Source organism: Rhodococcus ruitaii, from assembly GCF_055230935.1.
Map to the genome: position 1 here is coordinate 1 of NZ_JBUYWC010000014.1, position 57671 is coordinate 57671.

Annotated in this window: 19 protein-coding genes (1 of these 19 running past the window's edge); all 19 read right to left on the reverse strand. The window is 66.3% G+C overall.

Going from position 1 to position 57671, the window contains the following annotated elements:
* Positions 1–17752, reverse strand: a 17752-nt coding sequence (locus ACZI8W_RS18355; protein WP_463369947.1) for a non-ribosomal peptide synthase/polyketide synthase, incomplete at its 3' end; no start/stop codon positions are given.
* A gap of 155 nt (positions 17753–17907) precedes the next feature.
* Positions 17908–38862 (reverse strand): non-ribosomal peptide synthase/polyketide synthase, encoded by a 20955-nt coding sequence (locus tag ACZI8W_RS18360; RefSeq protein ID WP_463369948.1) that lies wholly within the window; start codon positions 38860–38862, stop codon positions 17908–17910.
* Between the two features lie 310 nt (positions 38863–39172).
* Positions 39173–39520, reverse strand: a complete 348-nt coding sequence (locus ACZI8W_RS18365) for a hypothetical protein (RefSeq protein WP_463369949.1) — start codon at positions 39518–39520, stop codon at positions 39173–39175.
* Between the two features lie 64 nt (positions 39521–39584).
* Positions 39585–41531: an acetoacetate--CoA ligase gene (locus ACZI8W_RS18370; RefSeq protein WP_463369950.1), complete on the reverse strand. Its 1947-nt coding sequence runs from the start codon at positions 41529–41531 to the stop codon at positions 39585–39587.
* 4 nt (positions 41532–41535) lie between these two features.
* Positions 41536–42396, reverse strand: a complete 861-nt coding sequence (locus ACZI8W_RS18375; RefSeq protein ID WP_463369951.1) for an HpcH/HpaI aldolase/citrate lyase family protein — start codon at positions 42394–42396, stop codon at positions 41536–41538.
* A 150-nt stretch (positions 42397–42546) separates the two neighbouring features.
* The gene (locus ACZI8W_RS18380) at positions 42547–42819 is read right to left on the reverse strand and encodes a GlsB/YeaQ/YmgE family stress response membrane protein (RefSeq protein WP_463369952.1); all 273 of its coding nucleotides are present in this window, start codon (positions 42817–42819) and stop codon (positions 42547–42549) included.
* 121 nt (positions 42820–42940) lie between these two features.
* Positions 42941–44053 (reverse strand): NDMA-dependent alcohol dehydrogenase, encoded by a 1113-nt coding sequence (locus ACZI8W_RS18385; protein ID WP_463369953.1) that lies wholly within the window; start codon positions 44051–44053, stop codon positions 42941–42943.
* 172 nt (positions 44054–44225) lie between these two features.
* Positions 44226–45884, reverse strand: a complete 1659-nt coding sequence (locus ACZI8W_RS18390; protein ID WP_463369954.1) for an AMP-binding protein — start codon at positions 45882–45884, stop codon at positions 44226–44228.
* A gap of 128 nt (positions 45885–46012) precedes the next feature.
* On the reverse strand, positions 46013–47398 hold the full coding sequence (locus tag ACZI8W_RS18395) for an MFS transporter (protein WP_463369955.1): 1386 nt from the start codon (positions 47396–47398) through the stop codon (positions 46013–46015).
* Between the two features lie 152 nt (positions 47399–47550).
* On the reverse strand, positions 47551–48099 hold the full coding sequence (locus ACZI8W_RS18400; protein ID WP_463369956.1) for a hypothetical protein: 549 nt from the start codon (positions 48097–48099) through the stop codon (positions 47551–47553).
* 91 nt (positions 48100–48190) lie between these two features.
* A complete protein-coding gene (eutC, locus tag ACZI8W_RS18405) occupies positions 48191–48964 on the reverse strand; it encodes an ethanolamine ammonia-lyase subunit EutC (RefSeq protein ID WP_463369957.1) in 774 nt (257 codons plus the stop codon).
* Positions 48961–50376, reverse strand: coding sequence for an ethanolamine ammonia-lyase subunit EutB (locus tag ACZI8W_RS18410; protein WP_463369958.1), 1416 nt, complete (start codon positions 50374–50376; stop codon positions 48961–48963). Before ACZI8W_RS18410 ends, eutC begins: the two co-directional genes overlap by 4 nt.
* Before the next feature lie 34 nt (positions 50377–50410).
* Positions 50411–50740: a nucleotidyltransferase family protein gene (locus tag ACZI8W_RS18415; protein ID WP_463369959.1), complete on the reverse strand. Its 330-nt coding sequence runs from the start codon at positions 50738–50740 to the stop codon at positions 50411–50413.
* 156 nt (positions 50741–50896) lie between these two features.
* Positions 50897–51085 carry a hypothetical protein gene (locus tag ACZI8W_RS18420; RefSeq protein WP_463369960.1) on the reverse strand — a complete coding sequence of 63 codons (189 nt, stop codon included), beginning with the start codon at positions 51083–51085 and terminating at the stop codon, positions 50897–50899.
* A 533-nt stretch (positions 51086–51618) separates the two neighbouring features.
* Positions 51619–52152: a DUF779 domain-containing protein gene (locus ACZI8W_RS18425; RefSeq protein WP_463369961.1), complete on the reverse strand. Its 534-nt coding sequence runs from the start codon at positions 52150–52152 to the stop codon at positions 51619–51621.
* Positions 52153–52256: 104 nt separating this feature from the next.
* Positions 52257–53780 (reverse strand): aldehyde dehydrogenase, encoded by a 1524-nt coding sequence (gene adh / locus ACZI8W_RS18430; protein WP_463369962.1) that lies wholly within the window; start codon positions 53778–53780, stop codon positions 52257–52259.
* An 84-nt stretch (positions 53781–53864) separates the two neighbouring features.
* Positions 53865–55163 carry a transcriptional regulator gene (locus tag ACZI8W_RS18435; protein WP_463369963.1) on the reverse strand — a complete coding sequence of 433 codons (1299 nt, stop codon included), beginning with the start codon at positions 55161–55163 and terminating at the stop codon, positions 53865–53867.
* A gap of 99 nt (positions 55164–55262) precedes the next feature.
* Positions 55263–56741: a mycofactocin dehydrogenase MftG gene (mftG, locus tag ACZI8W_RS18440; RefSeq protein ID WP_463369964.1), complete on the reverse strand. Its 1479-nt coding sequence runs from the start codon at positions 56739–56741 to the stop codon at positions 55263–55265.
* Position 56742: 1 nt separating this feature from the next.
* Positions 56743–57671, reverse strand: the 3' portion of a protein-coding gene (gene mftF, locus ACZI8W_RS18445) for a mycofactocin biosynthesis glycosyltransferase MftF (RefSeq protein ID WP_463369965.1). It continues 490 nt past the right edge of the window; only the last 929 of its 1419 coding nucleotides appear in the window; its start codon lies beyond the right edge, outside the window; its stop codon occupies positions 56743–56745.

A 57671-nucleotide genomic window follows, 5' to 3' on the forward strand; every position in this document is an offset into this window, starting at 1 on the left:
ACAACGGCACCTCATCGAGCACCACGATCGCCGACGGCACCATATGCGGCGGCAACGACCGAGCCACGAACTCCGTCAACCCCGCCACATCCACAGTCCGGCCCGCCGCAGGCAACACATACGACACCAACACCGTCGCACCCGACGCCGTGGAACGACCGAGAGTGGTGGCCCAATTGACGGTCTCGTGTGCGGAGAGCACGGCGTCGATCTCGCCGAGTTCGATACGGAAGCCGCGCACCTTCACCTGGAAGTCGCTGCGCCCCACGAACTCGAGTTCGAGCCGATCTTCGACCGCACGCCACCGCACCACATCACCTGTGCGGTACATGCGATCGCCGGCTTCGCCGTACGGATTCGGAACGAACCGCTCGGCTGTGAGGGTGTTGCGTCGGTGGTACCCGCGCGCAAGTGCTCGACCGGCCACGTAGAGTTCACCGGCCATACCGGCCGCTACCGGCCGCAAGCGTGAATCGAGCACCAGAGTGGTCATGCCGACGATGGGCTCACCGATCGTGATCGGACGCTCCGGCACCATCTGCCCGAAGGTGGAGACGATCGTGGCTTCGGTGGGCCCGTACGCGTTGACGTAGGTCGTGCGCTTCGACCACTCCGACAACAGTTCCGGCGTCGTGACGTCGCCACCGACCGACAGCACTTCGAAGCTGTCGACCCCGTCGGACTCCATCGTCCCGAGCACCGCCGGAGTGATGATTGTGTGGGTCACCCGTTCGGTGCGCAGCAACTCCGCGAGATCGGGGCCACCGATGATCGTCGACGGCACGACGACCAACGTGGCACCGAACGAGAAAGCAGCCATCCACTCGAGCACCGACGGGTCGAAGCTCGGCGAACAGATCTGCAGGAAGCGCGATTCGGAGGTCACGCCGTACAGGTCGGTGACCATGTCCTTCAGGCCGGCGAGACCCGAGTGGGTGACGACGACACCCTTCGGCTGCCCTGTCGAACCCGAGGTGTAGATCAGGTAGGCGGGCTGGTGCACGTGAGTGGGCCGCACGCGGTCCGCATCGCTGATCGGTGTGGACGCACGAACGTCGACCTTCGCAATGAAGTCGGGGTCGTCGAGGAGGAGCCATTCCGCATCGCCGGGCAGACCGGTGGCGTGCTGCGACGAGGTGATACCCAGTGCTGCACCGGAATCGGACAGCATGTACCGCACGCGCTCGGCGGGGTAGGTCGGGTCCACCGGCACGTGTGCGGCGCCGGTCTTCGCGACGGCCATGACGGTGACCGCCATCTCGTACGAACGCGGGAAGGAGACGGCGACGAAGTCCTCGGCCCCGATTCCCCGTTCGATGAGCACCCGGGCGAGCTTCGACGACGTCTCGTCGATCTCGCGGTAGGTGATCGACCGCCCCTCGTAACGGACCGCGGTGGCGTCGGGATCCATCGTCACACCGATGGTGAGGAAGTCCGCGAGGGTCCTCGGCTCGGTCAGGATGTCGTGCCCACGCATGCGGGTGAGCTGCGCGAACTCCTCGTCGCCGAGCAGCGGTAGATCACCGACCGGCGTCGCGGATCCCGCGACGATACCGTTCACGAGTCGCGTGAACCTCTCGGCGAACAGCTCGACCGTGTTGTGGTCGAACAGCGCGCTCGCGTACGAGAACTCCGCGGACAGTCCGCCCGGATCACCGGCGGTGTCGACGTGTTCGCGCACGGTCAGCCCGAGGTCGAACTTCGCGATGTCGAGCTCGAACGGCACCCCGGACACACTCAGTCCGGGCAGTTCGAGGGTGGTCTCCGGCATGTTCTCGAACGACAGCACCACCTGGAACAGCGGGTGCCGTGCGGTGGACCGCTCGGGGTTGAGCACCTCCACGAGGCGCTCGAACGGAATGTCGGCGTGCGCGAACGCCTCGAGGTCCGCAGTGCGCACCTGCGCGAGCAGGTCCTCGAAACCGTCACCCGCATCGACGCGGCTGCGCAAGACCAGGGTGTTGACGAACATGCCGATCAGGTCGTCGAGCTCCGATTCGCCACGACCCGCGATCGGCGTACCGATCGTGATGTCGTCGGAGTCGGACATCCGCGCGAGGAACACGGCCAACGCCGTGTGCAGCACCATGAACATCGTCGTGCCGGTCCGGCGTGCCAGCGCGGCAAGCGCACCGTGTGTGGACGCGTCGAGTGTGAACTCGACCTTGCCACCGGTGAACGACTGCACCGACGGCCGCGGACGATCCATCGGCAAGTTGAGCTCGTCCGGGACACCCGCGAGGGTGCGTTTCCAATAGTCCGCCTGCGCCGAGAGCACACTCTGCGGATCGTCCTCGGATCCGAGCACTGCGCGCTGCCACAGCGCGAAGTCCGCGTACTGCACGGGCAGTGGAGCCCAGCTCGGAGCGGAACCGGCGGCACGGGACACGTAGGCGGTCATGACGTCACGCGTGAGCGGCGCCATAGACCAGCCGTCGGCGCTGATGTGATGGGCCACGAACACCAGTACATGGTCCGCAGCACGTCCCCCGTCGGTGGGCTCGCCCCTGCCGTCCGACAGCGCGAACAGTGCGACACGCAACGGAATCTCGGAGGTGACGTCGAACCCGGCCGAGACGATCTCACCGACCCGCGCGAGGAGGGTGTCCTCGCTCACGGACTCAGCGATGACCTCGGGTGCGGCGTCGGCCACGGGCGCGATCTGCTGGAAGGGATGCCCGTCGACCTCGGGGTAGATCGTGCGCAACACCTCGTGCCGCGCCAGCACATCCCGAACCGCTGCCTGCAACGCATCCACATCGAGCTCACCCGTCAAACGCACAGCAACCGGAATGTTGTTGGCCGACGAATCGGTGTCGAAGCGGTTGAGGAACCACATGCGCTGCTGTGCCAGCGACAGCGGCACCCGATTCGGGCGCGGCTGCGGCACCAGTGGCGCCCTCGACTCGGTGTCTGCGTGCTGCTCGGCGGCGACAGCGAGCGCACCGACATTCGGGGCGTCGAACACGACCCGGACGGGTACGCGGGTACCCAGCGCGGCACCGATGCGTGAGACCACCTGCGTTGCGAGCAGCGAGTTGCCACCGAGTTCGAAGAAGTCGTCATCGACTCCGACCCGAGAGACGCCGAGCACATCCGCGAACACACCCGCGACGATCTCTTCGACCGGCGTACGCGGCGCCCGGAACTCGCGGATCTCGAACACCGGCTCCGGCAACGCCTTCCGGTCCAACTTACCGTTCACATTCAACGGCAACCCGTCGAGCACCATGAACGCGGAGGGCACCATGTACGACGGGAGCCGGGAGCCCAGCATGGTCTTCAGCTCGGCCGTATCGAGTTCCACGCCCGACTTCGGCACCACGTACGCCACCAACTGCGAACCGGTGCGCTCGTCCGCACGCGCGATCACCGCAACCTCGCGGAGGTCGTCCTGCTCCCGCAACGCCGACTCGATCTCACCGAGCTCGATCCGGAAACCGCGAACCTTCACCTGGAAGTCGGTCCGCGACAGGTAGTCCAATTCGCCCTGCGCCGTCCATCTCACGAGGTCGCCGGTGCGGTACAGCCGCTCCCCCGACCCGAAGGGCGACGCCACGAAACGCTCCGCGGTCAGATCCACCCGACCGTGATAGCCCCGTGCCAACTGTGCGCCCGCCAGATACAGCTCACCCGGTACACCCACCGGCACCGGATGCAGCCGCTCATCGAGCACATACGTCCGCGTGTTCCACTCGGGCACACCGATCGACACCGACGCACCCGCCAGCTCGGCCACCTCACCTGCGGTCACCGAGACCGCAGCCTCGGTCGGACCGTACAGATTCACGAGCCGAGCTGTGTTGTGCTCCACGAAGCGCTCCGCCGTCGCCACCGGCAGCGCCTCACCGATGGCGAGGATGCGGCGCAGCGACCCGGCCAGCCGGCCGTCGCCGTCGATCATCAACGCTTCGAGCATCGACGGCACCACATGCAACGTCGTCACAGCGTGCTCGCCGATCAGCGCATTCAGATATGCCGGGTCACGATGACCGTCCGGCGAGGCGATCACCACGCGGCCACCGGAGACCAGCGCCGACCAGAACTCCCACACCGACAGGTCGAACGTCGCGACCGTCTTGAGCAGCACCGCATCGTCGGCGCCGAGACCGAAGTACTCGCGCTTCCACAGCATCTGGTTCACGATCGCCGAATGCGGTACCGCCACGCCCTTCGGCCGGCCGGTCGAACCCGACGTGAAGATCACGTACGCGGTGTTCGACGACCGCAGCGGTGCACGCCTATCGGCGTCTGTCACCGGCGCTGCCGAGAACCCCGACAGGTCCGCAGCATCCACCAGAACGGTGGAGGCAGGCCTCTCCCCGGGTACGACGAACTCGTCGCGCTCGGTCGTCAGGACCACCGCGGGCGCGGCAGCCTCCATGATGAACGCGTTGCGCTCGTCCGGCTGATCCGGATCCACCGGCACATAGACGCCACCGGCCTTCGCCACGGCATACATGCCCACCAACAGCTCGACCGAGCGACGTACGGCCAGCACCACCGTCGTCTCGGGCTCGACTCCCATCGAGATCAGCTTCCGCGCAAGCCGGTTGACGCGAGCATCGAACTCGCCGTAGGTCACCGAGTCGAACTCGCCGTCGGCCACCGAGTCGAACTCGCCGTCGGCCACAGCGCCGCCGCCGAACACCAGTGCTGCGGCGTTCGGGTCGCGCCGCACCTGCTCGTCGAACAGATCTACGAGTGTGGCCGCGCCGTCGACGCTGCGCACGGTGTCGTTCCACTCTCCGAGCACCCGCGTCTTCTCCACCGAGTCGAGCAGCGGTAGGTCGCCGACCGGCATCGCCGCATCGGTGACCACGGCGCCGAGAACCCGTGTGAGCCGCTCGGTGAAAGCTCTCACCGTCGACTCGTCGAACAGGTCTGTCGCATAGGTGAAGAAGCCGGTGATGCCGACGGCTCGTCCTTCGGCGTCGTACCGGTCGGTGACGATCAGGTGCAGATCGAACTGCGAAATCGCCATGTCGGCGTCGATTCCCGAGATCGTGAGCCCGGGCAGTTCGAGCGACGACTGGGCGAGATTCTGGAACGACAGGCCCACCTGGAACAGCGGGTGTCGGGCCGTCGAACGAGTCGGGTTGAGGACCTCGACGAGGCGCTCGAACGGCACGTCGGCATTCGCGAACGCGCCCAGATCCGTCTCGCGGGTCTGCTCGAGCAATTCGGTGAAGCTCGCCTGGCCATCCACATGGGTGCGGAACACCAGGGTATTGGCGAACATGCCGATCAGGTCGTCGAGTTCACGCTCGGCGCGACCCGCGATCGGAGTACCGATCGCGATGTCGTCGCTCGCCGACATCCGTGCGAGGAAGACCGCGAATGCGGTGTGCAGCACCATGAACAGCGTCGTGTTCGTCTGCCGGCCGAGATCGGTCAGACGCTGGTGCAGGTCGGCATCGACAGTGAAGTCGACCCGTGCACCGTGGAACGACTGCGCTGCGGGGCGCGGGCGATCGGTCGGAAGATCCAGCTGATCCGGGAGTCCTGCGAGGGCCTGCTTCCAATAGCCGACCTGCTTGGATGCGATCGAGTCGGGATCGTCCTCCGAACCGAGCACCGCTCGCTGCCACACGGCGTAGTCCGCGTACTGCACTGGAAGTGCCTCCCACGTGGGAACACCCCCGTCGGAGCGCGCAACGTACGCCTGCATCAGGTCGCGCGTCAACGGTCCCATCGACGAGCCGTCCGCGGAGATGTGGTGGACGACGAACGCGAGCACGTAGTCGGTATCTCCGACCTGGAAGAGTTTCGCAGTGAGCGGTACCTCATCGGTGACGTCGAACGTGGTGGCTCCCACTGCGGTCACCGCGTCGATGATCTCGTGCTCGGACACACTCACCGGGTGCAGATCCGGGGTGACATCAGTGGCCGGGACGATCACCTGGATCGGGCCGTCGGCGGTCTCCGGGTAGTAGGTGCGCAGAGACTCATGGCGCGTGACGACGTCGGCTACAGCTGCCTGCAGCGCATCCACGTCGAGATCGCCACTCAGCCGAATGGCCATCGGCACGTTGTAGGCGGCCGTGTCGGTGTCGAAGCGGTTGAGGAACCACATGCGTTGCTGAGCGGGCGAGAGCGGGATCCGGTCGGGCCGGTGACCGGCTTCGAGCGGCACGCGGATCTCTGTGTCCTGCGACTCGACCACCGCGGCAAGCGCCTCGACCGTCGGTGTTTCGAACAGGGCGCGCACCGGGACCTTCGTGCCGAGCGCGAAGCTCAACCGCGACGCCACCTGGGTTGCGAGCAGCGAGTTGCCACCGAGCGCGAAGAAGTCGTCGTCCAGACCCACCCGCTCGATCCCGAGCACCTCGGCGAACACCGCCGCCACCGACTCCTCCACCGGCGACACCGGCACACGGAACTCACGAACCTCGAACACCGGATCCGGCAGAGCCTTCCGATCCAACTTACCGTTCACATTCAACGGCAACGCCCCGAGCACCACGAACGCCGACGGCACCATGTACGACGGCACACGCCCACCGAGCGCAACCTTCAACTCCGCCACATCGAGTTCCACACCCGACCCCGGCACCACATACGCCACCAACTGCGCACCCGCGCGCTCATCCACACGAGCAACCACCGCCACGTCACGGACACCGCCCACACCACGCAACGCCGACTCGATCTCACCGAGCTCGATCCGGAAACCACGCACCTTCACCTGGAAGTCCGTACGCCCCACATAATCCAACGCACCATCAGCAGTGAACCTCACGAGATCACCCGTGCGATACAACCGCTCCCCCACCGCAAACGGCGACGCCACGAAACGATCCGCAGTCAGATCCACCCGACCGTGATAACCCCGCGCCAACTGCACACCCGCCAGATACAACTCACCCGCAACCCCCACCGGCACCGGATGCAACCGCTCATCGAGCACATACACACGGGTATTCCACTCCGGCACACCGATCGACACCGACGCACCCGACACCTCGGCCACCTCACCGGCCGTCACCGACACCGCAGCCTCGGTCGGACCGTACAAGTTCACCAACCGCGCATCGTTCGACGCCACGAACCGCCGCGCCGTCGACGCCGGCAACGCCTCACCGATCGCCAGCACCCGACGCAACGACCGAGGCAACACCCCCGACGACTCCACCAGCAACGCCTCGAGCATCGACGGCACCACATGCAACGTCGTCACAGCCTGCTCGGCGATCAACGCATTCAGATACGCCGGATCACGATGCCCATCCGGCGAGGCGATCACCACACGACCACCGGAGACCAGCGCCGACCAGAACTCCCACACCGACAAATCGAACGTCGCAGCCGTCTTGAGCAACACCGCATCGTCCACGCCGAGACCGAAATGATCACGCTTCCACAGCATCTGGTTCACGACCGCCGCGTGCGGCACCGCCACACCCTTCGGCCTGCCCGTCGAACCCGACGTGAAGATCACATACGCGGTATGCGCCGACCACAGCGGCGCACGCCTATCGGCGTCTGTCACCGGCGCATCCGAGACAGTGGACAGATCGACCACATCGATACTCACGGTGGGAACAGTCTCTTCCCGCACGGACGTGAACTCGTCGCGTTCGGTCGTCAACACCACCGTTGGATGCGCCGAATCGACGATGTACGTGTTGCGATCGACCGGCTGATCCGGGTCCACCGGCACGTACGCACCGCCGGCCTTCGACACCGCATACATTCCCACGAGCAGCTCGACCGACCTGCGCATTGCGAGCACGACCGTCGAATCCGGCGTCACACCGAGGCCGATGAGATGCCGGGCCAAGCGATTGACGCGGGCGTCGAACTCGCCGTAGGTCAGCAGCTCGCCCTCGGACACCACCGCGGTCTCGTCCGGGTTGCGGCGGACCTGCTCGTCGAACAGATCCACCAGCGTCGCAGAATCATTGACCGCGTGTGCGGTGTCGTTCCAGGCGTCGAGCGTCCGGGTCTTCTCGGACGAATCCAGCAGTTCGATGTCGCCCACCGGGATCGTCGGATCCTCGACGACCGCTTCGAGGACTCGCACGAAACGATGTGCGAAGCCGTCGACCGTGGATTCGTCGAACAAGTCCGTCGCATAGGTGAAGGTGGCGTCGATCCGTCCTGGGGCGCCGTCGTCGTCGTAGTGATCGAAGACGGTGAGCTGCAGATCGGTCTTGGCGAGCTGCAGTTCGAAGTCGGTCGAGCGGACCGTCAGTCCGGGCAGTTCGAGCTCTGTACGCGCCAGGTTCTGGAACGACAGGCCCACCTGGAACAGTGGGTTGCGGGCGGTGGAACGGACCGGGTTGAGTACCTCGACGAGACGCTCGAACGGAACATCTGCGTTCGCGAATGCACCGAGATCCGTCTCGCGGGTCTGCTCGAGCAGCTCGGCGAAACTCGTACTGCCGTCGACCCGAGTGCGGAACACCAGTGTGTTGACGAACATGCCGATCAGGTCGTCGAGCTCACGCTCGCCGCGGCCTGCAATGGGGGTACCGATCGCGATGTCATCGGTCCCCGACAACCGCGCCAGCAACGTCGCGAATGCGGCGTTGACCACCATGAACAGGGTGGCGTTCTTCGAGCGCGCGAGCCCCTGCAGCCGGCCGTGGAGTTCGGGGGCGAGGGTGAACTGCAGGGATTCACCGCGGAAGCTCTGGCTCGGCGGACGCGGACGATCCGACGGCAGATCGAGCTGATCGGGCAGGCCGTCCAGCGCACGCTTCCAGTAGTCGACCTGCTTTGCGGCGAGCGACTCGGGGTCGTCTTCCGAACCGAGAATCTCGCGCTGCCACAGCGCGTAGTCCGCGTACTGCACGGGGAGGGGTTCCCACCCGGGTGCCTCACCCTGCGACCGTGCCGCGTAGGCACGCATGAGGTCGCGGGTCAGTGGACCGACCGATGCTCCGTCGGCCGACACGTGATGCACCACGAGCGCGAGGATGTGCTCGTCCTCGCGTACCCGGAAGATTCGGACCGAAACCGGAACCTGTTGCGTCACATCGAACGTAGTGGACATGAAGGCGACGATGGCGGGTTCGAGCTCGTCTTCGGCTACATCCTGGATCGCGAGATCCGGCTGCACCCGATCCATCGGGATCACGACCTGGTGCGGTCCGCCCGGTGAATCCGGGTACACCGTCCGCAACGATTCGTGGCGTGCGATCACATCGAACGCTGCGGAGTGCAGTGCCGCGGCATCCAGTTCGCCGAGGAGACGCACCGCGATCGGGATGTTGTCGACTGCAGACGACGCGGTGTCGAACTGGTTGAGGAACCAGTAGCGCTGCTGGGCGAGAGACAGCGGGATCTGTTCGGGCCGCTCGGTGGCCACCAACGGATGTCGGGGGCCGGCCGCATCACCGTGTTCCAGACGAGCCGCAAGCCCCTCGACCGTCGACGCTTCGAACAGCATGCGCAGTGGCACCGTCGAGTCCAGTGCCGCACCGATCCGCGACACGATCTGTGTCGCGATGAGCGAGTTACCGCCGAGCGCGAAGAAGTCGTCCTCGAGGCCGACACGATCGAGACCGAGGACCTCGGCGAACACGCTTGCGACGACCTCTTCGATCGCCGTGGTGGGCGCCCTGAACTTCTTGACCTCGTACACCGGGTCCGGGAGGGCCTTGCGGTCGAGTTTGCCGGACGCGCCGAGAGGAAGCGCGTCGAGCACGATGTACGTGGCGGGCACCATGTATGCGGGCAGTAGCGACGACAGTTCCCTGCTGACGGCAGTGTCGTCGAAGGTACGCCCTGCGGCGGGCACCGCATACGCGACGAGCTGGTCCTGACGGACCAGCACGACCGCCTGATCCACGTCGTCCCGTTCGAGCAGCGCCGATTCGATCTCACCGAGCTCGATGCGCAGACCGCGCAGCTTGACCTGGAAATCTGTGCGGCCGATGTACTCGAGTTCGCCGTCGGCACCCCACTTGACCAGGTCGCCTGTGCGGTACAGCCGCACGCTCGATCCGAAGGGCGATGCGACGAACCGTTCGGCCGTGAGATCCGGTCGACGGACGTAACCTCGGGCTAGCTGGACACCCGACAGATACAGCTCACCCGCAACACCGAGGGGAACCGGTCGCAGCCGGTCGTCGAGGACGAACACCTTCGTGTTCCAGACGGGAGCACCGATCGGCACAGCGACGGTATCCGAGTCGGTCACCTCGTGGTAGGTCACATCGACGGCGGCCTCGGTCGGACCGTAGAGGTTGTGGATCCCCACACCGGGCAGCGTCGACCGGACCCGCGCGGCAAGTGCCGCCGGAAGCGCTTCACCGGATGCGAAGAGGTACCGCAGAGCCGACAGCTCCGACACCGCGGGTTCAGCCGCGAACACCGAGAGCATCGACGGCACGAAGTGCGCCACCGACACCGACTTCTCACGCATCGTCGTCACCAGGTAACGCGGATCACGATGGCCATCAGGTACAGCGATCACCAGACGTGCACCATTCTGCAAGGGCCAGAAGAACTCCCACACCGACACGTCGAACGTGAAGGGGGTCTTCTGGAACACCACGTCCTCTGGTGTGAGCTCGTATTCAGCCTGCATCCAGCGCAAGCGGTTCACGATGGCTTCGTGGGTGACGGCCACACCCTTCGGCCGGCCGGTCGACCCGGACGTGAAGATCACGTAGGCGGTATCGGATGCACGTAGCGACGCGGTGCGTTCCGAGTCCGTGAGTGGTCCGGACGCTACCGCCGAGAGATCCACCGAGTCGATCGATACTACCGGGACAGAGTTCGCGCCTCCCCGAGCATCGAATCCGTCACGTTCGGTGGACAACACCAGCACCGGTGCCGCGACCTCGAGGATGTAGGCAGTACGGTCGGCGGGCTGGTCGGGATCGAGAGGCACATACGCACCGCCTGCCTCGACGATGGCGTACATGCCGACCAGAAGGTCTATCGAGCGCCGGATAGCCAGACCCACATGGGATTCCGGCCCCACACCGAGCCCGGTCAGGTGACGCGCAAGACGATGCACGCGTTCGGCGAACTGCCCGTATGTCAGTGCTTCGCCCTCGAACTCGAGAGCGATGGCGTCCGGCGTGCGGAGCACACGGGCCTCGAACAGATCGACGAGCGTCGACGAGTCATCCGACGGACGGTCGGTGTCGTTCCACTGCTCGACCATCCGAATGCGCTCAGCACCGGCGAGCAGATCGATGTCGCCGACCGCGGTGGACGAATCCGTGACCGCGGCGTCGACGAATCGCACGAAACGATCCGCGATACCGGCGATGGTGGACTCGTCGAACAGATCGGTGGCGTAGGTCAGACCCACCGAGTACGCCGCCGAATCGTCCGCATCCGAGATCTCGGTGACGACGAATTGCAGGTCGAACTTAGCTGTGGCGGTGTCGATATCGATACCCGATACCGTGAGTTCCGGAAGTTCGACGTTGTCGGCCGCAAGATTCTGGAACGAGAGCATCACCTGGAACAGCGGATGCCGCGCCGTCGAACGCTCCGGATTCAGCACCTCCACGAGACGCTCGAACGGCACATCCGCGTGGCCGAACGCCTCCAGATCGCTACCGCGAACCCGCGAGAGCACCTCGTCGAACGACTCACCACCGTCGACGCGGGTCCGCAACACCAGCGTGTTGACGAACATGCCCACCACATCGTCGAGTGCGGCCTCGCCTCGCCCCGCGACCGGAGTACCGATCGCGACATCGTCGGTACCGGCCAACCGCGCCAGCACCACAGACAACGCGGCGTGCACGACCATGAACGGTGTCGCGGCGCGTTCACGGGCGAGGCGCTGGATTCCGTCGTGGATACGTGAGCCGACGGTGAACTCGTACTGGGCACCGCCGTTGCTGGCGAGGACGGGGCGCGGTCGGTCTGCAGGCAGATCCAGCTGCTCCGGGAGATCCGCGAGCGCCTCACGCCAGAACGCAACCTGCGACGAGACCACCGAGTCCGGATCGTCTTCCGACCCCAGCACCTCCCGCTGCCACAACGCGTAGTCCGCATACTGCACCGGCAGGGGTTCCCAGGCCGGTTCGCTGCCGGCAGCGCGCACCGAGTAGGCCGCGACGACGTCGCGCGTCAACGGGCCCATCGAAAAGCCGTCGGCGGCGATGTGGTGTACCACCAGGACAAGGACGTGCTCGGACGGTGCGAGCGCAAACAGCCGGACGCGGATCGGCACCGTCGTCGACACGTCGAAACCGGCCGAGATCAACGACTGAACATGCGTCACCAGGTCGAGTTCCGGGACTGTCACCGGCGACAGGTCGGGCACCACCTCCGACACCGGAAGCACCCGCTGGTACCCCACGCCGTCGACATCCGGATACACCGTCCGCAACGACTCGTGCCGACCCAGCACATCAGACACCGCAGCCTGCAACGCCCCCACATCCAACGACCCCGACAACCGGATCGCCACCGGAATGTTGTTCACCGCAGAATCCGGCTCGAACCGGTTCAGGAACCACATCCGCTGCTGCGCCAACGACAACGGCACCCACTCCGGACGCACCTGCGCCACCAGCGGAGCACGCCCGTCACCACCGGAGCGTTCCACACGAGCAGCGAGATCGCCGACGCCGGGGGCTTCGAACAATGAGCGAACCGGAACGGTGATCCCCAGTGCTGCACCGAGACGCGCCACCACCTGAGTGGCGATCAGCGAGTTACCTCCGAGTGCGAAGAAGTCGTCGTCGAGGCCCACGCGGTCGAGGTCGAGCACATCCTCGAAGACACCTGCGACGATCTCTTCGACCGGTGTCGTGGGAGCACGGAAGCGTCGGGTTTCGAAGACGGGTTCGGGCAGCACCTTCCGGTCGATCTTGCCGGAGCTGCCGAGCGGCATGGCGTCGAGCACGACGAAGGTCGTGGGGACCATGTACGCGGGCAACGCCGAGGACAGCGCCTCCTGCGCCGTCGCTTTGTCGAACGTGCTCCCATGTGCGGGAACGACATACGCGACCAGTTGTTCGTGCCGTACCTCGGCCGCCGCGTGGATCGCCGGAGTGTGTTCGAGGAGTGCCGCCTCGACTTCGCCGAGTTCGACGCGCAGACCACGCAGTTTGACCTGGAAGTCGGTGCGGCCCAGGTATTCGAGCTCACCGGTAGATGTCCACCGAACGCGATCGCCCGTCCGGTAGAGGCGCACGCCCCCGTCGAACGGTGAGGCCACGAAACGCTCGGCCGTCAGGTCCGGACGGCCGAAGTATCCGCGCGCAACCTGGATACCCGACAGATACAGTTCCCCCACGACACCCGCCGGAACGGGCGCGAGACGCTCGTCGAGGACATAGGCGCCGGTGTTCCACACCGGCGAACCCATGGGCACGGCTCCTGCGGTGAGGTCGCCCACCGGCCGCGCCGTGGCGTGCACGGTCGCCTCGGTGGGTCCGTACAAGTTGTGGAGTTCTGCACCGCTGACGCGCGCGAACTGCTCGGCAACCGAGACCGGGAAGGCTTCACCGGCCACGAGAACGACGCGGAGGGAATCGCATTCCTCCGCGGAAACCGCGCCGGCGAACACGGCGAGCATCGAGGGCACGAACGAGGTCGCCGTCACTGCCCGGTCGCGGATGACCCGTCCGAGGTAGGCGGGGTCGCGGTGGCCGTCGGGGGTGGCAATCACGAGGCGAGCGCCGACCGCCGGTGCGCCGAACAGTTCCCACACCGACACGTCGAACGTGAACGGTGTCTTCTGCAGCACGACATCGGCGGGTCCGAGGTCGTATTCGGAGGTCAGCCACAGCACCTGGTTGACCGCGGAGGCGTGCGAGACCGCGACACCCTTCGGCCGACCCGTCGACCCCGACGTGAACAACACATACGCCGCATTCCACGACCGCAACGACGCAACACGATCCACATCCGTCACCGCAGCATCGGAGAACCCCGCCACATCGAGCACATCCAACTCGACCACCGGAACAGACACACCCGGAACAACGAACCCGTCACGCCGAGTCGTCACCACCACCACCGGAGCAGCAGTCGCCAGAATGTACCCATTACGATCCGCCGGCTGATCCGGATCCACCGGCACATACGCACCACCGGCCTTGACGATCGCATACATCCCGACCAACAGATCCACCGACCGACGCACCGCCAGAGCCACCGTCGACTCCGGCCCCACACCCACCGACACCAAATAACGCGCAACCCGATTCACACGAGAATCGAACTCCGCAAACGTCAACGACTGCCCCTCGAACTCGAGCGCCACCGCATCCGGCGTCCGACGCACCTGCGCCTCGAACACATCCACCAACGTCAACGACGACTCGACCGCATGCGCAGTGTCGTTCCACCGCTCCAGCACCAGCAACCGCTCATCACCATCGAGCAGATCGATGTCGCCGACGCGCACCGTCGGATCCACCACGACCGTCTCGAGCACCCGCACGAAACGGTCGGCGAATGCCGTCATGGTGGACACGTCGAACAGGTCGGTTGCGTAGGTCAGGTCGACGAGATACCCGCCGGCAGCATCGTCCGACACGGTGACCTGCAGATCGAACTTGGCCACCGCAGCTTCGGTGTCGAGCGGCGACACGGTCAGGTCCGGGAGTTCGAGCGAGTCGGTGTCGAGGTTCTGGAACGCGAGCATCACCTGGAACAGCGGGTGTCGTGCAGTCGACCGCTCGGGATCGATCACCTCCACGAGGCGTTCGAACGGCACATCCGCGTGACCGAATGCCGCCAGGTCGTTGCCGCGAACCTGTGAGAGCACTCCATCGAACGACTCACCACCGTCGATGCGGGTCCGCAACACCAGGGTGTTGACGAACATGCCGATGACGTCGTCGAGTGCGGCCTCCCCGCGACCTGCCACCGGAGTGCCGATCGCGACATCGTCGGTGGCCGCCAACCGTGCGAGAAGCACCGACAACGCGGCGTGCACGACCATGAATTCGGTGGTGCCCGTGCGACGCGCCAGGTCGGCGATGTGGGCACGAAGATCGGAACCGATCGTGAACTGCTGCGCCGCACCTCGATACGACTCCACCAATGGGCGGGGACGGTCGGACGGCAGATCCAGCTGCTCCGGGACACCCTCGAGCGCCTCACGCCAGAACGCCACCTGCGACGAGACCACCGAGTCCGGATCGTCTTCCGACCCCAGCACCTCCCGCTGCCACAACGCGTAATCCGCATACTGCACCGGAAGCGGCTCCCACGCGGGCGCACTGCCCGCGGCGCGGGACGCGTAGGCGGTGACGACGTCGCGCGTGAGCGGCCCCATCGAGAAACCATCGGCCGCGATGTGATGCAGGACCAGGGCCAGGACGTGCTCGGAGGCGGACAGCTCGACGAGCTGCACGCGGACCGGCACCGAGGAAGTGACGTCGAATCCCGCCGACACGAGATCGGTGATCTTTTCGACGACACCCGATGGGTCGACCGTCACCGGCGCCAGATCGGGCACGACCTCCGACACCGGAAGCACCCGCTGGTACCCCACGCCGTCGACATCCGGATACACCGTCCGCAACGACTCGTGCCGACCCAGCACATCAGACACCGCAGCCTGCAACGCCCCCACATCCAACGACCCCGACAACCGGATCGCCACCGGAATGTTGTTCACCGCAGAATCCGGCTCGAACCGGTTCAGGAACCACATCCGCTGCTGCGCCAACGACAACGGCACCCACTCCGGACGCACCTGCGCCACCAGCGGAGCACGCCCGTCACCACCGGCGGCGATCTCAGTATCGATGAGGGCCGCCAATTCGGCGGCAGTGGGCGCGTCGAAGAACTCCCGGACGTCGATACGCACCTTGTGGTCGGCATTGATGCGCGCCACCACCCGGGTCGCACTCAGGGAATTTCCCCCGAGTTCGAAGAAGTCGTCGTCGACGCCGAGTGCATCGACCGAGAGCACCTGCTCGAACGCCGCAACGACAGCGTGTTCCGTCGGCGTGCTCGGTGCGCGGTATTCACGTGCGAGAGAGCTGAAGTCGGGCTCAGGAAGTGCTTTGCGGTCGAGCTTTCCACTTGCGCCGAGCGGAAACTCGTCCATCTCCACGAACAGTGACGGCACCATGTAGTCGGGCAGGCGGTGACGCACGGCGTCGGCGAGTTCGGTCCGTTCGATATGCCCGCCATCGGTGACGAGATAGGCCACGAGATGATCGCCCAGTCCGGGGTCGGAATGCACGACCACCACGGACTGCCGCACATCCGAATGATCGAGCAGTGCGGATTCGATCTCGCCGAGTTCGATGCGCAGACCTCGCAGTTTGACTTGGAAGTCGGTGCGGCCGATGTACACGAGGCGGCCGGCGTCGTCGAGTTCGACGAGGTCGCCGGTGCGGTACATCCGGTCGCCGGGCTCACCGAAGGGATCGGCGACGAACCGATCGGATGTGAGGTCGGGGCGACGGAGATAACCCCGCGCGAGCTGCACGCCTGCGAGATACAGCTCTCCCTCGACACCCGCGGGGACGGGTCGAAGACCTTCGTCGAGTACGTACAGCCCGGTGTCGGCGACCGCCGCACCGATCGGAACGACGGTGTTGTCGGCGGCGGTGGCGAAGTAGGTGACGTCGACCGCGGCCTCGGTCGGGCCGTAGAGGTTGTGTAGGCCGGCGGAGCTGATCTCGTAGAAGCGGGCGACCGTCTGCACCGGCAACGCTTCGCCGGATGCGAAGACGTAGCGCAGGGTGCTCACCGATGCGGCGGTGGGCTCGGCGAGATAGACCGCGAGCATCGACGGCACGAAGTGCGCGATGGTCACTCCCCGGTCGATCATCGTCCGGGCAAGGTAGGCGGGGTCGCGGTGCCCATCGGGGATCGCAATCGACAAGGTGGCGCCCACCTGCAGCGGCCAGAAGAACTCCCACACCGACACGTCGAACGTGAACGGCGTCTTCTGCAGCACGACGTCGTCGGCGCGCATCGCGTACTCGGACTGACGCCATGCGATGTTCGCGGTGATGGCACGGTGCTCGACCGCGACACCCTTGGGTCGGCCGGTCGAACCCGAGGTGAAGATGACGTAGGCGAGGTGCTGCGCGGTCAGTGCACCGGTCCGCTCATCCTCTCCGATCGGGTCGTCGCCGTATCCCGACGTATCGAGCGTGTCGATCGAGACGACCGGCACGGTTCCGGGTAGGTCGACAGCGTCGCGCGCGGTGGTGACCACTGCGACCGGTCCCGCCGTCTCGAGCACGTAGGCGCTGCGGTCAGCGGGATGATCCGGATCGAGGGGAACGTACGCGCCGCCAGCCTTGACGATGGCGTACATGCCGATGAGCAGGTCGAACGAACGACGGATCGACAAACCGACCCGGGTGTCCGGTCCGACGCCGAGAGTGATGAGGTGACGCGCGAGGCGGTTGGCGCGGGCATCGAACTCGCGGTAGGTGAGGCTCTCGCCCTCGAATTCGAGCGCGGTGGCGTCGGGAGTGGCAGCGACCTGCGCGTCGAAGAGGGCGACGAGCGTGTTCGGATCCGCAGTCGCGGGGGCCATCGCGTCGTCACCGAGGACTTCGGACGAGTCCGCGAGCAGGGTGTCGACAACCGCGGGGAGACCGTCGCCGCCGAGCAGGCCGGGTGCGATGTTGGACAGGACGACGGGAAGGAGCGCGTCGAATCCGAGGACTCCGCCCATCGCTGTGTCGAGCGTGGTGATCTCCTGCTGCAGCCCAGCGTAGGTGAGCTGCGTATCACCATCGGAGAGAGCGACGCGGTCCGGGTCGACGTCCACAACTGCGGCGAGCAACCGAGGAAGATCCTCGATCGTCAACGCCGGCTTGCCCGCCATACCACCCGTCATCTACGTCATCCTCCTGATATTGCTCATGCCCGGAGTATCACCGAACGTGCCGCAGCCCCATACCACCCGCAGCCCGATACCACCCGGGGACGGTACGGCCCCCGGTGTCCGAACGACAGTCGATCCTCCATTATCCCGCACCACTCCGCAGCGGACTAATCCCCGTCCGCCGCGGCTTCGGCAGCCGCGATCACCTCGCGGATCAATCGAGCGAAGCCGTCGGCGCCGAGTTGCGGCAGCATGCCCGGGACAAGCCCGTTGAGCACGACCGACACCAGCGCTTCGGCAGTGAGGGCGCCACCCGTCGTCGAGGCCATCGCCTCCAGACGCTGCGCGAACTCGCCGAACGTGACATCGCGATCGCTGTGGCCGAATGCGATGGTGTCCGGCGCCACCGCCGCCGCACGAGCCGCCAGATCCGGCAGGTCCGCCACTGTCCGGGCCTTCCGCGGACGGGCCGCGCGCGCCCGTTCGTCGTCGCTACGCAGGTCGATGGAGCGCAGCACGACCTGCGGGTCGTCGGTCGTGGCGTCGAGGACACGCCGGAACCGTTCGATGAACACCTCGATGGTACTGCGGTCGAACAGAGCGGTCGCGTAGGTGAACGTCACGTCCATGTCGCCCAGGGAGCCGCCTTCGGTGAACCGTTCGACGACGGTGCACTGCAGATCGAACTTCGCCTGGTCGGCACCGGTCTCGAGCGACTGGACCACCAGGCCTGGGAGTTCGAGGACGCCGGTGTCGATGTTCTGGAAGGTGAGCATCACCTGGAACAGCGGTGTGTGCGCGCTGGTCCGCCGCACCCCCAACGTGTCCACGAGCCGTTCGAACGGGACATCGGCGTGGCCGAATGCCGCGAGGTCCTTCTCCTTCGCCTGCCCGAGCAGGTCGGCGAACGTCGATCCTCCCGCAACGCGGGTACGCAACACGAGGGTGTTCACGAACATGCCCACGAGATCGTCGAGCGCCTCTTCCCCGCGACCCGCGGTCGGGGTGCCGACCGTGATGTCCTCGGACCCGGACAGTCGCGACATCAGCACCGCGAACGCCGCGTGCATCACCATGAACACCGTGGCACCCTGATCACGCGCGGACTTCTCGACCCGCTGGGCAAGAGCCTCACCCAGTGCGAACGTGATCGACTCGCCGGCGGTCGACTGACGCGACGGCCGCGGCCGGTCGGTGGGCAGCCCGAGCACCTCGGGTACGCCGGCGAGTTCGTCGGTCCAGTACGCGAGCTGGCGCGCCAGTTCGCTGTCCGGATCCGTGTCGTCGCCGAGTACGGTCGACTGCCACAGCGTGTAGTCGGCGTACTGGACGTCGAGTGGAGCCCAGTCCGGCGTCGTGCCTTCGACCCGCGCCAGGTACGCGACCATCACATCGCGGATCAGCGGGCGCATCGAATAGCCGTCGGCGCTGATGTGGTGGGCGACGACGGCCAGCACATGCTCGCCGGTGTCGGCGTCCGTGTCGGTCACCCGGAACAGCGCGACCCTCAGCGGCGGGGTCTGGGCGGTGACGTCGAACCCGGTGCCGAGCACCTCGGTGAGCCGGCCGACGAGATCGACGGACGCCACCGCAATCGGTTCGAGATCGGGCGTCGCCGCCGCGACGGGCAGCACAACCTGGATGGGGCCGTCCTCGGTGTCGGGGTACACCGTGCGCAACACCTCGTGCCGCGCGACGACGTCGGCGACCGCGGCACGGAGCACGTCCGTGTCGAGCGCCCCGGTGAGCCGTACCGCAACCGGGATGTTGTAGACGCCCGAGTCCGGGTCCACCCGATTGAGTGTCCACATGCGTTGTTGTGCCAGCGACAATGGGATCCGGTCGGGCCTCGGGCCTGCGATGAGCGCGGCACGTGCGCCGTGTCCGACGGACGGCTGGATGCGCGCCGCGAGTGCCACGATCGTCGGTGCCTCGAACACGGTGCGCACTGCGACACGAGTATCGAGGGCCACACCGAGCCGGGCGGACAGCTGGGTCGCGAGCAACGAGTTGCCGCCCAGCTCGAAGAAGTCGTCGTCTCGCCCGACTCGTTCGATGCCGAGCAGTTCCGCCACGGTGGCCGCGACGATCTCCTCGACCGGTGTGGTGGGCGCCCGGAAGGTTCCCGCCTCGAGTTCCGGTTCGGGTAGTGCCGCTCGGTCGAGCTTGCCGTTGGTGTTGAGCGGCAGGGCGTCGAGGACGACGAACGCGGACGGCACCATGTACGAGGGCAGCCGCGCACCGAGACGCGCGCCGAGCGCATCGACGTCGATCCCGTTGCCGGATGATGCTGGCCGATCCGCTCGGCCCGACGGCACGACGTACGCGACGAGGCGATCGCCGACGTGAGCGTCGTGGCGGACGAGCACTGCGACGTCACCCACTGCGTCGAGATCGCGGAGGGTCGATTCGATCTCGCCGAGTTCGATGCGGTAACCACGAACCTTGACCTGGAAGTCGGCACGCCCCAGGTATTCGAGACGGCCTTCACGGTTCCAGCGCACGATATCGCCGGTGCGGTACATCCGGCCACGGCCGAACGGGGCCGCGACAAACCGGTCCGCGGTGAGGTCGGCGCGGTCGTGGTAGCCGCGGGCAAGCTGGACGCCCGCGAGGTACAGCTCACCGGCAACGCCCGGCGGCACCGGCCGCAGCCGGCCGTCCAGCACGTACACGGCGGTGTTCCACTCGGGCACACCGATGGGTACTGCGGCTGTGTCGTCGTCGCCCACCTCGTGAACAGTGACGGATACGGCGGCTTCGGTCGGCCCGTACAGGTTGAACAGGCTCGCACCGTTCGACGTGCGGAACTGTTGCGCGGTCGGCGCCGGAAGTGCCTCACCGATCGCGAGCACCCGCCGCAATGACGGCGACACCTCGCCGTTCGCGACGGTCATGAGCATCGACAACATCGACGGCACCGTGTGCAGGGTCGTCACCTGCTGCTCGCGCAACAGGGCCAGCAGGTAGTCGGGGTCGCGGTGGCCGTCGGCGGTCGCGACGACAAGACGCGCCCCCGTGGTCAGGGCGGACCAGAACTCCCACACCGACAGGTCGAACGTCGCGATGGTCTTGAGCAACACCGCGTCCTCCGGCCCGAGATCGAACGCGGAACGCTTCCATTCGAGTTGGTTGACGATCGCAGCGTGCGGCACTGCGACACCCTTCGGCCGACCGGTCGACCCGGACGTGAAGATCACGTAGGCGGTGTTGTGCGCGCGCAGCGGCGATCTGCGGTCGCGGTCGGTGATCGGTGCGTCGGAGAGGTCCGAGAGATCGAGCTCGTCGAGCAGGACCTCGGGCACACCGGAATTTTCGATCCGGTCTGCCGCCGTGGTGACCACCGCCACGGGTGCGGCGGTGCCGAGAATGTACTGATTGCGTTCCGACGGCTGATCCGGGTCGACAGGCACATAGGCAGCACCGGTCTTGGCGATCGCGTACATGCCGATCAGCAACTCGGGTGAGCGACGGACGGCGAGCGCGACGCGGTCCTCCGGACCGACCCCGGCACCGATCAGATGCCGGGCGAGACGGTTGACCGCCGTATCGAACTCTGCATACGTCCACTGCGCACCCTCGTACACGAGCGCCACCGCGCCGCCGTCACGTCGGACCTGCGCGTCGAACAGGTCGACGAGCGTGCACGAACCGTCGACGTGGTGATCGGTGTCGTTCCACGTGGCAAGCACATCGTCGCGCTCGCCGGGGAGCAACACCGCATGATCACCGACGGGCGCGGCAGGCGCCTGCAGGACGGCACCGAGGAGCTGCTCGAACCTGGCGGCCACACCGCGGGCGGTGCCGTCGTCGAACAGATCGGTGGCGTACGTGAGGATCGCATCGATGCCGGCCGGTGTGCCGGCGTCGTCATACCGGTCGGCGACGATCAGGTGCAGGTCGAACTGCGCCGTCCCGCCCTCGAGATCGAGCGGAGCCACCGCGAGTCCGGGTAGCTGCAGCTCGGTTCCGGCCTGGTTCTGGAACGAGAAGCCCACCTGGAACAGCGGATGCCGGGCCGTCGAGCGCGCCGGATTGAGCACCTCGACGAGCCGCTCGAACGGCACGTCGGCGTGCGCGAATGCCTGCAGATCCGTCTCGCGGGCCGCCGTGAGGAGATCGGTGAACGATGCTCCTGCGTCGACCTCGAGCCGGAGCACGAGGGTGTTGACGAACATACCGATGATGTCTTCGACGGACTGCTCGTTGCGACCCGCAATCGGGGTACCCACTGCAATGTCCGAAGATCCGGACAATCGCGCGAGCAGCGCCGCGAACGCCGCGTGCACGGCCATGAACACGGTTGCGTTGTGGCTCCGAGCGAGGTCGCGGAGCCCGGCATGCATATCGGCGCCGATCACGAACTCGATGCGGTCACCGCGGAAGGACTGCTTCGCCGGCCGTGGACGGTCGAGCGGCAGATCCAGCTGGTCGGGCAGATCGGCGAGCGCGTCGCGCCAGTACCCGATCTGCTGTGCCGCAATCGAATCCTCGTCATCTTCGGAGCCGAGAACCTCCCGCTGCCACAGGGCGTAGTCGGCGTACTGCACCTGCAGTGGCGCCCACACTGGATCGGCTCCGGAGGTGTGCGCCGCGTACGCGGTGACAAGATCGCGCACGAGTGGCACCATCGACGAGCCGTCCGCGCTGATGTGGTGCACCACGACCGCGAGCACGTGCTGGTGGTCGTGTATGCGCAGCAACCGCATGAGCAGCGGTACTTCGCTCGTCACGTCGAAGGTCGTCGCGGCGATGTCCCGCAGCCGCGTCTCGAGATCGTCTGCGGCGATGTCCACCGGAGTGAGATCGACCGACATCCGCGCGGCCGGGAGGATTTTCTGCACCGGACCGTCGCCGGTCTCGGGGTACTCGGTACGCAACGACTCGTGCCGCGCCACCAGGTCGGTGACCGCGGACTGCAGCGCTGCCGCGTCGAGCTCGCCGGTCAGCCTCAAAGCGAACGGAATGTTGTACGCCGTCGACTCCGGATCGAACCGGTTGAGGAACCACATCCGCTGCTGCGCGAGCGACAACGGCACCCGCACCGGACGCTGCCGCGCCTCGAGCCGAACCCGCCCACCACGGCCCGACTCCTGCTCCACTCGCGCGGCCAACACCGACACCGTCGACGCCTCGAACAACGCACGCACCGGTACCTGCGCATCCAACGCCGCACCCAACCGCGACACCACCTGCGTCGCGATCAGCGAGTTACCGCCCAACGCAAAGAAGTCATCGTCCGCACCGACCCGCTCGACCCCGAGCACATCGGCGAACACGCCCGCCACGATCTCCTCGATCGGAGTCGACGGCGCACGGAACACACGCGTCTCGAACACCGGCTCCGGCAACGCCCGACGATCCAACTTGCCGTTGACCGTCAACGGAATCGACTCGACCACCACGAACGCCGACGGCACCATGTACTCGGGCACGACCGCACCCACACCGTCACGCAACGCATCCACATCCACCGAAACGCCCTCGGCAGCAACCATATACGCAACGATCCGCGCAGCACCCGGCGCATCCTCACGCACGATCACCGCCGCCTGTGCCACCGCCTCCTGCGCCAGCACCGCCGCCTCGACCTCACCGAGCTCGATACGGAAACCACGAATCTTGACCTGGTCGTCGGCGCGCCCCAGATACTCGAGATCACCTGAGACCACCCAACGCGCCACATCACCGGTGCGGTACAACAACGCACCATCCGCCGAGAACGGATCGGCCACGAACCGCACCGACGACAACTCCGGCCGACGCAGATACCCGCGCGCGAGCTGACCGCCACCGACGTACATCTCCCCCGCGACGCCCACCGGGACCGGCTGCAGTCGCCGGTCCAGCACATACACCCGCAGACCCGCGATCGGCACACCCACCACACTCGCCGATCCGGCCTCCGCGAGATCGGCGCCGATCTCCCGATACGACACATGCACCGTCGTCTCGGTGATCCCATACATATTCACCAACCGCGGCGCAGTGCCACTTCCCCGCCGCTGCGCTCGCCCGGTATCCCCATGCCGCTCGAACCACCCCGCCAAACGACGCGGCTCGAGCGCCTCACCACCGAAAATCACATACCGCAACACCAACTGCGCACCATCGGACGCCACACGATCGGCCTCCGCAAGCTGGTAGAACGCCGACGGCGTCTGATTGAGCACCGTCACCTGCTCGCGAACCAGCAACTCCCGGAACGCCTCCGGCGACCTGGACGTGAAGTAGTCGACGACCACCAGGGTCCCGCCGTACAACAGCGGACCCCACAACTCCCACACCGAGAAGTCGAACGCATAGCTGTGGAACATCGTCCACACATCCGACGAACCGAACCCGTACACCGATTCGGTGTTGACCATCAACCGCACCGCGTTGCGATGCGGAATCAGCACACCCTTCGGCCGGCCCGTCGAACCCGACGTGTAGATCACATACGCAAGGTTCGTCGAGACGAGCGGACCCCGACGCTCCGCATCGAAGATCGGCGTGTCGTCCACACCGGAGAGGTCGACCCGGTCCAGCTCGACCACCGGAACACCACTCGGGAAGGCCACATCCTCGTCGGAATGCGTCACCACCGCCACCGGCCGCGCATCCGACACCAGGAACTCGATGCGCTCGGCCGGCGAATTCGGATCCACCGGCAAATAGCCACCACCGGCCTCGAGCACCGCGAGCAGCGCCACCACCAAATCCACCGATCGCGGCAGGGTGATCGCCACCAACGATTCCGGACCCACACCGACATCGATCAGGTGTCGCGCCAGACGCCGCACCCGCGAGCCGAGTTCCCGGTACGACACCGCGTCGTCGCCGAATTTCACCGCCACAGCATCACCGCGTGCAGCGACCTGCGCCTCGAACATCTCCACCAGCGTCACGTCCGCCGGCGCCACATCATCACCCAGCGAATTCCACCGCGACACCACGAGCTCACGCTCGAACTCATCGAGAATCCCGATGTCGCCGACCACAACCGTCGGATCCTCCACCACCGCGCGCAGAATCCGCAGCAACTGCTCCGCGAACGCCGCGACGCGCAGGTCGTCGAACAGATCGGTGGCGTAGGTGATCGCGAAATCCATACCTCCGACGCCGTTGTCGGCACCCGCCGTTCGAGTGCCGATCGTGTCTGCGAAGGTGAACTGCAAGTCGAACTTGGCTGTAGGAGCTTCGTATTCCAACGCACTCGCGGTGATCCCGTCGAGTTCGAAATCCACTGCGCCTGTGTTCTGGAACGTCAGAGCCACCTGGAACAGCGGATGCCGCGCCTGTGACCGCTGCGGATCGAGGATCTCCACAAGCCGCTCGAACGGAACGTCGGCGTGCGCGAAGGCATCGAGGTCGGCCTCGCGGACCTGGGCGAGCAACTGCTCGAACGGAGCATCGTTGTCGAACGTGGTGCGCAGCACCAGGGTGTTGACGAACATGCCCACCAGGTCGTCGAGTGCCGCCTCGCCGCGCCCGGCAACCGGCGTGCCGATGGCGATATCGTCAGTGCCCGACAGCCTCGACAGCAACACGTTCAGAGCGGCGTGAACCACCATGAACAACGACGTGTTGTGCTCGCGTGCCAGCGTGTTCAAGCGCGCATGCAGCATCGGGTCGATCCGGAAACTGCTGGTCCGTCCCTCGCCGGTCGCGGTCTCGGGGCGCAACCGGTTGGCCGGGAGATCCAGCTGATCCGGAAGTCCGGCAAGCTGGGCGGTCCAATACCCGATCTGCTCCGAGAGCACCGACTCCGCATCGTCCTCGGATCCGAGGACGTCGCGCTGCCACAAGGCGTAGTCGGCGTACTGCACGGCGAGCGGCTGCCAGGCCGGCGGCTCGCCGTGGGTCCGAGACGCGTAGGCGACCATGATGTCGCGAGCGAGCGGACGCAGCGAGAATCCGTCGGATGCGATGTGGTGCACCACGAGGAACAGCACGTGTTCGCGTGCCCCGAGTTCGAACAGCACCACCCGCATCGGGACCTCGACGGTGACATCGAATCCCAACGCGGTGAGTTGCTCCGCGCGTACGATCAGTGAGGCCTCGTCGACGCTCTCAGTGATCAACTCCACCTCGTGTGAGGCAAGCACGGACTGGTATCCCACACCCCCGACGTCCGGGTAGATCGTGCGGAGCGACTCGTGACGGTCGACGACGTCGCCGAGAGCAGCGGTCAGCGCCACGACGTCGAGGGTCCCGGTCAGCCGGACGCCGACCGGAATGTTGTCCACCGCGGACGCGGCGTCGAATCGGTTGAGGAACCACATGCGCTGCTGGGCAGGTGACAGCGGGATCCGCTCCGGGCGGGTGCCGCGTGCCAGCTTCGGTCGAGTTGTGGTTCCGGCAGCCTGCTCGATGCGCACCGCAAGCGCTTCGACAGTGGGTGCGTCGAAGAGAGCCCGCACGGGAATCCGTGCGCCGAGTGCCTCACCCAGGCGGGCAACGACCTGCGTCGCTACGAGCGAATTGCCGCCGAGTGCGAAGAAGTCGTCGCCTCGGCCCGCCCGCTGAATACCGAGGACCTGAGCGAAGACTCCAGCGATGATCTCCTCCACCGGCGTGCGCGGCGGCAGGAACTCACGAATCTCGAAGGTCGGAGCCGGCAACGCATTTCGATCAACCTTCCCGCTGGCGTTGAGCGGGAACGCATCGACCACAACGATCGCCGACGGGACCATGTACGACGGAAGTCCCTGCGCGAGTTCGGCCTTCATATCAAGAGGGTCGAGTGTGGCCCCGGATTCGGGCGCCACATACGCGACGAGCTGCGGGCCTGCGCCCGGGTCGTCGCGAACGGTCGTCACGGCCTGCCGTACCCCGCTCAGCGCAGCCAGGGCCGACTCGATTTCGCCGAGCTCGATCCGGAGGCCACGCAGCTTGACCTGGTGGTCCGTGCGGCCGAGGTATTCGAGCTCGAGCACCTCGAGGGATGTCGTTCCCGTGCCGCCGGAGGCGACCGGGACCCATTTGACGAGGTCGCCGGTCCGGTACATCCGCTCACCGGTCGTCGAGCGGGGATCCGCAACGAATCGCTCCGCGGTCAGATCCACGCGACCCTGGTAACCACGGGCGAGCTGAGCACCGGTGAGATAGAGCTCCCCCGACACTCCGACGGGAACCGGACGCAGCCGCGAGTCGAGTACGAGCACATCGGTGTTCCATACCGGACGGCCGATCGGCACGATCCGATCGTCATCGGCTCCTGCGGTCCGGTACACGGTCTGCACCGTCGCTTCGGTCGGTCCGTAGACGTTGTGCACGGGCGCATCCCCGAGGGCAGCGAACCGGGCGGCGCTGCCGGCCGCAAGCGCCTCGCCACCACAGAAGACGTGGGTGAGCGATGCCGCAGCAGCCTGCTCGAGATGTTCGAGAACCGCGTCGAAGACAGTGGGGACGAACTGCACCACCGTGGTGGCGGTGCGACCGATTTCTGCCGCCAGCCGAGCGGGATCACGGTGGAGGTCCGGGGCCCCCACGACGATGGAGCCACCGGTCTGCAGCGGCAGGAAGATCTCCCACACCGATGCGTCGAACGTCACGGGAGTCTTGAGCAGTACTGCGTCCGATTCCGAGAACGCGAATCGGTTTTGCATCCACAGCATCTGGTTGATCACGGAGCCGTGAGTGACACCGACCCCCTTGGGCCGACCGGTCGATCCGGACGTGTACAGCACATACGCGAGGTTCTCGGCACGTAGCGGTGCGGTGCGATCGGCGTCGGTGAGGGGGGTGTCGTCGAATCCTGTGAGGTCGAGTGCGTCGAGATCACATGTGGTTACCGAGGTTCCGACGAGCGCGGATGCCGCAGACCCGGCGGTGACGAGCAGCGACGGCGCCGAAGAGCCGAGGATGAACTCGATGCGTTCGGAAGGTTGCTCGGGATCGACGGGCACGTACGCGCCGCCGGCGGCAATCACCGCGTGTATGACGACAACCATATCGACGGACCGGGTCAGCACGACCCCCACGCGAGTGTCGGGTCCGACACCCCGGTGCACGAAGTAGCGGGCGAGCCGGTTCACCTCGCGTCCGAACTCCCGATATGTGCGCGGTGCACCGAGTGCGTCGGTGCCCGGGATCAGTGCGCAAGCGTCCGGGGTACGTGCCACCTGCTGCTCCAGCAGGACCGGCAATGTGACCGCGGAGTCGATGGGATGCTCGGTTCCACGGGAAGCCGACTCGACCGCGATGAGTTCGGCGTCCGTGAGCAGGGGAAGGTCGCCGACCGGTAGTGCCGGCGTGTGGGTGGCCGCCTCGAGCAGCGAGACGAACCGCTCACTCATTCCAGCGATGGTCGACGCATCGAACAGATCTGTGGCGTAGGAGAATTCGACCGAGTAACCGGTGTCCGCAGAACTGCCGATCGGGACGTCGAGGACGGTCACCACCAGATCGAACTTCGACATGCCGCTGTCGAGTGGGATGTCGGACACTGTCATGCCCGGCAACTCGAGCGACACCTGACCGATGTTCTGGAACGCGAGCATCACCTGGAACAACGGATTGTGGGCCTGGCTACGGACGGGCGCGAGCACGTCGACGAGCCGCTCGAACGGGATCTCCGCGTGGGCGAATGCCCCGAGATCGGATTCACGTACGTGGGCGAGCAGTTCGCCGAACGTCCGCGCCGAATCGACGTGCGTGCGGAGCACGAGCGTGTTGACGAACATGCCGATCAGTCCGTCGAGGGTGCGCTCACCGCGACCGGCGACCGGGGTGCCGATCGTGATGTCGTCCGACGCCCCGAGCCGTGCGAGGAGCACCGCGAGGGCGGCGTGGACCACCATGAATTCTGTGGTGCGCTGTTCGTGCGCCAGCCGATCGATCGCGGTGCGCAGGTCTGCACTGATGTCGAATCGATGCACCGCCCCGGCATTGGTGGCGACCGCCGGGCGCGGCCGGTCGGTAGGCAACTCCAGGCTCGCGGGGACTCCGTCGAGCGCGTCGATCCAGTACCGAATCTGCTGGGAGACCAGCGAACCGGGATCGTCCTCGGATCCGAGGACGTCGCGCTGCCACAGCGTGTAATCGGCGTACTGCACCTCGAGCGGTTCCCAGGCCGGATCGTCGCCGGTCGAGCGCGCCGCATAGGCGATCATGATGTCGCGGGTGAGCGGGACCATCGAGAGCCCGTCCGCGGCGATATGGTGCAGCACTGCTACCAGCAGATGCTCGTCGGACGCCAGCTCGAGCAGGCAGACCGCGAGCGGAACTTCGTGCGCCACATCGAACGCGGTGCCGGCGAACTCGCGCAGCGCCTCGGGGGCGTCCGCCTCGCTCGTGGGAATACTCTCCAGCGCGATCGGCACGTCGACCGGAGCGAGGATCTTCTGGTATCCGTAACCATCGACGTCCGGGTAGATGGTACGCAGCGACTCGTGCCGCGCGACCACGTCTCGCAGTGCTTGTTCGAGTGCCGCGACGTCGAGCTTGCCCGACAGGCGCACCGCAACCGGGATGTTGTTCACCGACGAGTCGGGGTCGAACCGGTTGAGGAACCACATCCGCTGCTGCGCGAGCGACAGCGGCACCCGAACCGGGCGGTCCTGTGCGACCAGGGGCACCCGGGCCGTCTCGACCGAACTGGACTCGGCGGCAACGGCGAGCGATTCGACGGTCGAGGCCTCGAAGATCGTGCGGAGCGGCAGACGATGACCGACTTCCTCGCCGATCCGCGACACCACCTGCGTCGCGATCAGCGAGTTGCCACCGAGTGCGAAGAAGTCGTCGTCGAGCCCGACCCGGTCGAGACCGAGGACGTCGGCGATGACCGACGCCACGATCTGCTCGATGGGTGTCGTCGGTGCCCGGAACTCCTTGACCTCGAACACGGGTTCCGGCAGTGCTTTACGGTCGAGCTTGCCCGCCGGGCTCAGGGGCATCCGGTCGAGCAGGACGTACGCGGTAGGAACCATGTAGGCAGGAAGCCGGGTCGAAAGGGCCCGGGAGATCGCTGAAGTATCGAGCGCGACCCCGGGCTGCCCGACGAGGTACGCGACGAGCTGCTCACCCGAACGCGGATCCGATCGTACGAGGACGATGGCGTGGGAGACAGCTGTGGTGTCGAGGAGAGCGGCTTCGATCTCGCCCAGCTCGATCCGCAGGCCGCGCAGCTTGACCTGGAAGTCGGTACGGCCGATGTATTCGAGTTCACCGGAACGCCGGCCCCACTTGACGAGGTCGCCGGTTCGGTAGAGTCGCTCTCCCGCTGCGTATGGCGAAGCGACGAACCGCTCTGCGGTCAGGTCCGGGCGCGTCACGTATCCACGCGCCAATTGCACGCCCGACAGATACAGCTCACCCGCGACACCCACAGGGACCGGTTGGAGGCGGCCGTCGAGGACGTAGACACCGGTGTTCCACACCGGGACACCGATCGGGACGGACACCGAGTCGGCCCGGGTGACCTCGTGGTAGGTCACGTCGACGGCAGCCTCGGTGGGTCCGTACAGGTTGTGCAGACGCACCTGGGGAAGTGCCGTGCGCAGGCGATCCGCGACTGTCGCCGACAACGCCTCGCCGGAGGCGAACACGGCCCGCAGAGACGACACGATCTCGACACCGGACGCTGCCACGAACACGGCGAGCATCGACGGCACGAAATGCGCTACCGACACCGACTTCTCGATCATGGTCCGCACCAGGTAATCCGGGTCACGGTGACCGTCGGGAGCGGCAATGACGAGTCGCGCACCCACCTGCAGGGGCCAGAAGAACTCCCACACCGACACATCGAATGTGAACGGCGTCTTCTGCAGGATCACGTCGTCGGTGTCGAGCCGATATCTGTCCTGCATCCACATGAGACGGTTCACGATCGAGGCGTGCGAGACCGCGACGCCCTTCGGCCGACCCGTCGACCCCGACGTGAACAACACATACGCCGCATTCGACGACCGCAACGACGCAACACGATCCACATCCGTCACCGCAGCATCGGAGAACCCCGCCACATCGAGCACATCCAACTCGACCACCGGAACAGACACACCCGGAACAACGAACCCGTCACGCCGAGTCGTCACCACCACCACCGGAGCAGCAGTCGCCAGAATGTACCCATTACGATCCGCCGGCTGATCCGGATCCACCGGCACATACGCACCACCGGCCTTGACGATCGCATACATCCCGACCAACAGATCCACCGACCGACGCACCGCCAGAGCCACCGTCGACTCCGGCCCCACACCCACCGACACCAAATAACGCGCAACCCGATTCACACGAGAATCGAACTCCGCAAACGTCAGCGACTGCCCCTCGAACTCGAGCGCCACCGCATCCGGCGTCCGACGCACCTGCGCCTCGAACACATCCACCAACGTCAACGACGACTCGACCGCATACGCAGTGTCGTTCCACCGCTCCAGCACCAGCAACCGCTCATCACCATCGAGCAGATCGATGTCGCCGACGCGCACCGTCGGATCCACCACGACCGTCTCGAGCACCCGCACGAAACGGTCGGCGAACCCGCGTGCGGTTGCAGCGTCGAACAGGTCAGTCGCGTACGTGAAGGCGGCGCCGAGTCCGTTGGGCGTGCCGTCGCCGTCGAATGCCTCCGTCAGAGTCAGCTGCAGGTCGAACTTGGCGACGGCCGAATCGATATCGACGACGTCGAGGGTCAGGCCACGGAGGTCGATGCGCGAGGCACGGAGATTCTCGAACGAGAGCATCACCTGGAACAGCGGGTGCCGTGCTGTCGAACGCTCCGGGTTCAGTACCTCCACAAGACGCTCGAACGGCACGTCCGCGTGCCCGAACGCGCCGAGTGCGGCGTCGCGGGCACGGGCGAGATGGCGGGTGAACTCGTCGGCTCCGTCGACCTCGGTGCGCAACACGAGTGTGTTGACGAACATGCCGATCAGATCGTCGAGTGCCTGCTCGCCGCGGCCGGCCACGGGAGTGCCGATCGCGATGTCGTCCTGCCCGGACATACGCGACAGCATCACCGACAGCGCGGCGTGGACCACCATGAACAGCGACGCGTTACGTGTCCGCGCGAGATCTACCAGCCCCCGGTGCAATTCCGGTTCGATCCGAAACTCGACGGTCGCGCCGGAGTACGACTGCTGGCTCGGTCGGGGACGGTCGGCAGGAAGGTCGAGCTGATCGGGGATCCCCTCCAACGTGCGGCGCCAGTAGTCGAGCTGACGCGAGATCAGCGACTGCTCATCGTCTTCGGAACCCAGAACCTGCCGCTGCCACAGCGTGTAGTCGGTGTACTGTACGGGCAACGGAGCCCACGACGGCTCTTCCCACTCGGTCCGTGCGGTATACGCGACCATGATGTCGCGAGCCATCGGGCCGATCGACCAACCGTCGGCCGAGATGTGGTGCACTACGACGACAAGCACATGTTCCGAGTCTCCGAGCTCGAACAGCTCGGCGCGGATGGGGACGTCGGAGGTCACGTCGAGGCCGGTGGAGGCGAGTCGACGGACGGCTTCGGCGAGTTCGTCTGCCGCGATCACCGTCGGGGTCAGGTCAGGAACGACCTCGGCTGCGGCGCGAACGACCTGGTGCGGCCCCTCGGGGGAGTCCGGGAACACGGTACGCAGCGATTCGTGCCGATCGATGACGTCCATGATCGACACCTGCAGGGCGGCGACATCGAGGTCGCCGCGCAGCCGCAGCGCCATCGGCAGGTTGTAGGTTGCCGACTGCGTGTCGAAGCGATTGAGGAACCACATGCGCTGCTGCGCAAGCGAGAGCGGAACCCGTTCGGGCCGAGGCATCTTCGACAGCGCTATGCGCGCACCGCGGCCGGCTTCCTGCTCCACCCGCACGGCGAGCGCTGCGACCGTGGCGGATTCGAACAACACTCGAACCGGGACCTGGGCGTCGAGTGCGACACCGAGTCGCGAGACGACCTGCGTCGCGAGCAGTGAGTTGCCACCGAGCTCGAAGAAGTCGTCGTCCAATCCGACGACCTGCAGACCGAGGACGTCGGCGAACACCGTTGCGACAGTCTCTTCGATCGGGGTGGTCGGTGCGCGGAACTCGCGATAGCTGATGACGAGTTCGGGTTGCGGCAGAGCGCGTCGGTCGAGCTTCCCGATCGGCGTGAGGGGCACCTCGTCGAGAACGATGATCTGGGACGGAACCATGTACGAGGGCAGCGACAGGCCCGCGTGACGTGCGAGATCCACGGTGTCGATGTCTGCAGCGGCCACGCCGGGCCGGGCATGCACGTACGACACGAGAGCTGTTTGCCCCGAAGGCATTTCATGCCCGAGGGTAGCGGCGAAGTCCACCAGATCGTGACTCAGCAACGCCGCGTCGATCTCACCGAGCTCGATGCGATAACCGCGGACCTTGACCTGGAAGTCGGATCGGCCGGTGAAGACCAGCTGATCGTCACCGTTCCAGCGCACGAGGTCGCCGGTGCGGTACATGCGGTCGCCGGGACCTCCGAACGGATTCGCGACGAACCGATCCGCGGTGAGCGACCCGCGATGGTGATAGCCGCGAGCAAGGGCGTCACCGGCGATGTACAGCTCCCCCGACACCCCTGCCGGTACGGGTCGGAGACGTCGATCGAGGACATGCGCTGCCACTCCGGCGACTGGAGTGCCCACGGTGATCCTGCCGTCGACCGACAGCTCGGCACGGGTCGACACGATCGTCGTCTCGGTCGGCCCGTACGCATTGAAGAAGCGCCGACCCGGTGCCCAGCGGGAGACCAGATCGGTGGTCGAGGCGTCACCTCCGACATTGAGTGTCCGAAGTGAATCCAGACCGGTGGGATCGACCGACCCGAGCACCGCCGGGGTGATGACGGCATGGGTGACCTTCGTGGCCGCGATGAGTGCGCGAAGTTCGGCGCCGCCGTAGATCGAGGGCGGAGTGACGACGAGTTCGGCACCTGCCGACCCCGCGAGCGTCCAATCGAGCACCGACGGGTCGAAGCTCGGCGAACAGATGTGCAGAATCCGTGACTCTTCGGTGACCCCGTAGAGCTCGACGGACTCGCGAACGAGTCCGGCCAGTCCGACGTGGGTGACCGCGACCCCCTTCGGGCGCCCGGTCGAGCCCGAAGTGTAGATGACGTAGGCGGTGTGATCCGGTCGGAGCGTGCAAAGCCGGTCGGTGTCGTCGATCGGATCGCTGGACAGCGTCGCGCATTCTGCGACGAAGTCGGCGTCGCCCAGATCGATCCAGTCGACGACCGACGGGAGGGAACCGGATCGTTCGGCCGTGGTCAGGCCTGCCAGCGCACCCGAATCATCGAGCATGTGGGAGATGCGCTCGGCCGGGTGCTCGGGGTCGACAGGCAGGTACGCCGCACCGGTCTTGGCCACAGACCAGACACCGAGGAGCATTTCCCAGGAGCGAGGGAAGGCCAACGCCACGATCTCTTCCGGTCCGGCACCGCGTCCGATGAGGTAGCGGGCGACGCGATTCGACATCTCGTCGAGCTCGCGATAGGTGATCGTCGTATCGCCGTCGCGCACCGCGGTGCGATCGGGGTGGCGGCGTCCTCCTTCGACGAGCAGATCGACGAGGGTGACGTGCTCGGTGACGACGGAACCGTGGGGCGCGAGGAGGCGATCGAGCTCGCCCGGCGACAGGATCTCGAGATCGCCGACGGGAGTCGTGGGGTCGGCGACGACCCCACCTAGAATGCGTACGAATCGCTCACCGAACGCGGCCACGGTGGCCTCGTCGAACAGATCCGTGGCGAACTCGAAGACCGCGCCGAGTCCTGCAGGGCGTCCGTCGCCGTCGAGCTGCTCGGTGACCCAGAGCTGGATGTCGAACTTCGAGATCGGCATGTCGAGTTCGGTGCCCACCGCGTGGACACCTGCGAACGATACGTCACGCGCGTGCGCCGGTTCGAGCGACAGCGCCGCCTGGAAAAGCGGGTGCCGCGCGGTGGAGCGTGCGGGGTTGAGCACCTCGACGAGCCGCTCGAACGGCACATCTGCGTTCGAGAACGCGGTCAGGTCGGTCCCTCGGACGTCGCCGAGGAAGTCCTCGAACGAGGCACCCGGGTCGATCCGGCTGCGCAGCACGAGGGTGTTGACGAACATACCGATCAGGTCGTCGAGTTCTTTCTCGCCGCGGCCCGCGACAGCAGTACCGATCGCGATGTCGCTGGACCCGCTCAGTCGCGACAACAGCACAGCGTAGGCAGCGTGCACGACCATGAACAATGATGCGTGGTGTGTGCGGGCGAGCTCGACCAGGCGCGTGTGGGTTTCGGCGTCGATGTCGAAGCGGTGCTTGGCGCCGTCGTAACTGGAGACGGCGGGACGCAACCGGTCGGCCGGCAAGTCGAGCTGGTCGGGAAGCCCGTCGAGCTCCTCGGTCCAGTAGGCGATCTGCTGCGCAGCAGCCGATTCCGGGTCGGATTCGAGGCCGAGGGCTTCACGTTGCCAGACCGCGTAGTCGGCGTACTGGATCGGCAGCGGCGCCCACTGCGGGTCGTGACCTTCGGCTCGCGCCGAGTAGGCGGTGACGACGTCGCGGGCGAACGGGCCGAACGACGACCCGTCGGATGCAATGTGGTGCAACACCATTGCGAGCACATAAGCATCGGGAGCGAGCCGGTAGAGGGCGACTCGGAACGGTGCATCGGTCGTGACGTCGAATCCGCGACCGGCCATCTCGACGACAGCGGCCTCCAGGCCCGCTTCGTCGACATCCGCCGGCTCGAGGACCGAGATGACCTGCTCGGCCGGCAGGATCACCTGGCGAGGTTCACCGTCGACCTCGGGGTACACGGTGCGCAGTGTCTCGTGACGGTGCACCACGTCGGCAAATCCGTCGGACAGCGCCCGCGGGTCCACGTTGCCGCGAAGACGCACCGTGAAGGGCAGGTTGTATGCCGCGGTGGTGGTGTCGAACCGGTTGATGAACCAGATGCGCTGCTGCGCGGTCGACAAGGGCAGTACCTCGGGCCGTGGCCGCGCCACCAACGCGCTCCGCGCACCCGATCCGATCTGCTTCGCCACCCGGGTGGCGAGACCCACCACGGTGGATGCCTCGAACAGCGCACGTACCGGGATCTGGGTGTCGAGCGCGGCACCGATGCGGGACACGACCTGGGTGGCGACGAGGGAGTTGCCGCCCAGCTCGAAGAAGTCGTCGTCGAGACCGACTTGCTCGACGCCGAGCACCTCACCGAACGCGGCGGACACGGCCCGTTCCGCGGGGGTACGGGATTCGCGGAAGGTGCGGGTACTGCTGAAGACCGGCTGTGGCAGCGCCTTACGGTCGAGCTTGCCACTGGTGTTGAGCGGGAGCTCGTCGAGCACCATCAGCGACGCCGGGACCATGTACGACGGCAGCGCACGCTCGGCGTGATCCGCCAGGTCTGCAACATCGATCGTCGCCGTCGGGGTGGCTACGAGATAGCCCGCCAGCTGGTCGCCGGTGGGTGTCTGCACCACGAGCACGACGGCCTGGGACACGGCCTCGTGCGAGAGCAGAACCGCTTCGATCTCACCGAGTTCGATGCGCTGACCGCGGAACTTCACCTGGAAGTCGGTGCGCCCGATGTAGTCGAGGATGCCGTGATCATCATCTGGCGCGATCCAGCGGACGAGGTCGCCGGTGCGATACATCCGGTCACCCGGCGCACCGAACGGATCGGCAAGGAATCGATCGGACGTCAGGTCGGGCCGGTCGAGATATCCGCGGGCGAGTTGGATGCCGGCGAGATAGAGCTCGCCCGGACGCCCCACCGGAACGGGACGAAGGCGACGGTCGAGCACGTACGCTCGGCTGTTCCATTGCGGAATACCGATCGGGACGCTGTGTACGTCGCCCGGTCCTGCACGGTGATAGGTGATCGACACTGCGGCCTCTGTGGGCCCGTAGAGGTTGTGCAGGCCTGCGGAGCACAGCTGCGCGAAATCGGCGGCCGTTTCGGAGGGCAACGCCTCGCCGATGACGAAGACGTGGCGCAATGTGTCGGAGCCACCCTCGGGTGCGTTGGCCACGAACACGGTGAGCATCGACGGAACGAAATCGGTGAGCGTGACCCCGTGCTCGGCGATCTTGTTCGCGACGTAGACCGGGTCGCGGTGCCCGTCCGGGGTCGCGATCACGAGGGTCGCGCCCACACGTAGCGGCATGAAGAAGCCCCACAACGACACGTCGAACGTGGTGGCGGTCTTCTGCAGATAGACGTCGGTAGGTGTCACGTCGTACTGGTCGTTCATCCACTGGATCTGGTTGTCGATCGCAGCGTGACCGACCGCGACCCCCTTGGGGCGGCCCGTGGAACCGGACGTGAAGATCACGTACGCGGTGGTGTCGGGCCGTACGGGCCCGTGGCGTTCCGAGTCGGTGAGGGGACCACCTGCGCGCGAGGAGTAATCGAACGAGTCGATCTCGATGATCGGTGCGGCATCGGGGAGATCGGCGCGGTCGCGCGACGTGGTGAGCACCGCGACCGGCTTCGCAGTGTCGAGGATGTATTCGGTGCGATCGGCCGGGTGATCCGGGTCGAGCGGCACCCACGCACCACCGGCCTCGAGAATCGCGTACATGCCGACGAGGAGTTCGAACGAACGGCGGACACACAACCCGACGAGTGATTCGGGGCCGACTCCGCGATCGACGAGCTCGCGGCCCAGGGAATTGACGCGCGCAGCGAACTCACCGTACGTCAGCGATTCACCCTCGTGGACCAACGCCGTCGCATCGGGTGTCGCGAGGGCCTGGGCCCGGAAGTCTGCCAGCAGTGTGCGCTGCTCGATCGGGTGATCGGTACGGTTCCAGTCGACCACCACCCGATCGAGTTCGGCGTTTCGGGCGAGCGGGATATCCCAGACGAGCCGGTCGGCGTCGGACCCGACGAAACGATCGAAGAACTCGACGAACCGCTCGTGGTTGGCGCGTGCCTGTTCGGCTGCGTAGAGATTGGGATTGGACTCGAAGTCGATGTGGACGCGGGTGCCGCCACTCTTGTAGACGTTGACACCGAGGTCTTCGATGAGACCGGTCGACAGGATGTTGATGCGTCCGACCATGTCGCCGAGGCGAATTTCGTTCTCGAACAGCATGATGTTGACCCACGGCCCGAAGAACGTGGACTGCGCCCCGGCCGACGTGTCGCGGTCTCGGACGATGTCCTCGTGCCGGTAGCGCTGGTGTCTCAGGGCTCCGGACACGGCGGCACCCGCCGCGGCGACCAGTTCGTGGACGGTGGTGTCGTCGGTGACATCGAGGCGCAGCGGTACCACGTTCGAGACCATGCTGCCCGAACGGCGCAGGACCGCGTTCGTCCGCGCGGCTACCGGCAAGCTCAACACGACGTCGGTGCGTCCGGTCATCTGCGCGACGTAAGCCGCGAAGGCTGCCACGACGGCCGTCGCGAGGCTCGCGCCCTCACGCTCGACGAGCGCATCGACGTGGCGTTCGGTGTCGTCGGTGAGCGCGGCGCTGTCGATGCGGCTCACGGGCGCGGGCGCTGCGGTGCGGTCGGCCAGGCTCGACGGTTCCTCGATGCCCTCGATCTGCCCCGCCCAGTATTCGCGATCGGCGGCGAACCGGGTCGAATCGCGGTAGTCCATCTCGACGTCATAGACCTTGCGCAGGTCCGAGGCGCGGTTCGGGCTGGCCTCGCCCCCTTCTACGGCGGCGGTGTACAGTTCCGCGATCCGGGTCATGAAAGTCGCGGCGGCGAATCCGTCGAGTGCGAGGTGGTGGACGCGGTTGTACCAGAAGTAGCGGGACTCACCGATGCGGAGCAGCGTCGCGGCGATGAGCCGATCGCGGAGCACGTCCACGGGCCGGCTACGGTCCTCGCGCATCCACTCGAGCGCTGCCCGCCGGGGGTCGTGTTCGTCGCGCAGATCGACGTATCCGAGCGGGGCCTCCAGCTCGGGGTCTACGAGCTGATAGGGCCGCGCGTCCACCTCGATGAATCGGAGGAACCCCGACCCCGTTTCGAGAGCCGCGCGAGCACTGGATTCGCGAAGAACGTCGAGGTCGACATCGCCGTCGAGTTCGACGTACTGGGCGATGTTGGCCGGCACCGTCGGGTCGACGTGCTGAGCGAACCACATCCCCAGCTGCGCCGGCGAGAGGGGAAACGCTCCGGGCGGCACCGCTGCCGCACTCGCCCTCTTCGTTTCCGAGCCGCCGATACCCAGCGAGTCCAAACCCCAACCTTCCTCTCACCGTCGGACGACGACCGACCTGCGCACCGACCTGCGGAGCACATCACCGTACCCCGCGTATATCTGCAGATCAGGTGAGGATCGTTACGGCAAGCCCGGCAGCGGACCCCCACCGACCCGAAAACGCAGCAACAAGCCCTCCACCGACCGGAACAAACCGACCGAGTCAGGTTACTCGCCGGTCATATCCGGTGCCGTCCGCGTACACACCGGCCCAATCTACAGGGTGAGGACCGGTGCCGAACGGCCACAGGCCGGTGCGGCACGACACTGTTGAGACGGTGGGAGAGGATCACCACAGCACGGCGATGATCACGTTGACGATGCCGAGGCCGCCTGCCACGTGGGCGAGTGCAGCCGTGGAGCCGGGGGTCTGCTTCTCCCGCTTCACACCGACGATCGCGACCGCGAGGATGATCAACGCGATCACCAGCTTGATACCGATCTTCATGTGGTTGACGTCGGCATCGTTCGCCTCGTTGAGACCCACGAGCGCGAGACCGCTCACGACCTGAAGGATCGCGCCGTGCAGCATGCCCATGACGACACGCGGATCTTTGATGACCACGAGCCATGAGCCGATGATTCCGGCAAGACCGATGAAGTGCAGGATCAGAAATATGTCGATGGCGATATCCATGCGGCAATCCGAACATTCAGGACGTGACCTGTCCAGTAAGGCAGCACTCACGACGTGTTCTACATCACCCCTGGTCTCGGTACCAATCGAGAAGTCCCGGACTGTCGACCGCCGTGCGCTCGACAGCCACGGCGGCATCGGCGCCCTGCAGGATCCGTTTGATCGGAACCTCGAGCTTCTTGCCGGTGCGGGTGTGCGGCACCCCGGGCGCGGCAAGAATGTCGTCCGGCACATGCCGGGGCGAGACACGCACCCGGAGTTCACTGCGGATGTGTTCGCGGAGAGCCTCGTCGAGGATCACGCCGTCGGCGAGGACGACGAACAGGGGCATCCAGTACTCCCCATCCGGTCGCTCGACACCCAGCGCGAGTGCTTCGACGATCTCAGGTAGGTCTTCGACCACCTGGTAGATGTCGGCGGTGCCGATCCGGACCCCGTGCCGGTTCAGCGTCGCGTCGGAGCGTCCGTGCATCTCCACGGAGCCGCGCTCGGTGATGGAGATCCAGTCGCCGTGCCGCCACACTCCGGGGTAGACGGAGAAGTACGCCTCGCGGAGTCGGTCGCCGTCGGGATCGTTCCAGAATCGAACCGGCATCGACGGCATCGGCGCGGTGACCACGAGCTCGCCCACCTCGTCGCGCACCGGACGACCCGCGGCGTCGAATGCATCGACAGCGACGCCGAGGCACGGCACCGACAACTCCCCCGGCCACACCGGAACGGTCCGGACCGAACCGATGAACGCCGACACCACGTCGGTGCCGCCGGTGATCGACATGACCTGGACCCGCTCGCCCACGTTCTCCCCGAGCCACAGCGACGATGCGGGTGGTAAGGTCGAACCGGTGACGCCGATACCGCGGAGAGCGGACAGGTCGTGTGCGCGGCGCGGGACGACACCCGCTTTGATGCACGCGAGGACGTAACCGGGACTCGTTCCGAGGACCGTGACGTGTTCGTCGGCCGTGATCCGCCACAGCCGGTCGGTGTCCGGGTGTGAGGGCGCACCGTCGTAGCAGACGATCGTGGCGCCGACGAGCAGTCCCGCCGCGAGGAAGTTCCACATCATCCAGCTCGGGCTCGTGTACCAGAAGAACGTGTCGCGGTGGCCGATGTCGAGGTGCAGCGACAGCACTTTGAGGTGCTCGATCAGCACTCCCCCGTGGCCGTGCACGATGCCTTTGGGCAGACCGGTGGTGCCGGACGAGAACACCGTCCACAGTGGGTGGTCGAACGGTACCGGGACGGGTACGAACTCGTGCTCGCCCGCGGTGGCCTCCTCCCACGTGAGGATGCCGGGGTCCAGCAGGGCGTCTCCGGTGTCATCGCTGCGCGCCACGAGCACCGTCACCTCGAGACCGGGCATGCGTTCCCGCAGCCAGGTGACCTCGGCTACGCGATCATGCTGGCGACCGTTGTACCGGTAGCCATCCGCAGTGACGAGAACCTTCGGCTCGAGCTGTCCGAGCCGGTCGAGCGCGGCGTGAGCTGCGTAGTCCTGTCCGCACGCCGACCACACTGCTCCGACACCGGCGGTGGCGAGTAACGCGACGATCGCTTCGGGGATATTGGGCAGATACCCGGCCACCCGGTCGCCGGGTCCCACCCCGTGGTCGCGGAGCGTGGCGGCGAGAGCCGCGGCCTGGCCGTGCAGTTGCTCCCATGTCGTCTCTCGGCGCTGCCCGTCCTCGTCGATGTGGACGATCGCCGGGCGGTCGGTGCGAGCATTCCGGAAGACGTGCGACGCGTAATTCAGCCGTGCACCGGGAAACCACACGGCTCCGGGCATGGTCGCGTCGGCGAGCGCCGGACCGTGATCGGTGCCGCCGCGGATCTCGAACCACTCCCACACGGCCTGCCAGAACTCCGAGGAGTGGTCGATCGACCACTGCCAGAGTGTGTTGTAGTCCGGCAGCTGCACGGCGTGTCGTTGTTCGACGAAACGGGCGAACGCCGTCACCCTTGCTTCTGCGAAGTCCACCTCGCTGGGAACCCACTGTGGATGGACCATCCTGTCACCTCCGTTCCGGCTCGACCCCCATGCGACCCGAGCGGTACCCGTTGGCGCGGGCCTCCACGGATCGGTGGAGGATCTGCTCGGCATGGCGTAGTACGGGCGCGTCGACCATCTGCCCCTCGAACCGGAACACGCCCCGCGACTCGGGCACGGCCGCGAGAACCCTGCGAGCCCACTCGACCGACTTGTCGCTCGGCGTGTAGGCGTCTCGGATCACACCCACCTGATCGGGGTGGATCGCCACCTTCACGTCGAACCCGACCGCGACGGCGTCGAGCGCCTCGCTGCGCAGCCCGGCATGGTCGCCGATGTCGAGGTACGCGGCATCGAGAGCCCAGCGCCCGTACGCTTTCGCCGCGAGCAGCACCGACGACCTGACATGTTTCGCGACGTCACGGTAAGTACCGTCCTCGTACCGGATGTTCTGACCGCCCAATCCGACGGCGAGCTCCTCTGCTCCCCACATGACACCGATCGTGCCCATCGCCAGTGCTATGTCGGCGATCGCGAGTGCTCCGCGCGGGGACTCGACGAGCGCGATGACCTGACGGGGCGCGAGAGCCGTCACCTGTTCGGGAGATTCGCATTTCGCGAGCAGCACCCGGGTGTACGGCGAGTCGGCGAGCGCCCTCAGGTCGAGGCGATGGTCCTCGGTCCCGGCCGGATTGATCCGGACCACAGTGCGCGCCGGGTCGAGGGAGCGGTCCAGTAACGAGCGGCGTGCGTACTCCTTGTCGGCCGGCGCGACACCGGCCTCGAGATCGAGGACGACGACGTCGGCGGTCGCGGCGGCCGTACCGTAGCGTTCGGGTCGGTCCGCCGGGCAGAACAACCATGCCGGTCCTGGAATTGCGCTCATGCGGTCGACCTTCCTCTTCCATCGTTCTTCCACTTCCGATCATCCCGCGCCCGGCCTGTCCGGTCACCGTTTCGTCGCGAGTGATCGAACGACCGATGGCCCCGCCCGGGGGGCGAGGCCATCAGGTTCGATGAAATCAGGGCTGGTCGATCAATTCTTCGTCCTTGTCATCGATGTGTAGAGCAGAGTCAGGACCACTGCGGCCGCGATACTGATGATCCACCGAATCCAGTCGATACCTCCGGTGTTTTCGTTTCCTGGTGACGAGATCGCACCCCAGACCCAGTAACCGATGAGGGCACCGACGATGCCGATGATGACGGTGATGATCATGCCCATCGACTGCTTGCCCGGGATCACGAGTCGGGCCAGCACACCGATGACCGCACCGAAGATGATAGTGCCGACGATTTCCCAGAACATCGCGCGCTCCTCTCGTAGGTGATCTTGACGCGACGAACTGCACTCCAGTTTGTTCTCCTCGGCATGTCTACGAGTGAATTTCCGGAATCTGCCTACCGAACGTTGCGTGTCCGCGACCCGTTCACGATGCGTGGACGATCACCCCGCGCAGGTTCTTGCCGTCGCGCAGATCCTGGTAGCCCTGGTTGACTTCTTCGAGCGTGTACCTGGTGGTGATCAACTCGTCGAGTTTCAGTTGGCCGGCGTCGTAGAGGCGTAGCAGCCGCACGATGTCGTATTGCGGGTTGGCCGAGCCGAACAGCGAACCCTTGATGGTCTTCTGGAACAGCGTCAGGTCGGTGCCCGACACATGGACGGTGAGCTTTTCGGGGTTGGCCAGGCCCGTGATCACCACGGTGCCGCCCTTACCGATGACCGCTGTCGCTGCCGACACCACCTCCTCGTCGACCGTGCCGACCAGGATCAGCGCGGCGTCGGCGCCCTGCCCCCAGCTCAGCTCGTTGACCTTCGCTGCGGCCTCCGCCGCGGTCGCGAATGCGTGGGTGGCTCCGAACTTCACGGCCGCGTCGCGCTTCATCTCGACGGGGTCGACGACCACGACGTACTTCGCTCCGGCGTGGACCGCACCCTGGACGGCGTTGATCCCGAGACCGCCGATGCCGTAGATGACGACGATGTCGCCGGCGCGCACGTCGCCGGAATACACCGCCGTGCCCCACCCGGACGGCACCCCGCAGCCGACGAGCACCGCGGTCTCGAGCGGGAGCCAGTCGTCGACCTTGACCACCGAGTGCTGCGAGATCGTAGCCCGCTCGGCGAACGTACCCAGCATGCACATGGCACCGAAATCGTTTCCGCCCGAGTGGAAGCGGAAGGATCCGTCGGGCATGCATCCTTCGAGGATGGTCGCGCCCATGTTGCACAGATTCTGACGACCCGTGGAACAGTATCGGCACGTACCGCAGTTGGGAATGAAGCTGCACACCACGTGGTCTCCGGGTTCGACCTTGGTGACGCCGGGGCCGACCTCCTCGATGATGCCGGAACCCTCGTGGCCGCCGACGATCGGGAAACGCGGCGGCAGGTCTCCGTCGGTGAGATGCAGATCGGAATGACACAGGCCCGCAGCGGTGTACTTGATCAGGACCTCTCCCGGCCCAGGCCCGTCGAGTTCGAGCTCCATCAGTTCGAACGGCTTGCCTACTTCGAGCAGTACTGCGGCTTTGGTCTTCATCTCGTCCTCCGTTGGCTCGCTGTCATTCGGTGCATCTCTCGGACACGCAGGGGGCGACAGCGCACTCGGCCACGGCAGTCATACGAACCTCCATAAGTAGTGTGACACGAGTCATACTCCCTCGGAGGGGCGTCCCCGAACTGTCCAAGATGTGGACACCGCCGCAGCGGGTTCACGTCCGATCTGCCTCCTCGAGGAGGGCGACCGACACCTCACGCATCTCGACCTTGCGGATCTTGCCGGTGACCGTCATGGGGAACTCGTCGACGACGTGGACATAGCGCGGGACCTTGTAGTGCGCGAGTTTGCCGGTGCAGAATTCGCGCAGCGCGTCCGCGTCGAGCGCATCGGCCCCCTCACGCAGGCGCACCCACACCATCAGTTCCTCGCCGTACTTCGCGTCCGGAACACCCACGACCTGGGCATCGAGGATGTCGGGGTGCGTGTAGAGAAATTCTTCGACCTCACGGGGGTAGATGTTCTCGCCGCCGCGGATCACCATGTCCTTGATCCGGCCCGTCACCGACACGTACCCCTCGGAGTCCATCGAACCGATGTCGCCCGTGTGCATCCAACGAGCAGAATCGATTGCGTCGGCGGTCTTGTCACTGTCGTTCCAGTAGCCGAGCATCACCGAATAGCCCCTGGTACACAACTCCCCCGGCTCACCGCGCGGCACGGTCAACCCGGTCGCCGGATCGACGATCTTGACCTCGATGTGCGGCCCCGCCCTCCCCACGGTGGATACGCGCTGCTCGATGGTGTCGTCGCTGCGGGTCTGCAGCGACACCGGCGAGGTCTCGGTCATCCCGTAGCAGATGGATACCTCGGCCATCCCCATCTGTTCGATGACATGCTTCATCACCTCGACCGGGCACGGCGAACCGGCCATGATGCCGGTGCGCAGACTCGACAGGTCAACGGTCTCGAACGACGGGTCGGCGAGTTCGGCGATGAACATCGTCGGCACGCCGTACAGCGACGTGCAGCGTTCTTCGGCGACGGCCGCAAGGGTGGCGGTCGGATCGAACGCCGGCGCGGGAATCACCATGGTCGCACCGTGACTCGTGCACGCGAGGTTACCCATGACCATGCCGAAGCAATGGTAGAACGGCACGGGAATGCACACCTTGTCCCGCTCGGTGTAGTGGCACAGTTCCCCGACGAAGAATCCGTTGTTGAGAATGTTGTGGTGACTGAGGGTGGCCCCTTTCGGGAACCCGGTGGTTCCTGACGTGTACTGGATGTTGATCGGGTCGTCGGGCGAGAGTTCCTTGCCGGCTGCGACGAGCGCCGACCGATCGGCGTCCAGCGCCGCGCGGCCGGCGGCGCCGAGCTCGTCCCACTCCGAGCGACCGATCAGCACGACCTGCTCGAGGTCTGGGCACTCGCCGCGCACCTGACCGATCATCGCGGCGTAGTCGGAGGTCTTGAACTCCGGTGCGGAGATCAGCATCCGGATGCCCGCCTGCGCGAGCACGTACTGCAGTTCGTGCGAGCGATACGCGGGGTTGATGTTGACGAGCACGGCGCCGATCTTGGCGGTGGCGTACTGCACGAACGCCCATTCGGCACAGTTGGGAGCCCAGATTCCCACGCGGTCGCCTTTGCCGATGCCCGCACGCAGCAGTCCGAGGGCCAGAGCGTCGACCTCGGTGGCGAACTCGGAATATGTCCAGCGCCGGCCTGTGGCTCGTTCTACGAGCGCGTCCCGGTCGCCGTGCCTGGCGACGGTGCGGTCGAGGTTGTCGCCGATGGTGTCGCCCAGCAGCGGAACATCCCCTATCCCAGAGTCGTAGCTTGGTACTGCGGGGGTGGCGATGCCGGTCATGATGAATCTCCTGCGGTGGTCGCGGCCGGACAGACGAGTTCTTCCACCATCGTCGTCTTTTCTCGGCTCAGGTGTGCGGATTCTGGACAGCTGCCGAGGCAGAAGCGGAAGGCGCCTTCCGCCCGCTCCTACAGCGCTCGGTCGCGGGTTTCGACGAGAGCCGCGGTGCAGACGAGGCTCACGAGGCCGATCACCATGAGCATGATGCCGATCGCGATACCGCCGTACGCGGCGGCGAGCGGTGCAGCGATCATCGGCGGGATGGCGCCACCGAGCACACCGGCGAGGTTGTAGCCGAGTCCCGCGCCGGTGTAGCGGTACCGGGTGTGGAACATCTCCGGCAGCAGCGCACCGCACGGGCCGTAGGCGATACCGAAGATCGCGAGGGTGACCATCATGCCGACGACGAACGCGACCGGGGAGCCGGTATCGAGCAGCGGGAACAGTGCGAGCGCCCAGAGGACGGAGAAGGCGCACGACACCATGATCACGCGCCGCCGCCCGAACCGATCGGAGTAGAGCGCGGACAGCACGATCGCCGCGCCGAAGACCACCGATGATGCGATTCCCACCGTCAGGACGAACGGCCGGTCGAAGCCGAGGGTCGACGTCGCGTAGCTCGTGAGGTAGGCGGTACCCATGTAGAAGAAGGCGAACATAATCGCGAGGGCACCAGCTGAGAGGAGGATTTCCTTGGTCTGGTGGCGCAGCGCATCCAGGAACGGCAGGGTGCGCTTCTGCACGGGTTCGGCAGCGCGGGCTTCTGTCTCGGCGCGGAACACCGGTGTCTCCTCGATCGCGAGGCGCATGTAGAGGCCGACCGCGACGAGCACGATGCTGAACAGGAACGGGATCCGCCATCCGTAGTTGAGGAACGCCTCGTTGGTGTCGCCGAGTGCAAGTCCGGTGAAGAGGAACGTTCCGCTCGAGAGCGCGAAGGCAATGGCCGGGCCGAGCTGCGGGAACATCGCGTAGAGGCCGCGCTTGCCCGGTGGCGCGTACTCGGCGGTGAGCAATGTGGCACCGGCCCACTCGCCCCCGACCGCGAAGCCCTGCGCGAAGCGCAGGAGCACCAGGATGATCGGCGCTGCCACACCGATGGTCTCGGCGCCGGGGAGCAGGCCGATGAGCAGGGTCGCGATGCCCATGAGGAGCAATGTGGAGACGAGGGTCTTCTTGCGGCCGATTCGGTCACCGAAATGACCGAAGAGCATGGCTCCGACCGGGCGGGCGATGAAGGCCACGGCAAATGTCGCGAACGACGCAACCGTGCCCGCGGTCGCACCGAGCGCCGGAAAGAACACAGTGGGAAACACGAGCGCTGCGGCAGTGCCGTAGATGAAGAAATCGTAGAACTCGATCGTTGTGCCCATGCAGCTTGCAATAGCGACACGGCGTATGCCCGGCCCTCCGGTGTTGCCGGGGGGTGCTGTTGCGGCGGGGCCGGGATGCCCGGCTCCCGCCGCCTGCTCCACTGGGGGTTCGCCTGCCCCTGGTGTCGACACAGTGGTCACGTGGATCCTCCGTTGTCCGTCCTGACCGCGGTCCGATACGTCGCCGCGGATTGGAAGGAAAACTAGTGACCTGCCTCACCCCGCCACCACCCCCGAAAGAGGGTGATCGTGAGGGGAATCACATAGTGTGCCGAACGAACTATTCTGCGGGGTCAGTTCCCGGATGCGCCTTCGAGCTCCGCGCGCATCTCCCGCCACACCGTCGCGTACGAGTCGATGTTGCCTGCGGTCGCCCACGCCAGCGAGCCGCCCTTGACCTTCTCGAGCGCTTCCGCGAACAGATCCTGGTACCGCGACAGACGCGGAACGAATGCGGACACGTCGTCGAACAGATTCTGTGCCTTCCGGTCGAGGCCGATCAACTCGTCGAGGAAGCCGTCGGAGTCCGGGTCCTCGAGCAGCTTCGTCAGCGTCTCGTCGAGCGGGCCGAACTGCTCGAACAATTCCGCGATGGAATCCTCGTCGATGGACACCCGTTCCGCGTCGAGCTGGTCGGACAGTTCCGCGAACCCTTTGTCGGTCAGCGCGACACCACCGTCGGACGACGCGGCCTTGCCCTGGTCGACGAGCGCGGAGAGCGCCGCCTGACCCGACGACACCGATACACCCAGGTGTGCGGCCAGCACCTCCGCCGTGACCTGCTTCTTCAACCGCACCGCCTGCAGCAGTGCCAACTCGTCCACGTTGCCCGCGAAGGCCATCTCTCACTCCTCGTCGCCCCCGGCGGGGCCGAAACCGCGCGGGCGGAGCCCGCATCGCCTACCGAACCGGGATCGGTCCGCGTCTCGATTCTCACCCATCGAGTTCACGGCCGGGGTCGCCACCCTCCACCCTGTTCCGAGCACCGACGTCTTTGAGCTCTATACCCGAGCGCCCCAGCTGCCGTGCACCGCCGATCAGGCTCGCCACTACCCGCGCTGCCTGCGAGTAGCCGAGACCGTGCGGTGGGTGCACGTTCGACACGCAGTTCCGCTCGGAATCCGCGCGGCCGGGCCGAGGCCGGTGTGTGAGGTACACGCCGAGGCTGTCGGTGAACGACAGCCCCGGTCGCTCCCCGATGAGCACCACCACCGTCTGCACGGCGAGCATCGCACCGATGTGGTCGCCGAGCGCGACCCGCGCCGATGTCGCGATGACCGGGGGTGCAACCGACAGGTGACGCGGCAGCGCGTCCATGATCGCCCGGGCGGTCGGCACTCCGTGCTCTTCGAGCGCACGGGCCGAAAGACCGTCGGCGAGAACGAGTCCGATGTCGGCCCCGGACACGGGAAGCTGCGTGAGATCGGACGGGAGGCGCCCGCGATCGGGTCGACGCAAATATTCACTGCGGTCGCGGGCGCGGCTCTCCACGGCCAGTGGAGAACCCAGGTTCGCCTGCTCCACCATGTGCGCGAACTCGGTGACGTCGAGTTGCCGGTGGACGGCGTCGCGGGCCGCGGCGTGCGCGGCTCGAAGCTCGAGGAGCCTGACGGTAGGGAGCGCGTCGCCGACACGTCCGAGTCCGATGCGTGCACGTGTCGAGGTGCGCAGCGTCGTCCAGAAGTCGTCCGGACCGATCGCACTCAAACCATGCCTCCGGCAAGCGCCCGCAGCGGCGACGACGCCACATCGACGGGGAGAAGACGGCCGGCGCCGTCGGCCATGCCGAGACCCTGCAACCACGATTCGAACTCCGGCGCAGACCGGAGTCCGAGGACGCGCCGCGCGTACAGCGCGTCGTGGAACGACAGGGATTGGTATCCGAGCATCACGTCATCGGCGCCGGGCACCGTGATCACGAACGACACCCGGGCGACGCCGAGGAGCGTGAGCAACGAGTCCATGTCGTCTTGATCGGCTTCGGCGTGATTGGTGTAGCACACGTCGACGCCCATCGGCAGGCCCAGCAACTTGCCGCAGAAGTGGTCTTCGAGGCCTGCCCGGATGATCTGCTTGCCGTCGTAGAGGTATTCGGGGCCTATGAACCCGACGACGGTGTTGACGAGCAACGGATCGAACGCACGCGCCACCGCGTATGTACGGGCTTCGAGGGTCTGCTGATCGACGGGCCGGCCATCGGTGCCGAGGTGTGCACCGGCGGATAGCGCCGACCCCTGCCCGGTCTCGAAGTACATGACATTGTCGCCGACGGTCCCGCGTGCCAGCGACCTGCCCGCCGCGTTCGCCTCCCCGAGCAGATCCAAGTTCACTCCGAAGCCCGTGTTGGCGCCCTGGGTTCCCGCGATCGACTGGAACACCAGGTCGACGGGTGCACCGGCCTCGATCAGGCCGACGGTGGTGGTGACATGCGAGAGCACGCACGATTGCATCGGGATGCCGAACCGTGTGCGGATGTCGTCGAGCAGGTGCAGCAACTCCGACGTCGCCTGTGGTGAGTCGGTCGCGGGATTGATGCCGATGACCGCGTCGCCGCACCCCAGGAGCAGTCCGTCGAGGGTCGCTGCGGCGATTCCTCGCGGATCGTCGGTGGGATGGTTGGGTTGCAGGCGGGTCGCGAGGCGTCCGGGCAACCCGATGGTGGTGCGGAACGCCGACGTCACCTCGACCGCGCGGGCGACCGCAACGAGATCCTGATTCGACATGAGTTTGCTGACGGCCGCAACCATTTCGGGTGTCATCCCCTGTGAGACTGCCGCGAATGCGGCAGCGGCGCCGGGGCGGGAAGCTGTGTCGAGCAGCCAGTCACGCAGGTCGCCGACGGTCAGATGCGACACCGGCCGGTAGGCGTCACCGTCGTGACCGTCGAGAATGAGCCGGGTGACCTCGTCGGTCTCGTACGGCACCACGGGCTCAGTGAGGAACGTGTCGAGGGGAACGTCGGCGAGCGCCCACTGCGCGGCGACGCGTTCGGTGCCCGACTCGGCGGCGCACCCGGCGAGTTCGTCACCGGATCTGCGCGGGGTCGCCTTCGCGAGGAGGTCGACGATGCCGTGGAACTCGTACGTGGTCCCTGTGAGCTGCTGCCGGTATTTCGTCATCGACACCTCCGAGCTCGACTGCACTATGGACTGACTATTCCACGCCCGGACCAACCGGGCGGCCCCACGAACTGCGACGAACGAGGTCACGAACGTGAAAGGGGTCGTGAGGGGCGTAGACCTCGGGATATCCGCCGGACCTTCGTGTGATGCCGAAGCAGCATGTGGTGGACGCGAAGTGGTCGATAGCGTCTGCGCTGCTCGTGAACGGCGTGGCCGTCTCCTTCCAGGACGTCAGCTCGGCGATCGCCAGGTGCGGCTGGTCGGTGGAGAACGAGGCGCGCGCCGCATCCACGAGGTCCCGCGCACAAGACTCCCGATCGCCGGGCGACACGGCGAGCATCCACGGGAAGGCCCCAGCCATGCGCTCGGTGAGCGAGCAGCTGTCGGCGAGGATGACGGTGAGTGAGCTGTGTGGTCCAGCAGCCGCGAGAAGCCCGCGGCCTCGCGCTGCGACATCAGGACCAGCGCCTCACCGTCGCAGCGGGCCACCGTGACGGGGCGCACCCATCACTTGCTGTCAATCGGGATCGGTGTCCTCGTTGAAATCGCCCAGGTGCACGGATGCACCACGTCTGTCCTCGCTGGCGAGAACATCAGGCAGCAAGTCCGCCATCCCCTTCGGCCGCACCGTTTCCTCCGTGACGGCCAACTCCTCCACCGTCCACCAGCGGTGGCCGTAGCGCGCCTCGACGTTGTCGATCCGCATCTGCGCTACCTCCGTGGCGGTGATCCGGCCGAGTCTGTACTCCTCGTACTGATCGAAGTGCTTGCAGCAGGATGGGATCGTAAGACCGCCCGGAACCGCTCGACGCCGGGATACAGTTCGCCGAGCGATTCGATAGCGAACCCGATCGACCGATAGAAGCCGACAGCGTCTCGGTCGTCTGGCAGTAGCCGACGACGCCGACCAGTGAACCCTCGGCGAACGCCGCGGCCAGTTCGGCCGAACCGGCGCTGTAGCGGGCTCGAGCACGGCCGAGTCGATCGGGGTCCGAACCTCCGACTGCAAGCGCCAGAAGGTCGCAGACCTCGCCCACATCCACACCCACCGGCTCGACAGCGACAACAGCCGGCACACGGTCGACCAGACTTCGTGTCAGCTGCCCCGATCCGGCACCGAGCTCGAGGACGCGTCCCACCCCGACCGGTGTCAGCCATTCCACGGCGCGCGCCGTCCGGATGCGATATCGGAAATGAAAAAGCCAGCCCACCTGTGGAGGAGCCCAGGCCTCGTCGACGCTATGCGGGCGGCACCACGCCCGGCACCGGGCACGCATCCGAGGCGGTCGCCACCACGAGTGCTTCGGCCGCCGGCTCGGGGCGGGATCCGGCAGCCCACTGCTTGCCGAGCAGGAGCGGTTCACCAGCGAGCGACGCATCCTCCTCGGGAGTGAAAGCGCGGCCTCGACTGAGAAAACGCAGGCCTTCTGGCGCTTCGAGACTGAAACCGGAACCACGACCGGGCACCACGTCGAGCACCAGTTGCGTGTGCTTCCACGCATCGAACTGGGAGCCCGAGATCCACACCGGCACTGCGCTCTTCCCCGACGGTAGATCCGGTGCGGTCTCCCCCACCGCGAGCCGCAGGTCGAGGAGCCCGAGTAGCACATCACGGTCTCCGACGATGAAATCACCGGCCGGATAACACATCGGTGCAGAGCCGTCGCAGCAGCCGCCCGACTGGTGCATCATCAGCGGACCGTTCCGGTCCGACAGACGCCGGAGGAGGTCGACGGCATCTTCGGTTGCGACGATGCGAAGTGGTGCGGACATGGCGTGGTAGACCTTCCCGTCACCGAGCGAATGTATCCCTGGTTCGACTGAACGAGACGAAGGGTACATTCGCTCGGACTCGGTTGGCGGTTATCAGGGCGGGATCAGAAGAAGCCTTGGGCCTTCGGGGCGTAGGACACCAAGAGGTTCTTCGTCTGCTGGTAGTGATCGAGCATCATGTGATGGTTCTCGCGACCGATGCCCGACTGCTTGTAGCCACCGAACGCGGCGTGCGCCGGGTACTGGTGGTAGGTGTTCGTCCACACCCGACCCGCCTGGATAGCCCGGCCGGCACGGTAGGCGACGCCGCCGTCGCGCGACCACACGCCCGCGCCGAGACCGTACAACGTGTCGTTGGCGATCTTGATCGCGTCGTCGAAGTCGCCGAACGACGTGACCGACACGACCGGGCCGAAGATCTCCTCCTGGAAGATGCGCATCGAATTGTCGCCTTGGAAGATCGTCGGCTGCACGTAGTAGCCACCCGACAGATCGCCGCCGAGGTCGGCGCGCTCACCACCGGTGATGACCTTGGCGCCCTCACTCTTGCCGATCTCGATGTACGACAGGATCTTCTCGAGCTGGTCGTTCGACGCCTGCGCGCCGATCATCGTGTCGGTATCGAGCGGGTCGCCCTGACGCACGGCTTTGGTGCGGACTGCAGCCAGCGAGAGGAAGTCGTCGAAGATGTCCTTCTGGATCAGCGCACGCGACGGGCACGTGCAGACTTCACCCTGGTTGAGGGCGAACATTGTGAAACCCTCGAGCGCCTTGTCCTGGTAGTCGTCGTTCGCCGACAGGACATCGGAGAAGAAGATGTTGGGGCTCTTACCGCCGAGTTCGAGGGTGACGGGAATCAGGTTCTGCGATGCGTACTGCATGATCAGGCGCCCGGTGGTGGTTTCGCCGGTGAAGGCGATCTTGCGGATGCGAGGGCTCGACGCGAGCGGCTTGCCTGCCTCGACACCGAACCCGTTGACGATGTTCAGCACACCCGGGGGCAGCAGGTCGCCGATGATCGAGATCAGGTGAAGGATCGACGCGGGCGTCTGCTCGGCCGGCTTGAGCACGATCGCGTTACCGGCGGCCAGGGCGGGGGCGAGCTTCCACACGGCCATGAGGATCGGGAAGTTCCACGGAATGATCTGGCCGACGACACCGAGCGGCTCGTGGAAATGGTAGGCGACGGTCTCGGTGTTGATCTCGGAGATCGAACCTTCTTGCGCACGAATGGCACCCGCGAAGTAGCGGAAGTGGTCGATCGCAAGCGGGATGTCGGCGTTGAGAGTCTCGCGGATCGGCTTGCCGTTGTCCCACGATTCCGCCAGCGCGATGGATTCGAGGTTCTGCTCGATGCGGTCGGCGATCTTGTTGAGGATCACGGCGCGCTCGGCGGGCGACGTCTTGCCCCATGCCGGAGCGGCGGCGTGGGCGGCATCGAGCGCGAGCTCGATGTCCTCTTCGGTACCGCGGGCAACCTCGGTGAACACCTGACCGGTTACCGGGGTGACGTTCTCGAAGTACTCCCCCTTCACGGGTGCAACCCACTGGCCGCCGATCCAGTTCTCGTAGCGGGACTGGAAAGACATGATGGCGTCGGCTGAACCGGGGCGGGCGTACACGGTCATGATGCGTCTCCTCTTACGTCGTGCATCCTGGTCGAGTGATGCGACTCACTGTGACTCGAGACACTAGAAGCGTCGAGGTTGCAACTACGTTGCGAGCGTCCTGTCCAACCGCTCGATCTTCGCCTTCACCTGCGCGAACTGCGGCGATGCGGGATCCAGGGTGGTCAGGTACGCCGACCACGCCGTCAGATCGTCGCGTCCGTGGATCGACGCCGTCCACCGCGCCAGCAGCTGTTCGTCACCGCTACGCAGCAGTGCCGCCTGCACCCTGGCGCGCAGGTCGTCCCGAATCTCCTCGACAGCCGGCGCATCGGAGCCGGGCAGCACCGGGCCACTGTAGAGACGGATGGCGGTGTCGACATCCCCGCGATCGAGCGCATGGCGCACGTCCGCGACGTCGCTGTCCAGATCTGTCAACAGCCGGTACGGGCGCGACCCCAGGTGCTCCGGACCGAGCACCTTACGCAAGCGAGACATTTCCGCCCGAATCGTCACAGAGTCGAGTTCGGCTTCGTCGAGGAGGACCGCGAGGCGATCCGAGCTCGAGCCCTCTGGATGTTCGGTGAGAATCAGCAGGATCTCCGCGTGCCGTTGCGACAGTGGGATGCGGTCGCCGGCGCGCCGGAGCGACGGACGGCCCGATCCGAATGTCTCGAGCCGCGGCGCCGACGAAGCGAACAGGTGCGGCGAGTTCACCAGGTGCAGCCGCAACTCGGCTTCGGCCGCAGCCACGGTTGCCCGAACGAGTTGCAGGACTTCCGGGACCGCTACCCGCGAGCCGCCGGTGATGTCGATGGCCCCGAGGATCCGGCCGCTGGCCGGGTCGTGCACGGGCGCGGCCGAGCAACTCCAGTCGTGCACCGTGCGGTTGAAGTGCTCGGCAGCGAAGATCTGCACCGAGTGGTCCAGTGCCAGAGCGGTTCCCGGCGCATTGGTACCCACACGATCTTCACTCCAGTCTGCACCCTCGACGAAGCTCATGGTCTGTGCGCGGTCGCGCGCGGCGTGGTCCCCCTCCACCCACAGCAACCTGCCCTGTTCGTCGCTGATGGCGACGAGCAGACCGCTGTCGGCGGCGTCCTCGACGAGCAGCGAGCGGATGACCGGCCGGATCAGGGCCATCGGGTGGCCGGCGCGGTACTGCTCGAGATCATGGCCTGTGAGCAGCGCGGGCTGTGCAACCAGATCGGGGTCGATACCCCTGTGCAGGCTGCGGAGCCATGAGTCGTGGACGACCGATCGCACTCCGTCGGGGCGTCCGCCCACTGATTCACCGACGACCGTGCCGTGTGCCCGGAGCACCGCCCGCGCGTGAGCAGCTGCGTCTTCACCCGGGCGCAGCGCCACCCAGGGGTTGGTCGTCGCGGTCCCATGATCGGTCATCGGGCGGCATCCTCCATGAGGACACTGTAGTCCGTATCACACTGCAGTTCGTATCACACCCACCGTGGCGCGGCCCGTGCGCGCTTCCGGTGGCAGGAACTACCAGAAGCGCGCACGGGTGGCGATACGGTGGGCGAGCATCACAGCCGTCGCGTGCGGGCCGCGGCTCGGAACCTCGGGAAACACGGAGGTATCGACAACGCTCAGCCCCTCGACGCCGTGGACTCGGCATCTCTCGTCGACCACGGCGTTCTCGTCGCTTCCCATTCGACACGTGCCGGACAGGTGCAGCGATGTCCCGAGGTGGGAAGTGAGCCACCCGTCGCTCGGCTCTTCCCGCCCGGACGCGACAGCGACGCTGCCGGGTGCCACGACGTCGGTCATGGCCGAGAGCAGCGATGTTGCCAGGCGGACACCGTCGCGCACCGCACCGCGGTCGTCGGGATGCGCGAGGTAGCGGTAGTCGAGGACGGGCGGCGCCGACGGATTCTGCGGATCGAGCACCACCCTTCCGCGACTGCGGGGGCGCGTGAGCACGACACCGAGCACCGGATCGGCGACACCACTGCCGGGGATCGCCACACCGAACGGCACCGTGTACGCGCGCAATTCGAGGGTGCCGGTATGCAGCACGGTTTCAAGCACCGGTGCCGGTGCGGGAAGCCCGCGCCGATATCGGTACGGCACAGTAATTTCCGGGTGGTCACCGAATCCGTCACCCACTCCCGCGAGGTCGTGCGCAACGCCGACTCCCAGGCTCCGCAGCTGCGACGCCGGTCCGATTCCCGACAACATCAGGAGCTGCGGTGAGCACACCGCGCCCGCACACACGATGACGTGGTCGGCTTCGATCCGGTGGACGTTCGCACCGACGGCGATCTCCACCCCGGTTGCCCGCCCCTTCGACACGACGATCCGGAGCACCCGTGCCCCGGTCTGCACCGTCAGGTTGGGCCGGTCCATCGCGGGGACGAGATACGCGAGGCCGGGTCCGTGACGTACGCCGTCGCGGACATTCATCGGCACATGGCCGACCCCCACCGGTCCAGGTGCGTTGAGGTCGTCCACCGGGTGGTGCCCCGCTGCCACAGCTGCGGCGTGGAATTCGGCCGACACCGGATGGAGCCGCTCGGGCGGAGTCCGCCTGACCGGGATGGGTCCGTCGCTGCCGTGTATGCCGCCGACGAAGTCGATATCCGTTTCGATTGCCCGAAAGTACGGGAGCACCTCGTCGTACGACCAGGACCGCGGCCAGCGCTCGAAATCGTCGGGGCGTGCACGGACGAAGTACGCACCGTTGACAGCGCCGGAACCACCGAGCCCCCGGCCCCGCACCACCGTCGCGTCGCGCCCCTCCGTGAGGTGCGCGGAATAGGCTGCGGTCCACTCACTCCCGGGTCCGACCGGGAGCACTGCAGGATCACGCAATTCCGACGGAAGCGTGGGCCCCGGTTGGTACCCCCGTCCGGCTTCGAGCAGCAACACCGACCGGCCGGGATCACCACTCAGCGTCGCAGCGATCACGCTGCCGCAACTGCCACCGCCGATCACCACGACGTCGGCACGCTGCGGGAGCATGTCAGTTCCGGATGTCAGGGATCAGCGCCGATGGATCGCGGGCGTCGAACGCACCTTTCCACAGGCCGGCTCCGTAGGCAAGGTCGTCGAGTCGTTTGTACAGCACGTAGCGGATCGGATCGATCCCGCCGTCCTCGCGATGGCCTATCCAATCCCAGATACCCTCAGCCACAGCGAAAGCCAGCACAGCTCGTCGAACCTTCGACGAGAACAGTGACGCGACCAGGGTCACCGGCCAGTAGTGCCGGCACGCCGCCGACGCAACCTGCCACAGACCTCCGGCGAATCCCTGGGCGGTGAGGACCGCGGCGATCCGTGTCGGCTGATCGAGTTCCGCGAACATCCGGCGCAATCGCACGAGCGTCACCACTTGGGTCAGCAGCGCTCCCACCACACCGATCCGAGTGAAGGTCGCCAGCGCGAGACATGCGAGCAGAGTCCAGATCGACATCACCACCGGGGGCACCGAACCCTGGTGCCGGGCGGCCAACGGAGCAGCACCCGTTCCGTAGAATGCCTTGCGGGTGATCCAGTCTCGAAACTTGGTCCGATGGTCGTGTGCAACGCGTGCGATGGGTTCGTACCGCAGCCGCCATCCGTCGGCCTGCAGTCGCCAGCACAGATCGACATCTTCCGCCACCTGCATCGACTCGTCGAATCCACCGCCCGCCTCGAGCGCGTGGCGGCGCACGAGCAGAGCCGCACTCGGTACGTACGAGACGGGGCCACCGGCGACCACCGCAGATTCACGTCGCCCCAGGTCCAGCGACGAGCGCGCGTGCTCATACCGTGCGAGCGCGCCGTTGTCCGGATCGAGTGCGACGATGCGCGGGGCCACGAGCGCGACGGCCGGATCACTGAAATGCCCGAGGCTCGCCTCGAGCCATCCGAGCCGAGGTACCACATCGGAGTCGAGAAAAGCCACGAATT

What these genes read in the sequence shown, in the direction of transcription:
- ACZI8W_RS18390 (WP_463369954.1), bottom strand. Translation starts at nt 45,884, where the DNA reads ATGACCGGCATCGCCACCCCCGCAGTACCAAGCTACGACTCTGGGATA.
- mftG (WP_463369964.1), bottom strand. Translation starts at nt 56,741, where the DNA reads ATGCTCCCGCAGCGTGCCGACGTCGTGGTGATCGGCGGTGGCAGTTGC.
- ACZI8W_RS18400 (WP_463369956.1), bottom strand. Translation starts at nt 48,099, where the DNA reads ATGGCCTTCGCGGGCAACGTGGACGAGTTGGCACTGCTGCAGGCGGTG.
- ACZI8W_RS18415 (WP_463369959.1), bottom strand. Translation starts at nt 50,740, where the DNA reads ATGGCTGGGGCCTTCCCGTGGATGCTCGCCGTGTCGCCCGGCGATCGG.
- ACZI8W_RS18425 (WP_463369961.1), bottom strand. Translation starts at nt 52,152, where the DNA reads ATGTCCGCACCACTTCGCATCGTCGCAACCGAAGATGCCGTCGACCTC.
- ACZI8W_RS18380 (WP_463369952.1), bottom strand. Translation starts at nt 42,819, where the DNA reads ATGTTCTGGGAAATCGTCGGCACTATCATCTTCGGTGCGGTCATCGGT.
- ACZI8W_RS18365 (WP_463369949.1), bottom strand. Translation starts at nt 39,520, where the DNA reads ATGGATATCGCCATCGACATATTTCTGATCCTGCACTTCATCGGTCTT.
- ACZI8W_RS18385 (WP_463369953.1), bottom strand. Translation starts at nt 44,053, where the DNA reads ATGAAGACCAAAGCCGCAGTACTGCTCGAAGTAGGCAAGCCGTTCGAA.
- ACZI8W_RS18420 (WP_463369960.1), bottom strand. Translation starts at nt 51,085, where the DNA reads ATGCGGATCGACAACGTCGAGGCGCGCTACGGCCACCGCTGGTGGACG.
- ACZI8W_RS18410 (WP_463369958.1), bottom strand. Translation starts at nt 50,376, where the DNA reads ATGACGAAATACCGGCAGCAGCTCACAGGGACCACGTACGAGTTCCAC.
- ACZI8W_RS18375 (WP_463369951.1), bottom strand. Translation starts at nt 42,396, where the DNA reads ATGAGCGCAATTCCAGGACCGGCATGGTTGTTCTGCCCGGCGGACCGA.
- adh (WP_463369962.1), bottom strand. Translation starts at nt 53,780, where the DNA reads ATGACCGTGTACGCCCGCCCCGGTTCAGCCGACGCCATCATGTCTTTC.
- ACZI8W_RS18370 (WP_463369950.1), bottom strand. Translation starts at nt 41,531, where the DNA reads ATGGTCCATCCACAGTGGGTTCCCAGCGAGGTGGACTTCGCAGAAGCA.
- ACZI8W_RS18435 (WP_463369963.1), bottom strand. Translation starts at nt 55,163, where the DNA reads ATGACCGATCATGGGACCGCGACGACCAACCCCTGGGTGGCGCTGCGC.